Origin of the sequence: Citrobacter sp. Ca225 (assembly GCF_030337175.1) — a bacterium.
Taxonomy (GTDB): Bacteria; Pseudomonadota; Gammaproteobacteria; order Enterobacterales; family Enterobacteriaceae; genus Citrobacter_A; species Citrobacter_A amalonaticus.
On sequence record NZ_JAOWCD010000097.1, the window covers coordinates 113,781 to 171,451 of the forward strand.

Sequence of the window (57,671 nt, forward strand, 5' to 3'; positions counted from 1 at the left end):
GTACGCTAACCGCCAGGATGTCTTTGATGATGCACTGGCTCAACATTTGACGCTGTTGTCAGGTACCGTATTGCCCGCGCTGGTGATTGGCATTCCCCTCGGTATCGGATGTTATTTTTTCCCGTCCCGCCAGGGACCGGTGTTTACCGTCCTTAATGTGATCCAGACCGTTCCTTCCGTTGCCCTGTTTGGCTTGTTGATTGCGCCGCTTGCCGGACTGGTAAAAGCGTTCCCCTGGCTTGCCACGGTGGGCGTGGCGGGAACCGGTTTGACCCCGGCGTTGATCGCGCTGGTGCTGTATGCGCTTCTGCCACTGGTTCGTGGCGTGGTGGCCGGGCTGAATCAGGTTCCCCGTGATGTTCTGGAAAGCGCACGCGCGATGGGCATGAGCACCGCTCAGCGTTTCCTTCACGTGCAGTTGCCGCTGGCGTTGCCGGTCTTTTTACGTAGCCTGCGGGTGGTGATGGTACAGACCGTCGGGATGGCCGTCATTGCGGCGCTGATTGGCGCTGGCGGTTTTGGCGCGCTGGTGTTTCAGGGACTGCTCAGCAGTGCCGTGGATCTGGTGCTGCTGGGGGTGATCCCGGTTATCGCACTGGCGGTACTGATTGATGCGCTGTTTGATTTAGGGATCGCTCTGCTGAAGGTAACCCACCATGATTGAATTTAGCCACGTAAATAAAGCCTTTGGTGAGCACAACGCGGTTAGCAACCTGAACCTGCACATTCAGGAAGGCAGTTTCTCAGTACTGATTGGTACCTCGGGCTCGGGGAAATCCACGACCCTGAAAATGATTAACCGACTGGTGGAGCATGACAGCGGCAGGATCCGCTTTGCAGGCGAAGAAATCCGCAGTCTGCCGGTGCTGGAACTACGCCGACGGATGGGCTACGCGATTCAGTCGATTGGCCTGTTTCCGCACTGGACGGTGGCGCAGAACATCGCCACCGTGCCGCAACTGCTGAAGTGGCCGCGCAGAAAAATTGATGAGCGGGTGGCAGAATTAATGGCGCTGCTCGGGCTGGAAGAGGGATTGCGCGAGCGCTATCCGCACCAGCTTTCCGGTGGGCAGCAGCAGCGCGTGGGCGTGGCGCGGGCGCTGGCCGCCGATCCGCAGGTGCTGTTAATGGATGAACCGTTTGGCGCGCTGGATCCGGTCACGCGTGGGGCGTTGCAGCAAGAGATGACCCGCATCCACCGTTTGCTGGGGCGAACCATTGTGCTGGTGACGCACGACATTGATGAAGCGCTGCGACTGGCGGAGCATCTGGTGCTGATGGACGGCGGCGAGATAGTCCAGCAAGGGACACCGTTGGCGATGCTGACGGCCCCGACGAATGATTTTGTGCAACAGTTTTTCGGTCGCAGTGAACTGGGGGTGCGACTGCTGTCACTGCGCACCGTGGCGGACTATGTTCGCCGGGATGAGCGCATTGACGGAGAGGCGCTGACGGAAGCGATGACGCTGCGCGATGCGCTTTCAGCGTTTGTCGCGCACGGCCGCGATGTGTTACCGGTGGTCAACCGGCAGGGCATAGTTTGCGGGACACTGCATTTTCGCGATCTGCTATCGGAGACGCTGACGCATGAAACGACTGCGTGACCCGCTGCTCTGGCTGATCGCACTTTTCCTGCTGATGCTGGCAGGTTTACCGCACAGTCAGGCGATTTTCGCCAGCCTGTTTCCCGAACTTCCACGTCCGGTCTATCAGCAGGAGAGCTTTCTCGCGCTGGCGCTGGCCCATTTCTGGCTGGTGGCCGTGTCGAGCCTGTTTGCGGTGGTGATTGGTGTCGGCGCCGGGATTGTGGTGACCCGACCATGGGGAAGAGAGTTTCGTCCGCTGGTGGAGACCATTGCCGCCGTTGGACAAACCTTCCCGCCCGTCGCGGTATTGGCGATTGCGGTGCCGGTGATGGGGTTTGGTCAGCAACCGGCCATTATTGCGTTGATTCTGTACGGCGTGTTACCCATCCTCCAGGCGACGCTGGCGGGGATAGGATCGATCCCGGAAAGTGTGCGCAGCATTGCCAGTGGCATGGGGATGAGTCCGGGACAACAGTTACGCAAGGTTGAGCTGCCGCTGGCGGCACCGGTGATTCTGGCAGGTGTGCGAACGTCGGTGATTATCAATATTGGCACTGCGACTATCGCGTCGACGGTAGGTGCCAGCACGCTCGGTACACCGATTATCATTGGTCTGAGCGGGTTCAATACGGCGTATGTCATTCAGGGGGCGTTGCTGGTTGCGCTGGCGGCGATCATCGTAGACCGCCTGTTCGAACGGTTAGTGCAGCACCTTAGCCGGCACGCAAAATGAAGGTATAGCCTGCAAGCATCACGCCGCCAATACCGCCGATGGCCATGAGTAAAAAGAGGGTGATGACACCGATTTTTGCTACGCTCATGATGTTCTCCTTATGTTAACCCAGAGATTATACAGAGAAGCGTAGCTGTTAATGAATCATTAAATGCCAAGCGGGTAAATATCATGCCCTTCCGCACGCCAGGCATTCAGTTGCTGTTGCTGCGCCGATGTCTGATTTTCACCGCACCACACCAGTAAGGTGCGCCCTTCGAACAGGTCCGGGCGAAACTGGCTCAGCGAATGGGCCAGAACGTCAACCCGCCATCCCTGCTGACTGGCGACCCAGCCTTCCAGCCACAAACGCGTGGTATCGTGAATATTCCAGCCCACCACCAGCGCATCTTTCCCCTGTTTTTTTCTGGCTGAGGCGAGGCAAATGGCGACGTAATTGATCAGTACGCCATCAAGGATCCCCAGTAGCGCCAGTAGCGTCGGCTGTTGGCACTGCAATCGTCGACGTAGCGGAAGAAAAAGATGGGTGGTCAGCGTTTGCGCGGGGAAATCCTGGCCACGCTCTTTCAGCCAGACCCGCAGGTTGTGCAGGTTGTTGTTTTGCAGATAGTGCAACAGGATTTCCTGTTGTTCACGCCAGCCGTTTTGCAGGTCTACGTTCTCATTGCTCAACAGCATTTTGACTTTGCTGACCTGCACCCCGTTATCTATCCAGTGCTTGATTTCGCGGATCCTGTCGATATCCGAATCATTGAACAGGCGATGCCCCCCGTCGGTACGCTGGGGTTTCAATAATCCATAACGCCGTTGCCACGCGCGAAGCGTAACGGGGTTAATATCACAAAGCAAAGCCACTTCACCTATGGTGTAAAGCGCCATTATTTTATCCTTGCTCGCGAGGTCCCAGTCTAACTTTAGTCGCTCTTTTTCGAACCAGGTAGTTTTGTCTGTTTTTTGTTCAGGTGAGGGGTGGTTTTATCAGTACACCGGTACTTTTTGTGTGATATCCCTTACTAATTACTCATTTTATGCAACAGTTCAAAGACAGATCCCGCGACTCGATGTATGTTACGCGGTTTTAGTTGATGTGTGGTCTGCAGGTATGTACGAGTTTAATCTGGTGTTGCTGCTGCTTCAGCAGATGTGCGTGTTCTTGGTTATCGCATGGCTGATGAGTAAAACTCGTTTATTCATACCATTGATGCAGGTAACCGTTCGTTTGCCGCACAAACTGCTGTGCTACGTAACCTTCTCCATTTTCTGTATCCTCGGCACCTATTTCGGTCTGCATATTGACGACTCTATCGCCAACACACGGGCAATTGGCGCGGTGATGGGCGGTCTGCTTGGCGGGCCGGTCGTGGGTGGACTGGTGGGGCTGACCGGGGGTCTGCACCGCTACTCAATGGGCGGCATGACGGCGCTCAGTTGTATGATCTCCACCATCGTGGAAGGATTGCTGGGTGGCCTGGTGCACAGCGTGCTGACGCGGCGAGGACGCACGGATAAAGTCTTTAATCCGCTGACGGCCGGGGCGATCACATTTGTCGCCGAAATGGTACAGATGCTGATCATTTTGCTGATAGCCCGGCCGTTTGACGATGCTTACCGACTGGTCAGCAATATCGCCGCTCCCATGATGGTCACCAACACCGTCGGCGCGGCGCTGTTTATGCGTATTTTGCTCGACAAGCGGGCGATGTTTGAAAAATATACCTCTGCGTTTTCCGCTACTGCGCTGAAAGTGGCGGCCTCCACCGAGGGGATCTTGCGCCAGGGATTCAACGAAGTGAACAGCATGAAGGTGGCGCAGGTGCTGTACAAAGAACTCGATATCGGCGCGGTGGCAATTACTGACCGCGAGCGGCTGTTAGCCTTTACCGGGATTGGCGACGACCATCACCTGCCGGGCAGGCCGATCTCCTCCGGTTACACGCTGCGGGCCATCGAGACGGGCGAGGTGGTTTACGCTGACGGCAACGAAGTGCCGTATCGCTGCTCACTGCATCCACAGTGCAAGCTCGGTTCTACGCTGGTCATTCCCTTACGCGGAGAAAACCAACGGGTGATGGGCACCATCAAACTCTATGAAGCGAAAAACCGGTTGTTCAGTTCCATTAACCGAACGCTGGGTGAGGGGATTGCGCAGCTACTTTCTGCGCAGATCCTTGCTGGACAATATGAACGTCAGAAAGCGATGTTGACGCAGTCAGAAATTAAGCTGCTGCATGCGCAGGTCAATCCGCATTTTCTGTTTAATGCGCTCAACACCATCAAAGCGGTGGTGCGCCGCGACAGTGAACAGGCGAGCCAACTGGTACAGGATCTCTCTACCTTTTTCCGTAAGAACTTAAAGCGCCCGTCGGAGATCGTCACACTGGCCGACGAAATTGAGCACGTGAATGCCTATCTGCAAATTGAGAAAGCGCGATTCCAGTCGCGGTTGCAGGTGAGTTTAAACGTGCCGGATGCGCTGGCGCATCAACAGTTGCCAGCCTTCACCCTGCAACCCATAGTCGAAAACGCCATTAAGCATGGGACATCGCAACTGTTGGGCACGGGGGAGGTGTCCATCACCGCCCGTCAGGAAGGGCAGTATTTGATGCTGGATATTGAAGATAACGCCGGGTTGTATCAGCCCTCCGCGAACGTCAGCGGTCTGGGCATGAATCTGGTGGATAAACGCCTGCGTGAACGGTTTGGCGATGATTATGGTATTAGCGTCGTCTGCGAACCGGATTGCTTTACCCGAATAACCCTACGACTGCCCCTGGAGGAGACGCATGATTAAAGTGCTGATTGTGGATGATGAACCGTTAGCGCGGGAAAATCTGCGGATCCTGTTACAGGAACAAAGTGATATCGAGATCGTTGGCGAGTGCGCCAACGCCGTAGAAGCGATTGGCGCGGTGCATCGACTGCATCCGGACGTGCTGTTTCTGGATATTCAAATGCCGCGTATCAGCGGGCTGGAAATGGTGGGTATGCTCGACCCGGAGCATCGGCCGTATATTGTTTTTCTGACCGCTTTTGACGAATACGCAATTAAAGCCTTTGAAGAACACGCTTTTGATTATCTGCTTAAACCGATAGAAGAGGCGCGGCTGGAGAAAACCCTTAGCCGCCTGCGCCAGGAGCGGAGCAAACAGGACGTATCGGTATTGCCGGAAAACCAACAGTCGCTGAAGTTTATCCCCTGTAGCGGCCATAGCCGGATCTATCTGCTGCAAATGGATGATGTCGCTTTCGTCAGCAGTCGCATGAGCGGTGTTTATGTCACCAGCAGCGACGGCAAAGAAGGCTTTACTGAACTGACGCTCAGAACGCTGGAAAGCCGCACGCCATTGCTGCGCTGTCATCGACAATATCTGGTTAACATGGCGCAGTTACAGGAAATTCGTCTGGAAGATAACGGTCAGGCGGAACTGATACTGCGTAATGGGTTAACTGTTCCGGTCAGTCGCCGCTATCTGAAAAGTTTGAAAGAGGCGATTGGCCTGTAAAACTGATACACTGCGCGCCATTGCATTATCGACAGTTGAAGGCTCTATGCTAAGTAACGATATTCTTCGTAGCCTGCGCTACGCCCTGAAAGCCAATAATAACGACATGGTGCGCATTCTTGCGCTGGCCGACATGGAATCCACCTCTGCGGGTTTCGACACCTGGATGACCAGGGAAGATGAAGAGGGGTTTGTCCGCTGCCCGGATATTATCCTCTCCGGATTCCTGAACGGCCTGATTTACGAGAAGCGTGGCAAAGATGAGTCAGCGCCTGAACTGGCGCTTGAGCGTCGGGTGAACAACAATACGGTGCTGAAAAAGCTGCGTATCGCTTTTTCACTGAAAACGGATGATATTCAGGCGATTATGACCCAGCAGAACGTTCGCGTTTCAATGCCGGAAATCACCGCCATGATGCGTTCTCCGGATCATAAAAACTACCGCGAGTGTGGTGATCAGTTTATGCGTTATTTCCTGCGCGGATTGACGGCGCGTCTGCACGGCAATAAAGGCTGATAGAAAGCGACGACCCGGCTGGATGCCAGGTCGTCGTCGTTTGATTATTTCACTTCTTTAAAGCCAGCGGTTTCCAGCATTTTCTGGCTCTGTTTCATGCTAATGCCGTTGCTTGGGTCACCCGAGAATTGCGTACCCATCACGCCCTGCAGCTTTTTAAAGTCAACTTTTTCCATGTCAACAGAAACGGTTTCTTCCGCGTAGCCATCCTTATAGGTCAGCTTTTCTTCCACGCCAGGAATGTTTTGATATTTTTCGCTGATCGGATCGAGGATTTTCGCCGCATCTTCTTTGGTTTTTACCCCGATAGAGGTGTAGTTGATTTTGTTCTCTGAGGTCTGCTTAATGACTTTGTCACCCTTGTAGGTATAGGTCATTACGATCTCAGTGCCATTGACGTCCGCTTTGAATGTTTTGCTTTCTTCCTTGTCGCCACATCCTGCCAGAGAGAAAACGAGAACTGACGCAAAAACGACCGAAAAAAACGTATTTAATGCTTTCATGTAAAACTCCATTTTATTAAACGTCTGCTGCTCAAAAATAAACCTTGCAGGGTATGTATACCAGAAATGAGGCAGGAGAGGGGAAAATGGCTACTGAATATGTCTGATAATGATCATTGAAAAATCTGAAATCATGCGAGTTATTGCCTGGATTAATATGACGCAAAAGAAAAAGCGCCGTGAGAGCGGCGCTTTAGAGAGGCTTATTTAACCTGGTGTCCAGGCTTTGCGCCTTCATCCGGGGTCAGCAGGAAGATGTCTGTCCCGCCAGGACCTGCGGCCATCACCATCCCTTCTGAGATGCCAAAGCGCATTTTACGCGGCGCCAGGTTTGCCACCATGACCGTATGACGACCAATCAGCACCTGCGGGTCCGGATAAGCAGAGCGAATGCCGGAGAAGACGTTACGCTTCTCGCCGCCCAAATCCAGCGTCAGGCGCAGCAGTTTATCGGAGCCATCAACGAATTCAGCGTTTTCAATCAACGCTACGCGCAGATCGACTTTCGCGAAATCGTCAAAGGTAATGGTTTCCTGAATCGGGAAGTCCGCCAGTGGGCCGGTTACCGGAGCTGCCATAGCTTTCACCTCTTCTTTAGAGGCTTCCACCAGCGCTTCCACCTGCTTCATATCGATACGGTTATACAGAGCTTTGAAAGTATTGACCTTATGGCCCAGAAGCGGTTGCGCAATAGCATCCCAACGCAGTTCGCTGTTCAGGAATGCTTCAACGCGCTCGCTCAGCGTCGGCAGCACCGGCTTCAGGTACGTCATCAGCACGCGGAACAGGTTGATGCCCATCGAGCAGATCGCCTGCAGATCGGCGTCGCGACCTTCCTGTTTCGCCACCACCCACGGCGCCTGTTCGTCAACATAGCGGTTCGCGACATCCGCCAGCGCCATGATTTCACGGATCGCTTTGCCGAATTCACGGCTTTCCCACGCCTCGCCAATCACAGCCGCTGCATCGGTAAAGGTTTTATACAGCGCAGGGTCAGCCAGTTCAGCCGCCAGTACACCATCGAAACGTTTGTTGATAAAGCCAGCGTTACGGGAGGCGAGGTTAACCACCTTGTTGACGATATCGGCGTTTACGCGCTGGACGAAGTCTTCCAGATTCAGGTCGATATCATCAATGCGCGAAGAGAGCTTCGCAGTGTAGTAGTAACGCAGGCTGTCTGCATCAAAATGGTTCAACCAGGTGCTGGCCTTAATAAACGTGCCGCGGGATTTGGACATCTTCGCGCCGTTGACCGTGACATAACCATGCACGAACAGGTTCGTCGGTTTACGGAAGTTGCTGCCTTCCAGCATGGCAGGCCAGAACAGGCTATGGAAATAGACGATATCTTTGCCGATGAAGTGATACAGTTCGGCAGTAGAATCTTTCTTCCAGTATTCGTCGAAGCTGACGGTATCGCCGCGCTTATCGCACAGATTTTTGAAAGAGCCCATGTAGCCGATTGGCGCATCCAGCCAGACATAGAAATATTTGCCCGGCGCATTCGGGATTTCAAAACCAAAGTAAGGGGCATCGCGGGAGATATCCCACTGCTGCAGGCCGGATTCAAACCATTCCTGCATTTTGTTCGCCACCTGCTCCTGCAGCGCGCCGCTACGGGTCCACGCCTGTAGCATTTCGCTGAAAGAGGGCAGGTCAAAGAAGAAGTGTTCGGAGTCACGCATCACCGGCGTTGCGCCAGAGACCACAGACTTCGGCTCGATCAGCTCCGTCGGGCTATAGGTCGCGCCGCACACTTCGCAGTTGTCGCCATACTGATCCGGTGATTTACATTTCGGGCAGGTGCCTTTCACAAAACGATCCGGCAGGAACATACCTTTTTCCGGATCGTAGAGCTGAGAAATGGTGCGGTTCTTAATAAAACCGTTCTCTTTCAGACGGGTATAGATGAGCTCAGACAACTCCCGGTTCTCGTCGCTGTGCGTGGAGTGGTAGTTGTCATAGCTGATGTTGAACCCGGCGAAATCCGTCTGGTGCTCCTGACTCATTTCACCAATCATCTGCTCCGGAGTGATGCCAAGCTGCTGTGCTTTCAGCATGATCGGCGTGCCGTGGGCGTCGTCGGCGCAGATGAAGTTGACCTCGTGGCCGCGCATTCGTTGGTAACGGACCCAGACATCAGCCTGGATGTGCTCCAGCATATGGCCGAGGTGGATTGAGCCGTTGGCGTACGGCAGCGCGCACGTTACCAGAATTTTCTTCGCGACTTGAGTCATAGTAGATGTTACTTCTTCTCTGTTGAAAGGGGGTTCTGATGTTACCTGAAAGGGAATAACTACGCCAAGAATTAAGGGCATCAAACCACAAATGAATAATTGTTACCGCTGGAGTACACTACCTCACTACAATTGACCTTTTCAGAACAACAAAAAGGAGTCGGGATGAACGCACAATCCCAGGCCAAATCACCAGAAACCCTGCGCGCCATGGTCGCCGGGACGCTGGCCAATTTTCAGCACCCCACCCTGAAGCATAACCTGACGACACTTAAAGCGTTACACCACGTCGCCTGGATGGATGACACGCTGCACGTTGAACTGGTCATGCCGTTCGTCTGGCACAGTGCCTTTGAGGTGTTAAAAGAGCAATGTAGCGCTGATCTGCTGCGAATTACCGGGGCGAAGGCGATCGACTGGAAGCTTTCTCACAACATCGCCACCCTGAAGCGCGTGAAAAATCAGCCGGGCGTGAACGGCGTGAAGAACATTATCGCCGTCAGCTCCGGCAAAGGCGGCGTCGGTAAATCGTCGACTGCGGTAAACCTGGCGCTGGCATTAGCGGCAGAAGGGGCGAAAGTAGGGATTCTGGACGCCGACATTTATGGTCCGTCGATCCCAACTATGCTGGGGGCGGAAAACCAGCGCCCAACCTCGCCGGATGGTACCCATATGGCACCGATCATGTCTCACGGGCTGGCGACGAACTCCATCGGTTATCTGGTCACTGATGATAACGCGATGGTGTGGCGTGGGCCGATGGCCAGTAAAGCGCTGATGCAGATGCTACAAGAGACGCTGTGGCCGGATCTGGATTACCTCGTGCTGGACATGCCGCCGGGTACTGGTGATATCCAGCTGACGCTGGCACAAAACATCCCGGTCACGGGGGCCGTTGTGGTGACCACGCCGCAGGATATTGCGTTGATTGACGCTAAAAAAGGCATTGTCATGTTCGAAAAAGTCGAGGTGCCGGTGCTGGGCATTGTCGAAAACATGAGCATGCATATCTGCAGCAACTGCGGTCATCATGAGCCGATCTTTGGTACCGGTGGCGCGCAAAAACTGGCTGAGCAGTATCACACGCAACTGTTGGGACAAATGCCGTTGCATATTAGTCTGCGTGAAGATCTCGATCGCGGGACGCCAACCGTGGTCAGCCGTCCGGACAGTGATTTCACCGTAATGTATCGCGAACTGGCGGGACGTGTTGCCGCACAGCTTTACTGGCAGGGTGAAGTCATCCCCGGCGAAATTGCCTTTCGCGCCGTCTGATTTCGGCTAATCGGTTTTATTCTTTCTATTCACCGCATTGATTTTATATCGGTGTGGTGAATATCTAATTTGAATAACGCTATCTGAGTTATGCAGAGCCACTGAATAACGTGGGCGTTCTTCTTAAATCTGACCGTCTGTGCGGGGTTATCCTGATGACCTTAACGATAAAATAAGCGTTGGATTCCCCCTCAGCCCGAGGGGGGCGAACCTCAACGATGATAGAAAATCTCGCCGTCGTAAGCTTTAATAATTTTACCGTCAGCGTCATTGATCAGCACATAGGCACCGCCCATGTAGGTCCAGTGTGTCCCGGCATCTGGCGCAGGTAAATTACGCAGATTCCACTGTTTGATGGTGTACTCGTCAGTGCGATACATCTCTGGCACCGTATCGCCAGGCTTGAAGTGGGTAAAGTCGGCGATGAAACCACTGAGTTCATATTGATCAATCCCCTTCGCGGGGACGGCTGTAGCTGGTGCGGCCCAGACCGCGCTGGATGCGAGCAGCAGCGCGCCTACCACCAATTTATTCTTCATACTTCTACGCTCTCCACTGTTAGGACCCTCAAAATCAGTCGTGTATCTTTCCCGGCCTTCATGATAACTGACAAGCGCGGGTTTGTTAGATTCCCGAAAAATTCGTAAAAAATGTAAAATTTATTAGTCTGACATGCACTATAGAAGAAAATCGCCAAATACGGGGAGAGGGGCGATGCCTTTCGGAACACAGGCTAACAGTGGATTAGCCCCATATGCAAAAATGCAGACGTTCAGCGTACATCACGCCTGCAATAAAACCCGCACTGATAATAAGGGTGTGCAGGAAAAAATGAAAAATAATTAACTTCACTATCCGGAGGCTCATTTTTAAATACGTATTAAAGACGATGTTGTTGAGAATTGTCTAGCTATAACAATTAATTAATGTCAACATATAAACAGATTGAAATAAAACTATGGATTATTCCTGAATTGTCAATATTGATAAAGATCATGGAAAACACGCTGAATAGTTATTAAGAATCATCGTTTTGATGACATTAGTCTTTTGTATTTGTTACGTTAATTAATTGCAAATTTGAAGACGGCGAATAACTATTTTCTTCGGATTTATCCTGGTGTCATGCATCCTCTAAGTTATTTGATCTTAATTTCCGTAAATTATATTGACAGATGAAAGCGGCCTAAATATTCTGCGCACTAAATAGTGATATAAAAACACGCTGCTTTTGCAGGGTGATATTATTTTGTTAATTAATGATGGTGATGGCAGTGATGAAACAGTTAAATATAAAAAAGGCGGTATTTTCGCTTTTGGTTGTCTGTATTCTGTCCGGCTGTGTGTCGGAAGAGCAGCGCCTGGCGCGCTGTGAAGCCAAAGGCGTCAGTCGTGATGTCTGCTATCAGGTAGAACAGTCTAATCAACAGATGATTATCAATAACGCGGAGCAAAACGCGTATGTGAATGCACGTGAAGCGGTAAAGCAACACGCTCAGGCGGCAAAGAAAAAAAACATATATCACTTTGAAGGCATGGAAATTAAAAAGGTGAGCACCGGGCTTGATATTGATGGAGCTCATGCTGCAGTTATCGAGAAAGAGGAAAAAGCGACAGTCTATCAACAAGGGTTGCACTATTTTGTCGTGTACACCAACGGACGGTTAGCCGTGCTGAACGAACAGAGACAGTTTTTGGGGTGGGCGAAATGAGAAATTATCTGTTAGCGCTTATTCCGCTAACGTCCTTTTCCGCAGATGCTTCTGATATTGCGCAGGCACAACAAGCCGTTGCTCATGCCCAACCAATGGTTGACGCGGTATAAGAGGATATTGCCGCCGTGCGGGTGGCGGCTTTCACTATTGATGTTCAGGCTGAACAGGTAAATGCAGAGTAGCGAAAGGGTTACAAATCGGGGCAGTGAGGGTATCATCACGCGAGTGACCTGACCGTCACGCAGAAAAATTTCGTTAATGACTCGGGGTGCCCCTTTTCACGAAGGGCTGAGAAATACCCGTACCACCTGATCTGGATAATGCCAGCGTAGGGAAGTCAGACACTGTTCGTGTCCCTTCTTCGCGCGGGCAGGAGCGTAACCATGCAGCCTGACCTGCACAGCCGCGAACATGCGGTTCGTACCTTACAAGATTTTCGTACCCTTTCTCCGTTAACACATTGTATGACCAATGACGTCGTGCAGAGTTTTACCGCCAATACGCTACTGGCGCTGGGGGCTTCTCCGGCGATGGTGATTGAGCCCGAAGAAGCTCGCCAGTTTGCAGCCCTTGCCAGCGCGTTGCTCATCAACGTCGGCACGTTGACACAACCGCGTGCACATGCAATGCGGGCGGCGGTTGAGCAGGCAAACAGCGCCAAAACTCCATGGACACTGGACCCGGTTGCCGTAGGCGCGCTTGAATACCGTCGCCGTTTCTGCCTAGAACTCCTTGCCTTAACACCGGCTGCCATTCGCGGTAACGCCTCTGAGATCCTGGCGTTAGCCGGTGAAAGCGCTGGGGGGCGTGGAGTGGATGCTACCGACCCGGTTGCAACGGCTCTGCCGGCGGCGCAGATTCTGGCACGCCACACCGGCGCTGTTGTGGTAGTCACCGGCGAAGTGGATTACATCACCGACGGCGAGCGCACTCTGAGCGTCACCGGCGGCGATCCGCTGATGACGAAAGTCGTGGGCACTGGCTGTGCGCTTTCTGCCGTGGTCGCCGCCAGCTGCGCGCTACCCGGAAACCGGATCGAAAACATCGCGTCCGCCTGTGGATGGATGAAACTGGCAGGACAGCACGCCAGCAAAATCTGTCACGGACCCGGCAGTTTTCTTCCGGCCTTTCTCGATGCGCTCTACACCCTGGATGCGGAGGTCGCAGCATGAAGCGGATTAACGCACTGACCATTGCCGGTACCGATCCCAGCGGCGGCGCCGGTATTCAGGCCGATCTGAAAACCTTCTCGGCGCTCGGCGCTTACGGCTGTGCGGTAATTACCGCGCTGGTGGCGCAGAATACACGCGGCGTGCAGTCGGTGTATCGCATTGAACCGGATTTTGTCGCCGCCCAGCTCGATTCGGTGTTCAGCGATGTGCGCATTGATACCACCAAAATCGGTATGCTGGCGGAAACCGATATCGTTGAGGCGGTGGCGGAGCGACTGGAACGCCATCAGGTGCAGAATGTCGTACTCGACACAGTCATGCTGGCGAAAAGTGGCGATCCGTTATTGTCGATTTCCGCCGTTGAGACATTGCGCAGGCGACTGTTGCCACAGGTTTCACTCATTACGCCCAATCTGCCCGAAGCGGCAGCGCTGCTGGATTGCCCGCACGCACGAACAGAACAAGAGATGCTGGAACAGGGGCGGGCGTTGCTGGCGATGGGCTGTGGCGCAGTGTTGATGAAAGGCGGTCATCTGGACGATGAACAAAGTCCTGACTGGCTCTTTACAGCGACCGGTGAACAGCGCTTTACCGCACCGCGGGTGATGACCAAAAACACGCACGGCACCGGATGTACGCTCTCTGCGGCGCTGGCCGCGCTGCGTCCACGGCATGCTGACTGGGCCGGGACAGTGCAGGAGGCGAAAGTCTGGCTGTCGGCGGCGCTCGCGCAGGCTGACACACTGGAGGTTGGACACGGCATCGGGCCGGTTCATCATTTCCACGCGTATTGGTAGCGTATATACTGGCAGCAGACTGGCTGTCAGGAAAAAGACTCATGGAACAAGCGCATACTCAACTTATCGCGCAACTGAACGAACGTATTTCAGCGGTGGATAATACCCCGCTGTATATCAAGTTTGCCGAAACGGTGAAAAATGCCGTGCGCAGTGGTGTGATTGCGCATGGCAACATTTTGCCTGGCGAACGCGATCTCAGTCAGTTAACGGGCGTTTCGCGCATCACGGTGCGCAAAGCGATGCAGGCGCTGGAAGAAGAAGGCGTGGTGACGCGTGCTCGCGGCTACGGCACGCAGATCAACAACATCTTTGAATATTCGCTGAAAGAGGCGCGTGGGTTTTCTCAACAGGTGGTGCTGCGCGGGAAAAAGCCGGACACCTTATGGGTCAACAAACGGGTGGTTAAGTGTCCGGAAGAGGTGGCGCAACAGCTGGCGATTGCTGCCGGCAGCGATGTGTTTCTGCTTAAGCGCATCCGCTACGTTGATGAGGACGCGGTTTCTATCGAGGAGTCGTGGGTGCCCGCGCATCTTATTCATGATGCCGATGAAATTGGCATATCGCTGTACGACTATTTCCGCAGCCAGCATATCCATCCCCAGCGCACGCGCTCACGGGTGAGTGCAAAGATGCCGGATGCTGAGTTCCAGTCGCATATCCAGATGGACAGCAAAGTGCCGGTGCTGGTGATCAAACAGGTAGCGCTTGACCAACAGCAGCGGCCCATCGAGTACAGCATCAGCTACTGCCGAAGCGATTTATACGTCTTTGTGTGCGAGGAGTAACGCCTCGCGAAACGGCGCACAGTCACCGCCGCGATGTCCAACCACCCACGATGCCACGGCGTTGCCGAGCAGCACGGCATCCGCCAGCGACCAGCCCGACGCCAGCCCGGCCAGCATGCCGCCCGCGTGGCTGTCACCGGCGCCAATCGTGTCAACGACCGTTGTCGGGAAGGCGGGTACGCATCCGGAAGATTGCGCGCTGAAGTACCAGGCGCCTTCTTTGTCATGGCGCACGATTAACGGCGCAGAAAATTGCTTCACCCATTGCGCACCTAAGTCTTCCACATCCTGGCTGAGACCAAACCGCTCCGCCGCGATTTCGGCTTCCTGACGATTGAGCGACACCAGAGGGCGACAAGCCAGAATGCGTGACATCAGTGCATCAGGAATATCGCCAATGCGCGGGCCAAAATCGATAAACGGCATAACGCGATCCAGCCCTTCCAGCCACTGCACCAACAGCTCGCCGCAGGGTGAGGAGAGTTGATAGCCCGAAAGATAAATCAGGCTGTCAGGTGGGATGGTGAGCTGGGCCAGCCAGTCGGTATTCCACTGGTTCTCCACGCCGCTGAATGACATAAACGTGCGCTCGCCATCCGGTTCGACCAGCGCAAGGCACCAGCCGTTATCACCTTGTGTGGTCTTGATGAGGCTGTGTAACCCTTCTTTCGCCATCCGGTTACGAATGATCTCCGCCCATACTCCCTGGCCCAGCGGCAGGGCGTTACCGGCATCAATACCCAGCCGTTTCAGCGCCACGGCGATGTTCAGCGCGCAGCCGCCGACGTTAACGCCTTGCTGTTTCAGTTCAATGTCACACCCGCGCCAGGGCAGGGCATAGGCATCAGCGATGACATCGATGACCGCCGCGCCGATAACCGTGACCGGATGGCGGGTCGTTAACCCCGGCAACAGTTCGGCTAAACGTGAAGTGTTCATGACGCCTCCCGACGTTGGCGCAGACGAGCAAGCGCCGTCGCATAGCGGTTGAAATCGAGCTGATTGACCGTATCCAGCTCTTGTTTCCATACCGGGTTGATGGCACCTATACCCTGCAACGCGCCGCAAATGGCTGTTGCCATTGCTCCAATGGTATCGGTATCGCCGCCGAGGTTGGCACACAAAATGGCGCAGCGATTGGGATCCGTTTGCGCCAGTTCGACCATCGCGATGGCGCAGGCCACCGATTCGATCGTGCTGGTTCCGGCGCCAATCACCTGATACAACTGTTCGCTGGCCGCTTCGGCTCCGTCAGCATTACGCACAATTTTCAGCGCCATCTCCAGACGCGCACAAAGCGATGCGCTGAACGTAGTAATGCGCTTTTGCTGGGCGTGCAGGGCGATGGCGGGAAGCGAGTCAACAATTGCGGCCCAGGAATCACCCTCAATCGCCCGTGAAATCGCCCATGCCACCACCACCGCACCGGCGATAGCCAGATCGGATTTGTGCGTCGGGCTGGAGGCCAGCGCGATATCCTCAATAAACGCATCCAGATCGCGGGCGGGCAGCAGGCATCCCAATGGCGATACGCGCATGGCCGCGCCGTTGGTGACGCCGTTATTCTCCAGTTCTGCTACCGGTTTCCCGTCGCGAATCGCGTTCAGGGCGATTTTCGACGTCGGCCCGAGAACGTTTTTATTGAAGGCGTCAAAGCGCAACGCCCAGTCGAGAATGTTCCGTCCAATCAGGTCCGGGTCGATCTCGCCGTCGCGTTCCAGCAGAGCATCCGCCAGACAGAGCGCCATTGAGGTATCGTCGGTAAATTCTGCGCGGCCAAAATAACAGGCCGCATTATTTTCTTTTGGGCCCGGCAGAAAGCGGTCAATCCAGCCAAAGTGTGCTTTGACGCGGGTTCTTGGCCACAGTTCTGACGGCATACCCATCGCATCCCCTAACGCCTGCCCGTAAAGAGCACCGAGAATACGTTCTGCTTTCATTTTACTTCCCCTTGTGTCAACGCAGTCTCGCGAACCTCAATAGCGGTAATTTCTTTGTCCGATTCGCGAAAGAAAATCATGAATAGTAGGGCTATCACGGCGATCATCACCGCCCCGAATGTCCACATGCCCGCCCAGTTGAAGGTCAGGCCATTGACCGGCTCCGGATAAGCAAACATTTTTTCCATCATCACGCCGCCGAGACGGTAGCCCAGCAGGCTGCCGAAGCCCTGACAGCAGAGCGTAATCAACCCCTGTGCGGCGGTACGCATATGCACTGGCGCTTTTTTATCGACGTAGATGTATGCCGTCACGTAATAAAAGTCATAGCTCACGCCGTGCAGCAAAATACCGAGGAACAGCAGGGCATAGGTGAAATATTCGTCTGCGCTGCCGTAGATGAAAAAGCCGTAGCGGATCGCCGCGGTGATAAGACCAAGTAGCAATACCTTCTTAATACCAAAGCGTTTCGTAAAGAAAGGCAGCGCCAGCATAAAGAAGATTTCGGAGAACTGACCGAGGGTCATCCAGCCGGTGGCGTTTTTCATCCCCACTTCGGTCAGATACCCATTGGCGAAGATGTAATAGAACGCCAGTGGCATCGCGAAAAGGAACGAGCAGAAGAAAAAGACGAGGAAGTTTTTATCACGCAGCAGGATCAGCGCATCCAGGCCCAGCATGACTTTGACGTCCATCTTGCCGGTGCTTTTCGGCGGGGTATCCGGCAGAAAGAAGGCAAACACACCCAGCAGCGCAGAGCTGGCCGCCGTCACCAGCAGCGGGATGTTGGTTGGCGAGATGTCATTATAGCCCAGCATCTGTGGCAGGAATCCACAGGCGAGACCAGAGGCAATCCAGCCGATGGTGCCCATTACGCGGATGCGCGGGAAGTCACGCTCCACGTCCGGTACGTTAGCAAACGCGATGCTGTTGGTCAGCGCAATGGTTGGCATATAGGTGAGCGAATAGGCCAGCAGCAGCGGGAAGAATCCACCGAACGTCGTCTGCTGAGCGGCAAAATACATCAGTACCGCACCGGCGAACATCAGAACTGCCAGCACTTTTTGCGCCGAGAAGAAACGGTCGGTCAGCGAGCCCACGAGGATCGGCGACAGAATTGCGGCGATCGCCGTACAGGCATAAGACCAGCCAATCTCACCGGCGGTAAAACCACTTTTACTCAACCAGAGCCAGAGCGGAACAAACCAGGCTCCCCAGATAAACCATTCAACGAACATCATGAACGACAGTTTCACTGTAGTTTTCATCTTTAAATCCTTCATGACAGGTAAGGTACGTCATGACAGTACCATTTAATAATACCTTTTAAATACCTTTAAGGTGAAACCTTGACCGTCTTAACACTTTATCGTCAGTGAATCGTGCCAGCAGATAGCGCTGAAAAATCCCCGAAAGATGGAAAAAATGGTCGGTCGGTACCAGACTTATGGCTGCCCGCAAAACGCGGGTCAGGACAATCCACATTCCGACGCATTCGGAACTTACGGGAGCATAACTATGACTGATATTGCGCAGTTGCTTGGCAAAGACGCCGACAGCCTCTTACAGCATCGTTGCATGACCATACCCTCAGACCAACTCTATCTGCCCGGACATGATTACGTCGACCGCGTGATGGTGGACAACAACCGTCCGCCTGCGGTACTGCGTAACATGCAGACGTTGTATAACACCGGGCGTCTGGGGGGAACGGGTTACCTGTCCATTTTACCGGTCGATCAGGGAGTGGAACACTCGGCAGGGGCGTCGTTTGCCGCCAACCCGCTCTATTTCGACCCGAAAAACATCGTTGAACTGGCGATCGAAGCCGGATGTAACTGTGTGGCCTCAACCTATGGCGTACTGGCTTCCGTCTCGCGTCGTTACGCGCATCGCATTCCGTTTCTGGTGAAACTCAACCATAACGAAACCCTCAGCTATCCGAATACCTACGACCAGACGCTGTATGCCAGCGTAGAGCAAGCGTTCAATCTGGGGGCGGTGGCCGTAGGCGCAACCATCTACTTTGGTTCAGAAGAGTCACGTCGGCAGATTGAAGAGATTTCCGCCGCCTTTGAACGGGCGCATGAGCTGGGTATGGTCACCGTACTGTGGGCCTATCTGCGAAATGCCGCGTTCAAAAAAGAGGGCGTCGATTACCACGTCTCCGCCGACTTAACCGGGCAGGCGAACCATCTGGCGGCAACCATTGGTGCGGATATCGTCAAACAGAAAATGGCGGAAAATAACGGCGGATACAAAGCCGTGAATTATGGCTACACCGACGATCGCGTCTACAGCAAACTGACCACAGAGAACCCGATCGATCTGGTGCGCTATCAACTGGCAAACTGCTACATGGGGCGTGCCGGGTTGATTAACTCCGGCGGCGCGGCAGGCGGCGAAACTGACCTGAGCGACGCGGTACGTACGGCGGTAATCAACAAACGTGCAGGCGGGATGGGGTTGATTCTGGGTCGTAAAGCTTTCAAAAAATCGATGGCTGACGGCGTGAAATTGATCAACGCCGTGCAGGATGTCTATCTCGATAACAAAGTGACGATTGCTTAACGCAGTAGCGGGCAATCCGGCGGCAGTCGACACCGCAACGCGGCGGGCAGGATTTCGATATGAAATTCCTGTCCGCTCAGCGGTTCGCCATCAAGATTAAAGGTAATGTCATGCGGTGCCCGGATATCAAACCAGGCTGAAGCGCCGTCGATGATATTGGGGTTTTCCTCTTGTGGTTTCAGGGTGGAAAATAGCGCGGGCAGGATCTCTTCCCCGGTGAAAATCCGCAGTTGCAGCAAACCGTCGTTGATCAACGCATTCGGACACAACTGCTGACCGCCGCCAGCCTGACGCCCATTACCAATCCCAATCACCAGCGCATCACCCTGCCAGTGGAAGTTCTCACCACGGATTTCGCAACGGTCCGGTTTTAGCGTATCCATGCGCATCAGGCCGTGAATGATGTATGACACGCCGCCCAGCGCCGCTTTCAGTTTTTCCGGCGTCTCGGTGGTGATGCGCGTACCAAAACCACCGGTTGCCATATTGATAAAACAGGTTTTATCGTTGACTTGCGCCATATCAATCTCAATGGCGTTACCGACAATCGCCAGCTTCAGCGCCTTATCTAACTCCTCGGGGATCCCGACGCTGGTGGCAAAGTCATTGGCGGTGCCCAGTGGCAGAATGCCCAGTGCGGGAATATCGGCCCCCTCACACTGGATCAGCGCTGTCGATACTTCGTTAATCGTGCCGTCACCGCCGCCGGCGATCACCGTTTCAACGCCCAGACGACGAGCCTCTTCGACATAGCGCTGCGCATCGCCTTTTTCCCAGGTAACGCGAACGTGAATCTCTACTCCTTCGTCACGGAGCAGCCCAATGGCGTCCCGCAGTACGGGGTTATCAGCACTTTTACCATTCAGAATCAATACGCTGGAGGGAAAATGATCCATTCCTTTTTTGCCTGTTTGTTTTTGGAATCTATGAAGAAAGTGTATAGCAGAAACGAAAAGGGGAGGTCAGAACAGGCTTAAAATACGCACACAATATACGATTCAGGCCGCAAAAAAATAAGCCTGCGTAAGGGAGATTACGCAGGCTAAGGAGGTGGTTCCTGGTACAGCTAGCATTTATGGGTTATGTTTTTCAGCGAAACGGATAATACCCTTAATGAACGAAGCGGTATGTGATCGGTTTCTAAGATTCCTCCTGGCGTGAAAAAATAACCCTGATTAACTATTTAGCGTGCGGATTTCGCGTCGATTCGCCGGAAAAATTGCGCATTAACAGTGCATAATCCAGCATCAGATCCTGTGGAACAGGGATCCATACGGTATAACCGTCCCCCGGCGCCACTGGCATTGGCTCGCCTTTGGCGTTTTCCATCTGCGCTAACGTGAAGTTCACGTTGCCCTGTGGGGTCATCAGTTCCAGGCTGTCGCCGACGGAGAATTTATTTTTCACTGCCACGGCCGCGAGGTCGCCATTGCGCTCACCGGTAAACTCACCCACGAACTGCTGACGCTCGGATACCGAGTAACCGTATTCGTAGTTCTGATAATCGTCATGGGTGTGGCGACGCAGAAAACCTTCGGTGTAACCACGGTGCGCCAGACCTTCCAGCGTTTCCAACAACTGCGGATCAAACGGCTTACCGGCAGCGGCGTCGTCAATCGCTTTACGATAAACCTGTGCGGTACGCGCGCAGTAGTAGAAGGATTTGGTGCGGCCTTCAATTTTCAGCGAGTGCACGCCCATCTGCGTCAGGCGTTCAACGTGGGCAATGGCACGCAGATCTTTCGAGTTCATGATGTAAGTGCCGTGCTCGTCTTCGAACGCGGTCATGTATTCGCCCGGGCGCTGGGCCTCTTCAATCATAAACACTTTATCGGTTGGCGCGCCGATACCCAGCGTCGGCTCCACGTTTTGTACCGGAATCGGCTCGTATTTGTGGACGATATTACCGACCACATCTTCTTTGCCTTCCTGTACGTTATATTCCCAGCGGCAGGCGTTGGTACAGGTGCCCTGGTTCGGGTCGCGCTTATTGATGTAACCGGAAAGCAGGCAGCGACCAGAATAGGCCATGCACAGTGCGCCGTGAACGAAGATCTCAATCTCCATCTCCGGTACCTGGTTGCGGATCTCTTCAATCTCTTCCAGCGACAGTTCGCGCGACAGAATCACACGGGTCAGCCCCATCGATTGCCAGAATTTTACCGTCGCCCAGTTCACGGCGTTGGCCTGGACCGAGAGGTGAATCGGCATTTCCGGGAAATTCTCACGAACCAGCATGATAAGACCCGGATCGGACATGATCAGGGCATCCGGACCCATTTCCACCACCGGCTTCAAATCGCGGATAAAGGTTTTCAGCTTCGCATTGTGCGGGGCGATGTTGACCACCACGTAGAATTTTTTCCCTAGCTCATGGGCTTCATTAATGCCGCGCTGCAGATTCTCGTGGTTGAATTCGTTATTGCGCACGCGCAGCGAGTAGCGCGGCTGGCCCGCATAGACGGCATCTGCGCCATAGGCGAAAGCGTAACGCATATTTTTCAGCGTTCCCGCCGGGGAAAGGAGTTCCGGTTTAAACATAATGTTCTCGTTCTGATGACAGGTCAGATCCGCTTCACCTGATGAAGCGGCTAGAGGAGAGTCCTCACGTTAAGGGCGGGCATTGTAGCGCTGCGGGTAAACGAGGTAAAGGAAAACGCCGGGTCCGATAACGCGGCGTTATCGGGCCACTATTTGCGCTACCGTGTCAGACAATCCGGCAGGCATCCGCTTCCCAGCGATAGCCGACGCCATACACCGCACGGATAAACGACTGCTCTTCGTCAAGCACTTCCAGCTTGCGACGCAGGTTTTTGATATGGCTGTCGATGGTGCGGTCGGTCACCACGCGATAATCATCATAGAGATGATTCAGCAACTGCTCACGGGAAAACACTTTCCCCGGTTCGTGAGACAGCGTTTTCAGCAGGCGGAACTCCGCAGGCGTCAGGTCGAGCATTTTATTGCGCCAGGAGGCCTGGAAACGGCTTTCATCGACGATCAGCGGGCTTTCGGCGTCCAGTTGCTGTAATTCACGCTGCGGCTTACAGCGGCGCAGAATGGTCTTCACGCGGGCGACCACTTCGCGCGGACTGTAGGGTTTGCAGATGTAATCATCCGCACCAATTTCCAGTCCCAGCAGGCGGTCGATCTCCTCAATTTTGGCGGTGACCATCACGATTGGCACCTCGGAGAAGCGACGGATTTCGCGACACAGGGTCAGGCCATCGGTACCCGGTAGCATCAGATCCAGCAGGATTAAATCCGGCGGCGTCTGGCGCACATAAGACAGTACCTGATCGCCATGGCTAATCAGCGTCGGGGCATAGCTCGCGGCGCGCAGATAGTCGATAAGTAACTGTCCCAGCTTGGGTTCATCTTCCACAATCAGAATGCGTGGCGTGTTTTCATCAATGGGTAACTCAGTCATACGTCTCTCTGTAAATCGCGTTCCAGCGGTAATTCTACTGTAATGCTTACCCCGCCAAAAGGCGAATGGGCAGCGTGGATGCGGCCATTATGGGCCTCGACGATGTTGACGCAGATCGCCAGACCCAGTCCGGACCCTCCGCTGGCGCGGTTGCGCGATCCTTCGGCGCGGTAGAATCGCTCGAACAGTTTCTTAAGCTGATCGTCACTGACGCCCGGCGCGGAGTCGGCGAAGGTGATCAGCACGCGTTTGTCGCGCAGCTCTGCGCTGATACGTAAGCTGCCGCCGCTGTCGGTGTAACGAAGGCTGTTTTCTAACAGGTTGTTGAATAACTGCATCAGGCGATCGCGATCGCCGAACACGGTAACGCTATCGGGCAGGGAAAACTGTAGCGTCAGATCCCGGCTGGCAAAACGTTCGCGGAATGCGCCGCCCGCCACTTCCAGCAGTGGGATCACGTCGACGGTAGTTTTTTGGTAGGCCAGCGCGCCTTCGTCAGACATCGAAAGCTGGTGCAGATCGTCGACCAGTTTGGTCAGTGTCCCCACTTCCGCCTGTAACGAGGCCACCGATTCCGGCGTGAATTTTCGTACACCGTCCTGAATCGCTTCCAGTTCACCGCGCAGGACTGCCAGCGGTGTGCGCAGCTCATGCGAGATATCGGCCATAAAATCGCGACGCATCTGCTGATTCTTTTCCAGGGTACTGGCGAGCTGATTAAAGTCCTGCGCCAGTTTGCCCAGCTCATCGGCGCTGGTGGCGGTAACACGGGTGGTGAAATCCCCCGCAGCCAGTTTGTGCGTGCCTTCGACCAGCCGTTTGACTGGGGCCAGCAGTCCGCGCGCGAGTGGAAAGGTCGCCAGCGCCGCCAGCAGGGTTGAGAGCGCCACAATCAGCCAACTGGTGCGCCGCTGCTGTTTATCGAAATTAATGTCGGTGTTACGCGTCAGACGTTCAACAGGGGAGGCAATGACGGCGCCGACCTCCTGACCGTTAACCAGAATGGGCCGCCGCGTACCGTCTGCGGGAACCGGGCCGCGCGGGCCAACCATGACATGCGCATCCTGGTCCACCACCCAGAACTGCGTGCGCCAGCCGTGTGGCGGCATACCAGGGCCTTGTTTATCATCGTCTTTGTCATGTTCAAAGGAGCGGAGGATCTGAAACACAAAGCGGTCATTATTGCGCAAAAAGCGCCAACTGCCGTGCTGTTGGTACTGTTCACCTAACGCATCGCTGAGCATGGTCAGACGCTGCTCGTTGCCGTTTTTGATGTAGTCAATGAACCCTCGCTCGAAGCTGATGCGTACCGCCCAATGCATACTGATCAACAACACAATGCAGGTGGCGAAAATCGCCAGAAACAGTTTGCCGGTAATGCCGGGTCGCCAGAGCTTCATCAGGTTCTCCTTTTGCGTCGCGCAATGACGACATTTTTATGGGTATCGTTTGGGACGCGGGCAAAGATCACGGCGGGCAACGCAATGATTAAAGCCATGCACAGCCAGGTGTACATAAAGACGGTATGCGACGTTCCGCTATCCACCGTAAACTGTTGTTGTCCGAACATCCCTAGCAGCAGACCGGCAACGGTGACGCCGATACTCATTGAGAGTTGCATAATCATCGACAGCAGGCTGTTCCCGCTGCTGGCCAACTCATCCGGCAGATCTTTCAGGGTCAGGGTGTTCATGGAGGAGAAACGCGTCGAGTTGACCATGCCCTGAACAAACAGCACCAGCGGCAGCACGTAATACCAGCCCAGCAGCGCAGTGGACATAAACAGCAGGGTTACCACCGACAACCCAAGCGTCGTGGCGACCAGCACCCGACGGTAACCAAAGCGGTTAACCACCTGTACAACAATGCGTTTCATGCCCATGCTACCCAGCACCATCGGGATCATCATCAGCCCGGCGTGAAACGGGGAAAAGCCGAGACCAATCTGCAAAAAGACCGGCGTCATGAAAGGCAACATGCCGCTGCCGATGCGTCCGGCAAAGCTGCCGAACAGCCCCAGCGAGAAGGTTGGCGTGCGGAACAGGTGGAGACTGAACAGCGCTCGCGGGTTAGCTTTGGCGTGTTTCAGGTAGAGCAAAATGGCCGCCACGCCGCCCACTACCAGCGCGCCGAGCGCGAACGACGACATCCCCATCCCTTTGCTGCCGTCCAGCGCGATGGTCAGAACCGCCATCCCCGTCGCCAGTAGCAGAAAACCTGAGAGATCAAAGCGTCGGGTTTGCATGGTGTAGTTGGGCATCAGCAGCAGCGTGGCGATCGCGCCGACAATACCGACCGGCAGATTAATCAGGAAAATCCAGTGCCAGGAGGCATATTCCACGAGGATCCCGCCCAGCGCCGGGCCCAGCAACGGGCCTATCTGACCCGGCAGCGTGACAAACGTCATCGCCGCCATGTACTGTTCGCGCGGGACAATCTTCATCACCGTCAGTCGACCGACCGGTACCATCATGGCACCGCCAACGCCCTGTAACACCCGCGCCATGACCAGTTCATTGAGCGTGCCGGAACCGGCACAAAACAGCGAGCCCAGGGTAAACAGCACAATGGCGGTAAAGAAAATATTCCGCACACCGATTTTGTCTGCCAGCCACCCGCTGGCAGGCAGCATGACCGCCACGGTCAGCACATACGAAACCACGACCATGTGCATATGCAGCGGGCTTTCCCCGAGGCTTTTTGCCATCGAGGGAAGCGCGGTATTGACGATGGTGGTATCCAGCGACTGCATAAAGAAGCCGAATGCCACAATCCACAGTTGCCAGCGGGTGCTGTTGGGAAGTTCTGTCATGTCTCTGTTATCGGTTTACGGTGTTTACGCGAAAAACGCAGCCGCAGACGGTCGAAGAAGAGGTACACCACCGGAGTGGTATAGAGTGTTAACAACTGGCTCATCACCAGACCGCCGACAATGGTAATCCCCAGCGGCTGACGCAGTTCAGAACCGTCACCGCCGGAAAGCACCAGCGGCAGCGCGCCAAACAGCGCGGCCAACGTGGTCATCATAATCGGGCGAAAACGCAGCAGACAAGCCTGGAAAATCGCCTGTTCTGGCGTGAGGTTGCCATGCCTTTGCGCCTCCAGCGCAAAATCGACCATCATGATGGCGTTTTTCTTCACGATGCCAATTAAGAGCATGATCCCTATCAGGGCGATGAGGCTGAACGGGGCATCGAAAATCTCCAGCGCTAAGAGCGCGCCCACCCCCGCGGAGGGAAGCGTGGAGAGGATGGTTAGCGGGTGGACATAACTTTCATACAGCATGCCAAGCACAATATAGACCGTGGCGATCGCGGCAATAATCAGGATCACCTGGGAATTCATGGTTTCCTGGAAGACCTGCGCGGTCCCGGCAAAACTGCCGCGCACGGTAGACGGCACGCCCAGTTGGGTCATCGCCCGATTAATGGCGTCACTGGCTTCTGACAACGAGGAACCCGTAGGCAGGTTGAAAGAGACGGTGGACGCTGCCGACAGCCCCTGATGATTCACCGACAATGGCGCGTTCGCCGGTTGCCATTTGGCAAACCAGGAGAGCGGAATCGCCTTACCGTCACTGTTAATGACGTACATTTTCTCCAGCGCGCTGATGTCCTGGGTGTAACGCGGGTCGACTTCCATCACCACTTTATATTGGTTCATCGGCTGATAGATGGTGGAGATCTGCCGCTGACCAAAAGCGTTGTTTAACAGGCTGTTTGCCGCCTGCACGTCAATACCCAGGCGCGCCATGGTTTCACGATCGTAGGTAAGATTCATCTCCGCGCCGTTATCCTGTTGATCAGAGTTGACGTCCGCCAGTTGGGGCAGGGCGGCTAAGGCTTTACGAATCTTCGGTTCCCATTCGCGCAGCGCCGCCAGATCGTCTGACAGCAAGGTGTACTGATAGCTGGCATTGGACTGGCGTCCGCCGACACGAATATCCTGCACTGCCATCAGGAACAGATTGGCACCGGGCTCTTTTGCCAGTTTCACCCGCAGACGGTCGATCACCTGCTGCGCGGTCTCCCGGCGTTCATCACGGGACTTAAGGGTGATAAACATCATCCCGCTGTTGACTCGCGAGCCGCCGGTAAATCCGGTGACATTATCCACTGCCGGATCATCGCGAATAATCTTCATAAAGTCCTGAAGCTTACCGCGCATCGCCTGAAACGAGATGCTCTGGTCAGCCTGAATCCCGCCCATCAGTACGCCGGTGTCCTGTTCCGGGAAGAAGGTTTTCGGAATCGAAATGTAGAGCCAGATATTCAGCGCAATAGTGCCGAGCAGCACCACGCCGACCAGTCGCGTATGGTTGAGCACCCATTTCAGCGACTTACCGTAGCCCTGTTGCAGCGCGACCAGCATGCGGCCAAATCCGCGCAGCCGCTTCTGTTCTCGAGGCTGGCTGGATTTTAGCATCCAGCCGCACATCATCGGGGTGAGCGTGAGCGACACCAGCAGCGAGATACCAATCGCCACCGACAGCGTGACGGCAAATTCACGCAGTAATCGTCCCGGCAGCCCGCCCATCAGCAGCAGCGGCAGGAACACGGCGACCAGTGACAGACTCATGGACAGCACGGTAAAGCCCACTTCACGCGTGCCCTGAAGCGCGGCCTGCAAAGGTTTCATTCCGGCTTCCAGGTGGCGCGAGATATTTTCCAGCACCACGATGGCGTCATCGACCACAAAGCCGGTGGCGATGGTCAGCGCCATCAGCGACAGGTTATTGAGACTGAATCCGCACAGATACATCGCGGCAAAGGTGCCAATTAACGAAACCGGAACCGCCACGGCGGGGATCAGCGTGGCGCGTCCGGATCGCAGGAACAGAAAGACCACCAGAATGACCAGCGCCACGGAAATGACCAGCGTCTGCTCAACTTCCTCCAGCGAGGCACGGATGGTCGGCGAGCGATCCTGCGCGATTTGCATATTAATCGACGCCGGGATGGTGGACTGCAACTCCGGGAGTCTGGCCCGAATGCTGTCGACCGTCTGGATAATGTTGGCTTCCGGCAGTTTGCGGATCATCAGCAAAATCGCCGGCTTGGCGTTGGTCATCCCGGCGTTGCGGACATCCTGTACCGAGTCCGTCACCGTGGCGACATCACCCAACCGTACGGCGCCGCCATTGTTGTAGTGAATCACCAGTGGCTGATATTCCGCCGCCGTTTTGAGTTCGTCATTGGTCTGGATCTGCCAGCGGTGCGTGGAATCTTCCAGCGCCCCTTGCGGTTTGCGCACGTTGGCGTTGCTGATAGCGGTGCGTACCTCATCCAGCGAGACGCCCTGGTTAAACAGCGCCTGCGGATTCAACCCGACGCGCACGGCGGGCAGCGAGCTGCCGCCTACGTCGACGTCGCCGACACCGTCGATTTGCGCGATGGTCTGTGCCAGTTGGGTTGAGGCGAAGTCGTAGAGCTCACCTTGTGAGTATGTCTCCGAGGTTAGCGTCAGAATCATGATCGGCGCGTCGGACGGATTGGCTTTGCGGTAAGTTGGGCGGCTCGGCATACCACTTGGCAGCAGACTTTGCGCCGCATTTATCGCGGCCTGCACATCTCGCGCCGCGCCGTTGATATCGCGATCGAAGTTAAATTGTAAAATGATGCGCGTGCTGCCGAGGGAACTGCTTGAAGTCATCTCACTGACGCCGGCAATGCGCCCCAGTGAGCGCTCCAGCGGCGTTGCGACGGATGACGCCATGGTCTCCGGCGAGGCTCCGGGCAGCGAGGCACTGACCATAATCACCGGAAAATCAACCTGCGGCAGCGGGGCGACAGGCAACAGTCGAAATCCCAGCACGCCGCAGAGCGTGATGGCGAGAGAAATTAAAATCGTCGCCACCGGGCGGTAAATGAAGAGAGCGAAAAACTTCATTTACGCCTCCTCTTCCCGGTGAGAGAAGCGGTTTTTCATATACAGTGACAGGCGGTCAAACAGCAGATAGATAACCGGGGTGGTGAACAGCGTCAGCACCTGGCTGACCAGTAAGCCGCCCACCATACCGATCCCCAGCGGACGGCGCAGTTCTGCCCCCACGCCGGTGCTCAGCATCAGCGGTAGTGCGCCCAGCAGTGCCGCAAGCGTGGTCATCAGGATCGGACGAAAACGCAGCAGACAGGCCTGGAAAATCGCCTCGCGCGGCGCCATCCCTTGTTCGCGCTCAGCGGCAAGGGCAAAGTCGATCATCATGATGGCATTCTTCTTCACAATGCCGATCAGCAAAATAATGCCGATAATGGCGATCACGCCGAGTTCACTACCGGCAATCATTAGCGCCAGCAGCGCGCCGACTCCAGCCGTGGGCAGCGTAGAGAGAATGGTGATTGGGTGAATAAAGCTTTCGTACAGCACGCCGAGCACGATATACATCGCCACCACCGCCGCGACAATCAGCCAGATGGTGCTGCTCAGCGCCGCCTGGAAGGCGAGGGTGCTACCCTGGAACTGAGTGGTGATATCCACTGGCAGATTCAGCGTTTTTTCGCTGTCCAGAATCGACTGGACCGCATCGCCCAGCGAATAACCGTCCGGAACGTTGAACGAGATAGTGGTGACCGGGAATTGATCCAGATGGTTAATCGAGAGCGGCGCAAAGCGTTGTTCAACCTTAGCGATCGCGCTGAGCGGCACCATGCCGCCGTCGCTGCTGGTCAGACGGATTGAATCCAGCGCCGCCAGTCCAGGCGTCGTTTCCGTATTGTGTTCCAGCACCACGCGATACTGATTCGCCTGAGTGTAGATCGTGGAAATCAGGCGCTGACCGAAAGCGTTATACAGTGCGTTATCGACATCCGCCATGCTGATCCCTAGCCGACTGGCGCTGTCGCGATCGACATTCACATACGCCACCAGCCCCTGATCCTGCCAGTCGCTGCTGACGTCAGAAAGCTGCGGCAACGCCTGTAGTTTTTCCATCAGTTGCGGCACCCAGGTGCTGAGGGCATCCAGCGAGGTGGCCTGCAGCGTGAACTGATACTGCGTGCGGCTGACCTGTGTATCGATCGTCAGATCCTGCGTCGGTTGCAGATACAAGTCGACGCCCGGCACTCTCGCCACGGCGTCCTGCAAACGGGCGATCACTTTCTGGACGCGGTCATCACGTTCGTCGAGCGGCTTCAGGTTGATTTGCAGACGCGCGCTGTTCAGCGACGGGTTGGTGCCATCGACGCCCACGAAGGCGGTCAGGCTCTCAACCGCCGGATCTTTCAGTATCACGTCCGATACCTGCCGCTGGCGCTGGGCCATACTGGTAAAGGAACTGGACTGCGGTGCCTGCAACGTGCCCTGAATGATGCCGTTATCCTGGATCGGGAAGAAGCCCTTCGGAATAAACACCCACAGCATGATGCTTAACAGCAGGGTGCCGAGCGCCACGCTCAACGTCAGCCACGGATGGTTCAGCACCTTCGCCAGCCAGTGTCCGTAACCGGCAATCACCCGATCAAACATTTTCTCCGACGCGCGGGAGAAGCGGTTTTGCTTACGCAGTGACTCCTGGCTCAGCATTCTGGCGCACATCATCGGCGTCAGGGTTAACGACACCACGGCAGAGATTAATATCGCCACCGCCAGCGTCACAGCAAATTCGCGGAACAGACGTCCGACGATATCGCCCATGAACAGCAGCGGGATCAGGACCGCAATCAGCGAGAAGGTCAAGGAGATGATGGTAAAACCGATTTCTCCGGCTCCTTTCAGCGCGGCTGTCAGCGGCTTTTCCCCTTTTTCGATATAGCGCGAAATGTTTTCGATCACCACAATCGCATCATCCACCACAAAGCCGGTGGCAATGGTCAGCGCCATAAGCGTCAGGTTGTTGATGGAGAAATCGAGAAACACCATTACCGCAAACGTGCCGATCAGCGACAGCGGGACGGCGACGCCCGGAATAATGGTGGCGGGAATATTGCGCAGGAACAGATAGATAATCATCACAACCAGCGCAATAGCCAGCATGAGCTCAAACTGAGTGTCGCTGACCGAGGCGCGGATGTTAGTCGTGCGGTCAGACAGTACCGTCACGTTTACCGATTTTGGCAGGCTCTCTTTAAGCTGTGGCAACATCTGATGAATGCTGTCCGCCGTTGAGATGATGTTCGCGCCAGGCTGGCGCTGGACGTTCATCACAATAGCCTGTTCTTTATTTGCCCATGCGCCGAGCCAGCTGTTTTCCGCCCCTTGTTCTACGGTCGCGACATCGCCCAGACGAACCGGCGCGCCGTTCTGGTAAGCAATAATGAGCTGACGGTATTCGTCGGCAGACTGCATCTGATCGTTCGCCGAGAGCGTCACCGCGCGGGTGGGGCCATCAAGGCTACCTTTGGCGGAGTTGACGTTTGCGCCGGTAATCGCCGTGCGGACGGTTTCACTGGTCAGGCCCAGCGCGGCAATGGCCTGAGCATTGAGCTTCACGCGGACCGCCGGACGTTGACCGCCGGAGAGCGTCACTAACCCGACGCCGGAGACCTGGGAGATTTTCTGCGCCACGCGGGTTTCGACCATGTCTTCGACCTGGGTCATCGGCATGGCGGTAGAGGTCACCGCCAGCGTCATGATCGGCGGATCGGCAGGGTTGACCTTGCTGTAGACCGGCGGGTTCGGCAGGTCGCTCGGCAGCAGGTTGGTGGCGGCGTTAATGGCCGCCTGAACTTCCTGTTCGGCCACATCCAGCGGCAGGGTCAACTGGAACTGGAGCGTCACCACCGACGCGCCGCCGGAGCTTTGCGACGACATCTGTTTCAGCCCGGACATCTGGCCGAACTGGCGTTCCAGCGGCGCGGTGACCGCAGAGGTCATCACATCCGGGCTGGCGCCAGGATACAACGTCACCACCTGAATGGTGGGATAGTCCACCTCCGGCAGCGCGGAGACGGGCAGAAAACGATAGCCGATGATCCCGGCGAGGAGAATCGCCACCATCAGCAGCGTGGTGGCGACAGGACGCATAATAAACAGACGCGACGGGCCGCCTGTGCTGCTCGGAGGTAACACCTGCATCAGGAGCGCGCTCCTTTCTGACCGTATTCACGGCTGGTGGCTTTTGTATCGGTGGTGGCGGCTTGCGCTTCCACCACTTCCACTTTCGCCCCTTCCGTCAGGCGGTCAATCCCGTCGGTGACGACGCGGTCACCGGCCGAAATCCCGGCGCTGATCACCACCTTCTGACTGTCCTGAATGCCCGTTTTGACCAGATGCTTACTGACTTTGTTTTCATCGTTCAGCACCCAGACGAAGTGTCCTTCGTTGCCCATTTGTAGAGCGGCTGTCGGGATCACCACGGCGTTTTGTTCCGTGTCGACTAGCATGCGGGCATTCACAAACTGATTCGGGAACAGCGCGTCATCCTGGTTATCAAAGCGAGCTTTTACTTTGATCGTCCCGGTCGTGACGTCGATCTGGTTGTCCAGACTCAGCAATACGCCCGCGCTGAGCTTTTTCGAATTGGTGCGATCCCAGGCTTCAACAACCAGCGGTTGTCCGCTTTTTTGCGCCTGCACGACGGTGGCGATATCGCTTTCCGGTAGGGTGAAAATCAGGTCGATGGGATGCGTCTGGGTGATCACCACAATACCGTTGGTATCACCACTGGAAATCTGATTGCCGACATCTACCTGTTTCAGACCAACCCGACCATCAACCGGTGCGGTGATGCGGCTCCAGTCAAGTTGTAGCTGCGCGCTGGCGACGCTGGCCTCATCGGCCTTAATCGTACCTTCGGATTCGCTCACCAGCGCCTGCTGGGCGTCCAGCTCCTGGCGGGAGACTAAGTTGCTTTTGACCAGTTGCTGGTAACGAGCCAGATCGCGACGCGCGTTAGCGAGGGTGGCTTTGTCTTTCGCAAGGACGCCCTGCGCCTGTGCCAGTGCCACTTTAAACTGGCTGGGATCGATCTCCGCCAGCAGGTCACCGGCTTTAACCTGTTGACCCTCCTGGAAATGAAGCGCCAGTAGTTGTCCATCCACGCGGCTACGTACGGTGACGGTGTTGGCGGCGGTCATCGTTCCCAGACCGGTGAGATAACGCGGAACGGCCTGCTCCGTGGCGGTCGCGGCCTGCACCGGCGCGAGTGGACCTGAGCGCATACCACGACGACCTGCGCCAGCCGTGGGTTTCGCTTGTCCGGTTGCGCCGGGCGCGCTGCTCTGCGGTTCGCTCCGGTTCTGCCAGAATCCGTATGCGGCGATGGCGGCGATGACCACCACGATGGTGATTACCCAGCGGGATTTGTGACTGCCTTTCATCGTTATGAGTTTCTCATCCTGAAACGTTTCGCGGAATGATACTAGTTTAGCCAGCCATCAAGGGAGAAAAATGGAGGAATTATGAAACCCTGTACGGATTCATCCGAATGGCGGCGCGCTTTGCGAGGCGTTACGCAACAATCATCGCTGAAAAAGGCGCATGAAAAATTGTGCGCTACAGTGGCGGCACGGCAAAAAGGAGGTAAGCCACGGATTTCAGCAGGACGCTGAAACGGGAAAGCCCCTCCCGAGGAAGGGGCCAAAATAAGGAAAGGGTTATGATGAAGGTAGTCATCATACTGGTGATACTCTTAGTCATTAGCTTACCGGCTTACTAAGACACCAGGGGGAGGGGAAACCCTCCCTTACCCTCACTCCTGAAACTAAGCCACATGAACCTTAATGTCAATCCATCCGCGTTCAGCTTGCGAGGCGTTTAGCGGAATACCACTTCAGCCCAGCGGGCCAGACCGGCGGTGACGGAGCCGAAGTCATCGCCACCGGCAATGGGAATACCCGGCAGTTTGGCGGCCAGCGCTTTTTTGATCAGCGGCGAGCGTGCGCTGCCACCGGTCAGATAGATGACGTCTGGCTTTTCCTGGGCGTTATCCAGCGCCAGTTGCACCTGTTCCAGTATCCGGGAAAGCGGCTGATCCAGCGCGCGCTCCAGCCCCTGTTGGCTGATGACGGCGGCCAGATCGTCGCGGATAAACGGGAGCACTGCATTAACTTCGGCTTGTGCAGACAGCGTAATTTTGCTCTCTTCGGCGCTGCGGACCAGCCGATAACCGAGACGCTGACGCCAGACTTTCAGCAGCAGCGCCACCTGCTCCGGTTCGCGGGCATCGCGTACCAGGTCGTTCAGCAGACGCCCCGTGGCGCTGCTGTAGAAATCGCTTTGTGCCGGAACGTCGTTGATCGCCACCGCGTTCCACCACGGCAGCACCGGTAGGGCGATCCCTTTCTCGGTTTCGCCCCCCATCCCCAGCAGCGGCATCAGGTGTTTAAACGCCAGCGCGATATCCAGATCGTTCCCGCCAACGCGACAGCCGCTGTGACCCAGCAGGCTGGATTCGCGGTCAGCGCGGTGATGCCATTGTGGCCCCATCAGCAGTAACGAACAGTCGGTGGTCCCCCCGCCGATATCCACCACCAGGACACGTTTCTCTTCCTGTAATGTCGCTTCGTAATCCAGTCCCGCCGCCACCGGCTCATACTGGAAAATGACATCCTGAAAGCCAGCTCGTTTTGCCGCTCGTTCCAGAATACCCTGCGCCTGGCTGTTCGCCTCATCGCCGCCTAATCCCTGGAAGTTAATGGGACGTCCGATCACGGCCTGGGTGATGGCTTCGGGGAGCTGGTTTTGTGCCTGTTGACGAATGTGTAGCATCATTGCGCAGACTAAATCTTCGAACAGCGCGACCTGTTGCGGTTTTAATCCGCTGGCGCCGAGGAAGGATTTCGGCGACTTAACGAAGTACACCTCTTCCGGGTCATCAATATAGTGTCCAAGCGATGACAGGCCAAACTGTACGCTGCTGGCGTGAACGTCAATGTCCTCGTCGCGATTGAAGCGAATGGCCCGACGCAACAGCGCCTGCGTTTCATCGTCTGGTGTCGGAACATCATGATGGCGGTAGAGCCATTCGCTCACCGATTCACGCGTCGGCGCGCAAAGCATGGAAGGCAGCAGCGTACTGCCATTTTCCATTTTCAGCAGTTGCGGCTTGCCGTCGCGCATGACGGCGACAGAACAGTTAGCGGTACCGTAATCAAATCCAATAAACACCTTGAAAATCCCCATGCCAGTGAAGAAGGGGCGTGACTTTAGCGAAATGTCGTCGTCGCGACAACTGGAATATGAAAGCAAAGCACAACGCCTGAATAGCGATTATGCTGAAGGTTTGCAGAAAAAGGAGAGGATGATGTTTACCCTGAACTGGCAACCGCCTTATGACTGGTCATGGATTCTGGGTTTCCTTGCCGCCCGTGCGGTCGACGGGGTGGAAACCGTCGAGGCGTTACGCTACACGCGAAGCCTGGCGATAGGACAACATAAGGGAATCATCGCCGCCGTTCCCGACACCGCGACGAACACGCTTCAGGTAACGCTGAGTGAAGGGCTATTGCCGGTCGCGGATATCTGCCTTGAAAAAATGGAGCGACTGTTTGATTTGCGCTGTAAACCACAGCAGATCAGCCATGCGTTAGGTGAACTGGGCGCGGCGCGTCCGGGACTGCGCCTGCCCGGTTCGGTGGACGCCTTTGAGCAGGGCGTCCGGGCGATTCTGGGCCAACTGGTGAGCGTGGCGATGGCGGCAAAGCTGACGTCGAAGGTTGCACGATGGTATGGCGACGTGTTAGCGGACAGCCCGGAGTACGTCTGTTTCCCTACGCCTGAACAGCTAGCCGCAGCCGATCCGCTGGAACTGAAAGCGTTGGGCATGCCGCTGATGCGCGCCAACGCGCTTATCTATCTGGCGCAGGCCGCCCGGGATGGAATACTGGTAACCCAGCCGCCGGAAGATATTGAACAGGGAATCAAAATGCTACAGGGATTTCCGGGGATTGGTCGCTGGACGGCAAACTATTTTGCCCTGCGCGGCTGGCAGGCGAAGGACGTGTTTTTGCCTGACGACTATCTGATCAAACAACGTTTCCCGGGGATGACTCCCGCGCAGATCCGTCGCTATGCGGAGCGCTGGAAACCCTGGCGCTCCTACGCGTTATTGCACATCTGGTATACCGAGGGATGGCAGCCGTCAGTTGATCGCGAAATAACTGGTGTTGAGTAGCAGATCCAGCGGTTGCGCTTCGGCGATGATATCGCCATAAATCTGGTCGATACCAATACCTGACAGCGTATCCATGACGATCGGCGTTTGCACCGGCCCGGCAATGGTTTTCATCCCCAGGCGCTGGGCGTGGCCCTGGATGATCGACACCAGCATTTCATCCATCATGTTGCCGTGAATGCTGGCGCTCAACTCACTGTCGAGCAGCAGGTAATCCGCCAAACTTTTGGTCATCAGATTGAAGATCTGCAGATCGCGGCCAATCTGGCTCACAATGATGTGACACCCTGCCTGGCGTAATGTCTGAATTGCTTTGGTGCTCTCCTGTGGGTTCAGTAACAGCGCTTCCGCAGGCACAATCAGATGTAGCAGGCGTCCCGGCAGAGTGCTCTGCTCCAGTTGAGCCAGAAGTTCGTCAATCAGCGTTGTGCTGATTAATCCCGCCACCGAAAGCGGCAGGGCGACGCTGAGTCCTTTGCTGGCAACCGCCGGCGCTGCATGATGGAAAAATTCATGGAGCACGCGGCGATCCAGCGCATGGCTGAGCGCCGGATCGGCTAAGCTTGCCCGAAAGGCCTGCTCTTCCATGACTTCTCCTTCACTGGTCCACAGTCGCAGCGAGATCAGCCAGAAATTACGTGCTTCGGGAATGCGTGGTGACGCAACGCCGCGGGCGACCATCAGCAAGTGGTTATCTTTAATCATCCGCCATTGCTCATCCAGCGACATCATCGCGCGCTCGTGATGCGCCTGCTCTTGTTGTGGTTCATACACGGTCACCTGGCCGCGCCCGCCATTTTTAGAGGCATAGCAGGCGATATCTGCCTGCGACATCACCTCAACCGCCTGGCAATTGTTCTCGTCGATGAGCGTGATCCCGGCGCTGGCACCAATGCGATGCAGGCGGCCTTCCCACATAAAGTGGTAATCATTGACGGCGTTAACGATCCGCGTGGCGATAAAGCGCGCGCTTTCAATATTACACTCCGGCAACAGCAGGCCGAACTCATCACCGCCCAGACGCGCCAGCACGTCGCTGGAACGCAACATGCTGAGCATCAGTTGCGCCAGTTCGCGCAGCAGCGCATCGCCCGCCGCGTGACCGGCGCTGTCATTTACCGCTTTAAAACGATCAAGATCGATAAAGACCAGCGCGTGGCGCTGATGCGCACTGCGGACGGTTTGCAGCAGCAGTTTCAGCTTGTTTTCAAAACTAGCCCGATTGGTCAGGTGGGTGAGGGCGTCGTGGGTGGCGCTGTAGCTTAGCTGGCGCAACATCTTACGTGACTCGGTGACATCCTGAATCACCAGCACTGAACCGATATTTCCACCGTCCAGGGTGCTAAGCGGGGTTATGCTGTAGTGAATGTCGTAACTGCCGCCGTTGCGACAATGGAGAACCACATCCTGTTCGATGGCGGAGCGGGACATATCAGCACTGTAGATGTTCTCCATCAGCGGGCCGTTATCGCCAAAGGTGATGCGCAGTACCGTCAACAGCGGTACGCCAATGGCATTCTCCTGCTGCCAACCGCTCATCTTCTCGGCGACCGGGTTCATAAAGGTAACTTTCAGATCAACGTCAATACACACCACCGCTTCCCCGATGGAGTCGAGGGTAATGTGCAAACGCTCTTTTTCCTGAAACAGCGCTTCATTCAACTGCTTCACTTCGGTCATGTCCATATTGATACCGAGCAGTCGTTCGACTTCGCCATCTTTATTTAACACCCGATTCGCCAGCGAGCGGATATGGCGGACGCCGTCTTTCACCGCAATGCGGAATTCCATCTTAAAAGGCAGGCGCGCGGCTAAGGAGTCACGCACCACCTTTTCTGCATACTCGCGGTCTTCCGGGATAACGCAGTCGTACCAGAGCGACCAGGTGGGCTTAACATGAGCGGGAACCTCATACAGTTCGAACATACGCTTATCCCAACTGATGACGTCGGGTTGCAGTTCCCATTCCCAGATCCCAATGCCGCCAGCTTCGTTTGCCAGCGTGATGCGTTCCATCAGCCGTTTGTTAACCCATTCGGTATGTTTGAGATCGTTGATGTCTTCAATTTGGGCAATAAAGTAAAGCGGCGTGCCGTCAGAATGGCGGACCAGCGAGACGGTCAGCAGCGCCCAGACGATCTCGCCCGTACGGGTGTAATAGCGTTTCTCCATCGAATAGCTATTAATGTCGCCGCTCACCAGCATGGTGAGTTGCTCCAGATCTTTATGCAGGTCTTCCGGCCAGGTGAGCTGCTGAAAGGTCAGCGCGCGTAACTCATCCTGGTTATAGCCGAGAAACTGGCATAACGCTTTGTTGGCCTGCAGCCATTGCCCTTCTGTACCGACCAGCGCCATACCGATCGCTGAATACTCCATCGCGTTGCGAAAACGTTCTTCGCTTTCCGTAATGTGCTTACGTTCGGCGCGAAAGGCGTACATCACCATGGTCATGATGTTCGCGGGTAAGAGAATCATTAAGAACGGCAGCCACGGCAGGTTGTTCATGACATGCACTTTGGGGGTGACCAACAGTGACGGGTCGGCCGCCATCATCAGCGATACCATCATGACGGTAGCGAGGAAGATGAGAAAGGCTTCCATCCGTGGCAACCGCACGGCGCTCCACATCAGCAGTACGATCACTAACGTAAAGGGCCATGGAACATACTTCATGGCGAACCAGCTCAGAACCAGGGTGACGACTAGCGTCAGCAATGTTTCCAGGAGCAGACGCGGGTTGCGGTGGCGCAACAGGTAGTGTGGTTTGAACAATAATCCCAACGGTACCAGCGCCAGCGCGCCGATGGATTCCGACAGCACCCAAATCAGAAACGCTTTCAACGGCGTTTCATTCGGCGACATAATCCACACCAGAATACCGCCCAACAGCGGCGGGATAACCGCACTGCCGAAGGCAAGACGTAGCCAGTCATTGAGATTCTGTAACGGGTTGTACCAGGGTAACAGCTTACGTAACAGCATAGCGCCGACGACGGCTTCAATGATGTTGATCGCGGTGTAGGTAAAATTCAGCGCGCTGGGCGGGAACAAGACCAGCGATGCGCCAATGCTCCCTAACGAACAGGCGAGCGCAATTCCGGGCCACATCCGTCCGGCGTGACGGTAAAAGGCCACCATCATGATCGACGTCGGGAACCAGAGCGGGGCGAGTTGGGTGCCAAACTGGGATAATTCCAGTGAGAAAAGGGTAAAAATAAAAGCCGTCAGCCCTAAACTGACGAAGCGCAGCAGAGGATGCGGCAAGGTAACTAAAACATGTTGGGATGGTTTACTCATTACCCTGTATCCGAGTGGCCGGAACGTCGCGGAACGCCCGGACGCATCGTGATATTCTCTGTTTATGCTAGTACAAACAATTTACAATTTATATCCCGGTTGCTCATTATTTGACATTATATGGCGATTAATTACTGCGAAACCGGGTTAATTCCGCGGGGTGCTCTAAATCTGAACAAATAAATTTGCGACAGGGAAACGTTGGGCGCGAAATACACTCCCTGCTATCTCGACTGGTATCGCACGCCCGAAATCCCTATAATTGCCGCGTTTGACGCCCATGCGGCGTCGTCCTTCCTAACCAGGTTATTCAGGTCGCTAAATTTATGACTGATCAGTCCCATCAGTGCGTCATTATCGGTATTGCTGGCGCATCGGCTTCCGGCAAGAGTCTTATTGCCAGTACCCTTTATCGCGAGTTGCGTGAACAAGTCGGTGACGAACATATCGGCGTTATTCCCGAAGACAGCTATTACAAAGATCAAAGCCATCTGTCGATGGAAGAACGCGTTAAAACTAACTACGACCATCCGAATGCGATGGATCACAGCCTCCTGTTTCAGCACCTGCAGGCCCTCAAACGGGGTTCGGCGATCGAACTACCGGTATACAGCTACGTCGAACACACCCGCATGAAAGAGACGGTTCGTGTTGAGCCAAAGAAAGTCATCATTCTTGAAGGGATTTTGCTGCTGACCGACGCGCGTTTACGCGAAGAGATGAACTTCTCTATTTTTGTCGATACCCCGCTGGATATCTGCCTGATGCGCCGTATCAAGCGTGATGTTAACGAACGTGGTCGTTCAATGGATTCCGTCATGGCGCAGTATCAGAAGACCGTGCGTCCGATGTTCCTGCAATTTATTGAACCGTCTAAACAATACGCCGATATTATCGTGCCGCGCGGTGGGAAAAATCGCATCGCCATTGATATTCTGAAAGCGAAAATCAGTCAGTTCTTTGAATAAGCCCGGCGAATTGTGTACCGTTCAGTGATAACCTGGTTTGCCCTTAATGCACAATGCGTTAAGCGCCCGATGCACGAAAGGAGAAAGTGCCATGCGTCTGTGTGACCGAGATATTGAAGCCTGGCTTGATGAAGGCCGTTTGTCGATCAACCCGCGTCCGCCCGTTGAGCGCATTAATGGCGCAACTGTGGATGTGCGCCTGGGCAATAAATTTCGTACATTTAGTGGACATACCGCTGCCTTTATCGATTTAAGTGGACCGAAGGCAGAAGTGAGCGCTGCGCTGGATCGCGTTATGAGCGATGAGATCGTCCTGGCGGAAGGGGATGCATTTTACCTGCATCCTGGCGAACTGGCGCTGGCAGTGACCTATGAGTCGGTGACCCTGCCGGCGGATCTGGTGGGGTGGCTGGACGGTCGCTCTTCACTGGCGCGCCTGGGTCTGATGGTTCATGTGACCGCGCACCGTATCGATCCGGGCTGGTCTGGCTGTATCGTGCTGGAATTCTATAATTCCGGTAAATTGCCGCTGGCTCTGCGCCCAGGGATGCTGATCGGCGCGTTGAGTTTCGAGCCGCTATCGGGGCCTGCGCTTCGACCTTACAACCGTCGTGAAGATGCGAAGTATCGCGATCAGCAGGGCGCTGTCGCCAGCCGGATTGATAAAGACTGAGTCTACTCCATTGAGGATAGCATGAGACGATTTCTGACGACGCTGATGATTTTGCTGGTCGTGTTGGTGGCCGGCTTCTCCGCGTTAGTATTGTTAGTCAATCCGAATGATTTCCGCGCTTATATGGTGCAACAGGTGGCTGCGCGAAGCGGTTATCAACTGCAACTGGACGGCCCACTGCGCTGGCACGTCTGGCCGCAACTCAGCATCCTCTCCGGGCGTATGGTGTTAACGGCAGAAGGGGCCGCTGAACCCCTGGTTCGTGCGGATAATATGCGTCTGGATGTCGCACTGTGGCCGCTGCTGAGCCATCAGCTCAGTGTCAAACAGGTGATGCTCAAAGGCGCAGTGATTCAGCTAACGCCGCAAACGGAAGCGGTACGCCGTGAAAACGCCCCGGTGGCCCCGAAAGACAACACCTTGCCAGATGTTGCCGAAGATCGCGGTTGGTCGTTTGATGTCGCCAGTCTGCGTGTAGCGGACAGCGTACTGGTCTTTCAGCATGAAGATGATGAACAGGTAACCGTTCGCGATATTCGTCTGCAGATGGAGCAGGATGCACAGCATCGCGGCACCTTCGAATTTTCAGGCCGGGTGAATCGCGACCAGCGCGACCTTACCCTTGCTTTCAACGGTACCGTTGACGCTTCCGACTATCCGCATAACTTCACCGCGGGTATTCAACAGTTAAGCTGGCAGTTGCAGGGCGCCGATCTGCCGAAACAGGGCATCCAGGGGCAGGGACAACTGCAGGCGCAGTGGCAGGAAGAGAAGAAAACGCTCACCTTCAGCCAACTCAATGTGACGGCGAACGACAGCGCCCTGACCGGAAACGTGCAGGTGACGCTGAAGGAACAACCGGCATGGCTCGTCAACCTGCAATTTGCCCGCCTGAATCTGGATAACCTGTTAGCGCCGCCCGAAAATGCCAGCAGCGCCAACGGCGCGGTGGCGCAGGGGGGAAGTCAGCCGCCGCTGGCGCGTCCGGTGATTTCAAGTCGTGTGGATGAACCCGCCTATCAGGGGCTGAAAGGCTTTAGTGCCGATATCGCGCTGAAAGCGGATAACGTGACATGGCGTGGGATGAATTTTACCGACGTCAGTAGCCGTATGACGAATCAGTCCGATGTGCTGACGATCGCCGAACTGCAAGGCAAACTCGATGGCGGGATGATATCGCTGCCGGGGACGCTGGATACGCGTGCGCAAACGCCACAAGTGGTATTCCAGCCGCGTCTGGACGACGTCGAAATCGGTACGATCCTCAAGGCATTCAACTATCCGATTGCCCTGACCGGCAAGATGTCGCTGGCGGGAGATTTTTCCGGTGCGGATATCGATGCCCAGTCATTCCGTCACAGCTGGCAGGGGAAAGCCCATGTTGACATGCGCGACACGCGGATGGAGGGCATGAACTTCCAGCAGTTGATTCAGCAGGCCGTGGAACGCAGCGGCGGCGATGTACAGTCGATGCAAAGCGTTGATAACGCGACGCGTCTGGCCCGCTTTGTCACGGACCTGACGCTGGATCACGGTAAACTGACGCTGGATAACATGGCAGGCGAGTCCGCAATGCTGTCCCTGACGGGGCAGGGGACGCTCGACCTGGTCGGGCAAACCTGTGATACGCAGTTTAACGTGCGGGTGCTGGATGGCTGGAAGGGCGAAAGCAAGCTGATCGATTTCCTGAAGGCGACTCCGGTTCCGCTGCGGGTTTACGGTAACTGGCAGGCGCTGAATTACAATCTGCAGGTGGATCAATTACTGCGTAAGCATATGCAGGATGAAGCGAAGCGTCGTCTGAACGACTGGGCGGAGCGAAATAAAGATTCCCGCAACGGCAAAGATGTGAAGAAGCTGCTGGATAAACTCTGATTCGGTAGGGCGTGTGTGCCGGATGGCGACGCTTCGCGTCTTAATCCGGCCTGGAAACGGATAATGGCCATATGCCGGGCGGCACATTCGTCACCCGGCATTGTTTCATATTAAACCTCGTAATCCATCTCATCCTCATTGCGTAAAGGCATAATTTGAACCTTCTGTACCCGATGGCTTTCCACCTGCAACGTTTTTAGCAGGAAATCGCCCACCTGGACTTCTTCTCCCGGCTTTGGCACGCGCTGCAATTCTTCCATCAGCAGACCCGCAATGGTGTGATATTCCCGTTTTTCATCAAGCGGCAGCGGGACATATTGCACCAGATCTTCCAGCGGCATGTGGCCGTTGACGGTCCATGAGCCGTCCGGGTTTTTCTGGATGTCATGGCGGGCATCTATCTCTTCCGCCTCGTTCGGCAGATTACCGGCAATGGTTTCCGTGACGTCACTGAGCGTCACGATCCCTTCCACTGAGCCGAATTCATCGACGACAAAAGCAAAGTGCGTTCGCGCATTGCGGAACTGTTCCAGCGCCGGAAGCAGAGGTAGCGTTTCCGGGAACACCAGCGGCTGACGAATCAATACCCGCAGGTTCAGCGGTTCACCGCGCAGCGACTGCTGCAGCAGGTCAATCACGTGCACCACGCCCAGCAGATCTTCCTCATCGTGACCACCGGTCACCACCAGGCGCGTATGCTGGTTTTTTTCCAGCAGCGAGCGAATCTCTTCTTCCGGCGCGGTGAGGTCGATATGCTCGATGTCATGGCGCGAGGTCATAATACTGCTGACCGTGCGCTGATTGAGGTTGAGTACGCGCTCAATCATTCGACGCTCTTGCGGGTTGAAAATCTGGCTGTCGTCATGGTCAACCAGCAGCGAGGCGGTTTCCGCATCCAGTTCGGCTTCTTCTTTCTGGCCGCTCAACAGACGCATTACCGCCTCGGTCGTCCGTTGGCGCAGGGTGTGATTGGCCGACAGGAAACGACGACGGTTAAAGATAGCCAACTGGTTCAACGCTTCGATCATCACCGAGAAGCCAATGGCGGCGTACAGATACCCTTTCGGGATCCGGAAGCCGAAGCCTTCCGCCACCAGACTGAAGCCGATCATCAGCAGGAAGCTGAGACAGAGGATGACAATGGTCGGGTGGCTGTTCACAAAGCGGGTGAGCGACTTACTCGCCAGTAGCATCAGGCTGATGGCAATAATCACCGCCGCCATCATCACCGCCAGGTGATCCACCATACCGACGGCGGTGATCACGGAGTCGAGCGAGAAGATGGCATCCAGCACCACAATTTGCGCCACCACACCCCAGAATTTCGCCCCTTTACGCTGAGTGGGGTTGTTGCTGTCTTTCCCTTCGAGCCGTTCGTTCAGCTCCATTGTGGCTTTAAACAGCAGGAAGAAGCCCCCAAACAACATGATCAAATCGCGGGCGCTAAAGCTTAGACCGTGCACGCTAAACAGCGGTTTGGTCAGCGTGACCAGCCACGAGATTGATGCCAGCAGCAGCAGACGCATCAGCATTGCCAGGATAAGCCCGGTCACGCGCGCACGGTCGCGCTGCGCAGGCGGCAGTTTCTCTGCGAGGATGGCAATAAAGACTAAGTTATCAATGCCGAGGACTAATTCGATCACGACCAGCGTGACCAGTCCGGCCCAGATTGACGGATCGGCGATCCATTCCATAGTAAATGTAATACCTTTCGTTATATGACAATTGTCACAATTCGATCATGGATAAAGCGGACGGAAAATGCAATGGCGAGAGGGGATTTCTCATGTATTCACCTTGCTGATTGCGCTGAAAATAACCATAAAGTTTCTGTCGGGAATAATTAAATATGGCAAAAAGCTATTTAGGAAATATCGCAGGGTGAATAGAGGAAATAGATTCTGTCAACATCAAGTAATTCCTAAAATCTGGCCAATATATCGCTTAATATTAATCTTAAAAACAGAGAATAGCAGGCGTGTTACCTTGCCTGCAATTACGTTAGCTGTAACAATTCTTCCAGCGTTAATGATGGACGAGTAAATATATTACGTGGGGTTCCGGTTCATTAATGGCTGACATTCAGAATGCCTTAACATTTTCTCTGTTACGACAAACAGTGAAATAACAAGGCTTATAAAAACATAACCTAATCAGTGTATTGGTAGCTAAAAAGCCAGGGGCGGTAGCGTGCCTGAACGCCTGATGACGAGTCTGCATTATTCTGTCAATAGCTTACGGATGAATTCAATTTTTTTAGGACTGATGCCAGTTAAATTTCTTTTCAATTAACTGCAATGTAAATGTGTACGGCGAAGTCGCTATTTAAATTGCACAGGATAATTACTCTGCCAAAGTGATAAATAATCAATGATGAAATCCAAAATGAAATTGATGCCATTATTGGTGTCGGTAACCTTGATAAGCGGTTGCACAGTACTTCCGGGCAGCAATATGTCTACGATGGGCAAAGACGTGATTAAACAGCAAGACGCTGACTTTGATCTCGACCGGATGGTGAACGTGTATCCACTCACGCCACGACTGGTAGAACAATTACGCCCGCGCCCGAATGTCGCCCAGCCGAATATGTCGCTGGACCAGGAGCTCGCCAGCTATGAGTACCGTGTCGGGGCAGGGGATGTGCTGAGCGTGACCGTCTGGGATCACCCGGAACTCACTACGCCTGCGGGCCAATACCGTAGCTCCAGCGATACCGGTAACTGGGTTCAGCCCGATGGCACCATGTTTTACCCGTACATCGGCAAGGTCAGCGTGGTCGGAAAAACCCTGGCAGAAATCCGTAGTGATATTACCGGGCGCTTAGCGAAGTACATTGCTGACCCGCAGGTGGACGTTAATATCGCCGCTTTCCGTTCGCAAAAAGCCTACATCTCCGGGCAGGTGAATAAATCCGGGCAGCAGGCGATCACCAACGTGCCGTTGACCGTGCTGGACGCCATTAACGCCGCCGGCGGCCTGACGGAAGTGGCTGACTGGCGCAATGTGGTGCTGACGCACAAAGGCAAAGAACAACGCATTTCACTGCAGGCGCTGATGCAAAACGGCGATCTCAGCCAGAACCGTCTGCTTTATCCCGGCGATATTCTCTATGTGCCGCGCAATGACGACCTGAAAGTGTTCGTGATGGGTGAAGTGAAAAAACAGAGCACCCTCAAAATGGACTTCAGCGGCATGACGCTGACCGAAGCGCTGGGTAACGCCGAAGGCATCGATCTGACCACCTCCAACGCCAGCGGCATCTTCGTGATCCGTCCGCTGAAAGGCAAAGGCCCTGGCGGCAAGATTGCCAACATCTATCAGCTTGATATGTCTGATGCGACCTCTCTGGTCATGGCGACGGAATTCCGTCTGCAGCCGTATGACGTGGTGTATGTCACCACCGCACCGGTCGCGCGCTGGAACCGTCTGATCAATCAGTTGCTGCCGACCATCAGCGGTGTCCGTTACATGACGGATACGGCCAGCGACCTTCATAACTGGTAATCGTCATGTTTAACAAAATATTAGTGGTTTGCGTGGGAAACATTTGCCGTTCCCCGACGGCAGAGCGTTTGCTTAAACAATATCACCCGCAGATAACGGTGGAATCCGCCGGTCTGGGCGCGCTGGTGGGAAAAGGCGCTGACGCTTCAGCGGTGAGCGTGGCGGCAAGTCATGATCTTTCTCTGGAAGGACACTGCGCGCGTCAGGTCACCGGGCGGCTGTGCCGGGACTATGACCTGATCCTGGCGATGGAAAAAAGACATATCGCCTCTCTGCACGAACTGGCGCCCGAGATGCGTGGCAAGGTCATGCTTTTCGGGCACTGGGACGATGAACGCGAAATTCCCGACCCGTATCGTAAAAGCCGTGAGGCGTTTGAAGCGGTGTACGCCTTACTTGAACGGTCTGCTCGCCAGTGGGCGCAGGCATTGAACGCAGAGCAGGTAAAATAATGACAGAAAAAGTAAAACAGTCTGCCGCACCGGTAACGGGCAATGATGAGATCGATATCGGTCGTCTGGTGGGAACCGTTATTGAAGCGCGCTGGTGGGTGCTGGGCATTACGGCGGTCTTTGCGCTATGCGCGGTGATTTACACACTCTTCGCCACGCCTATCTACAGTGCGGATGCGCTGGTACAGATTGAACAAAACACCGGCAACTCGCTGGTGCAGGATATCGGCTCTGCGTTATCCAACAAGCCGCCGGCTTCGGAAGCGGAAATTCAGCTCATCCAGTCGCGTCTGGTATTAGGCAAAACGGTGGACGATCTGGATCTGGATATTTCGGTCACCAAAAACACCTTCCCGCTGTTTGGCGCGGGCTGGGAACGGCTGATGGGGCGACAGAATGAATCGGCAAAAGTCACCACCTTTACCCTGCCGAAAGGGATGAACGAACAGACCTTCACCCTGACGGTGCTGAGTGACAAAGACTACCAACTGACCAGCGACGGCGGCTTCAGCGCGCGCGGACAGGTCGGGCAGACGCTGAGCAAAGACGGCGTCACGATAGTAGTCAGTGAAATTCATGCTCGACCGGACACGGAATTTACTGTCACCAAATTCTCCACGTTGGGGATGATCAATAACCTGCAAAACAACCTGACGGTAGTCGAAAACGGCAAAGATACCGGCGTGCTCAGCCTGAGCTTTACTGGCGAAGACCGCGATCAGATCCGCGACATTCTCAACAGCATTACCCGAAATTATCTGGAACAGAACGTTGAGCGCAAATCTGCCGAGGCGGCGAAAAGCCTGGCCTTCCTGGCGAAACAGCTGCCGGAAGTGCGCCAGCATCTGGACGTGGCAGAGAATAAACTCAATGCGTTTCGTCAGGATAAAGACTCCGTCGATTTGCCGCTGGAAGCGAAAGCCGTGCTGGACTCAATGGTTAACATTGATGCGCAGCTTAACGAACTGACCTTTAAAGAAGCGGAAATCTCGAAACTCTTCACCAAAGCGCACCCGGCGTACCGCACGCTGCTGGAAAAACGTCAGGCGCTGGAAGATGAAAAAGCCAAACTGAACGGGCGCGTGACGGCGATGCCGAAAACGCAGCAGGAGATTGTGCGCCTGACGCGTGACGTTGAGTCGGGTCAGCAGGTCTATATGCAATTGCTGAACAAACAGCAGGAGCTGAAGATCACCGAGGCCAGCACCGTGGGTGACGTGCGGATCGTTGACCCGGCCATTGCCCAGCCTGGCGTGCTGAAGCCGAAGAAAGCGCTGATCATTCTCGGCAGCATCATTCTGGGCCTGATGCTCTCTATCGTTGGCGTGCTGCTGCGTTCACTGCTCAACCGCGGTATCGAAAGCCCGCAGGTGCTGGAAGAGAATGGCATCAGCGTATACGCCAGCATTCCGCTGTCGGAATGGCAGAAAGCGCGGGATAGCGTCAAGACCATTAAGGGTGTTAAGCGTTACAAGCAGAGTCAACTGCTGGCAGTGGGTAACCCGACCGATCTGGCGATTGAAGCCGTGCGCAGCCTGCGCACCAGCCTCCACTTCGCCATGATGCAGGCACAAAACAATGTCCTGATGCTCACCGGGGTTAGCCCGTCTATCGGGAAGACCTTTGTCTGCGCCAACCTTGCGGCGGTGATCAGCCAGACCAACAAGCGTGTACTGCTGATCGACTGCGATATGCGTAAAGGCTATACCCACGAACTGCTCGGCACCAATAACGTCAACGGTCTGTCCGAGATTCTGGTCGGCAAAGGGGATATCGCCTCCTGCGCGAAACCGACGTCCATTCCTAATTTTGACCTTGTACCGCGCGGTCAGGTACCGCCAAACCCGTCTGAGCTGCTGATGAGCGAACGCTTTGCTGAACTGCTGCGTTGGGCGAGTAGCCACTATGACCTAGTGCTGATCGATACGCCGCCAATCCTGGCCGTCACCGACGCCGCGATTGTCGGACGTCACGCAGGCACGACGTTGATGGTCGCTCGCTATGCCGTCAATACCCTGAAAGAGGTGGAAACCAGCCTGAGCCGTTTTGAGCAAAACGGCATTCAGGTGAAAGGGGTGATCCTCAACTCCATCTTCCGGCGCGCCACCGGGTATCAGGATTACGGGTACTACGAGTACGAATACAAGTCCGACACAAAATAAAAAATCGTGAGTGGCCTACACGTTGGGCCCTCCGGCATCACTTCCTGGGAAAAGAGCATGAATACAGAAAATCCGCTGATCTCCATTTATATGCCAACCTGGAACCGGCAGCAGCTCGCCATTCGGGCAATTAAATCGGTGCTGCGTCAGGACTATCCCCACTGGGAGATGATCATTGTTGATGATTGCTCTTCCTCTTATGAACAGCTACAGCAGTTTGTTGAGGGATTAAACGACCCGCGCGTACGTTACACCCATAATGAGATCAACTCTGGCGCCTGCGCGGTGCGTAATCAGGCCATCGTCCAGGCGCAAGGGCATTACATCACCGGTATTGATGATGATGATGAGTGGACGCCAAACCGTTTGAGCGTGTTCCTTGCCCATAAACATCAACTGGTGACTCACGCTTTTTTGTACGCCAACGATTATGTCTGCGAAGGCGAAGTTTACTCGCAGCCGGCGAGCCTGCCGCTGTATCCGAAATCCCCTTACTCGCGCCACCTGTTCTATAAACGCAACATCATTGGCAATCAGGTCTTTACCTGGGCGTGGCGGTTTAAAGAGTGCCTGTTTGATACCGAACTGAAAGCCGCGCAGGATTACGACATCTTTCTGCGGATGGTGGTGGAGTATGGCGAACCGTGGAAGGTGGAGGAGGCGACGCAGATCCTGCACGTTAATCATGGCGAAATGCAGATCACCTCGTCGCCGAAGAAATTCTCTGGCTACTTCCATTTTTACCGCAAGCATAAAGATAAATTTGACCGCGCCAGTAAGAAATATCAGCTGTTTACGCTCTACCAGATCCGCAATAAGCGCATGACCTGGCGCACGTTGCTGACGCTGTTTTCACTGCGCAACGGCAAGCGTCTGGCTGACGGGCTGCGAGGACGTTAAGCATGCTGGAAGATATCCGTGCTAACAGCTGGAGCCTGCGCCCGTGCTGCATGGTGCTGGCCTACCGGGTTGCTCATTTCTGCTCCGTCTGGCGCAAAAAAAACGTGCTGAACAATCTGTGGGCCGCGCCGGTGCTGGTGCTGTATCGGCTGATAACCGAATGCCTGTTCGGCTATGAAATCCAGGCGGCGGCCACCATCGGACGGCGCTTCACCATTCATCATGGTTACGCCGTGGTGATTAACAAAAACGTGGTGGCCGGTGACGATTTCACGGTTCGTCATGGCGTCACTATCGGCAATCGTGGTGCTGACAGCCTGGCCTGTCCGGTGATAGGCAACGGTGTGGAACTGGGTGCCAATGTGATTGTGCTGGGTGACATCCGCATCGGAAATAACGTGACGATTGGCGCAGGCAGCGTGGTGCTCGACAGCATCCCGGACAATGCGCTGGTGGTGGGCGAGAAGGCCCGGGTGAAGGTAATTAAATGAATATTGTGCAATTTAATGTGCGACTGGCGGAAGGTGGTGCGGCTGGAGTGGCATTAGATCTGCATCAGCGCGCACTGCAAAAAGGGCTGACTTCGCAATTTATTTACGGCTACGGCAAGGGCGGGAAAAAGAGCGTCAGCCATAGCCACTATCCTCATGTCATCAAACAGACGCCGCGTCTGACATCAGTGGCTAATATCGCCCTGTTTCGCCTGTTCAATCGCGATCTGTTTGGCAATCTGAACAATCTCTATCGTACCGTGACCCGCACGTCAGGCCCGCTGGTGCTGCATTTTCACGTTCTGCACAGCTACTGGTTGAATCTGGCTGACGTGGTAGCGTTCTGCGAAAAGGTGAAAAACCACAAGCCGGACGTCACGCTGGTCTGGACACTGCACGATCACTGGAGTGTGACCGGGCGCTGCGCCTTTACCGACGGCTGCGAGGGGTGGAAAACCGGCTGCCAGAAATGCCCGACGCTGAGTAATTATCCGCCGGTGAACGTTGACCGCGCGCATAACCTGGTCGACGGAAAACGCCAACTGTTCCGCCAGATGCTGACGCTGGGTTGCCAGTTTATCTCTCCAAGCCAACACGTTGCCGATGCGTTTAACAGCCTGTACGGCGCGGGGCGCTGCCGCATTATCAATAATGGGATCGATGTGGCGACCGAAGCGATTCTGGCAGAATTGTCTCCGGTCAATGAGACCCCGGGGAAACCGAAAATTGCGATTGTGGCTCATGACCTTCGCTATGACGGAAAAACCAATCAGTGTCTGGTGCGCGACATGATAGCGCTGGGCGATAAGGTTGAACTGCATACCTTTGGCAAATTCTCGCCGTTTGACGGGGCAAACGTGGTGAATCACGGCTTCGAAACTGACAAACGCAAACTGATGAGCGCGCTCAACCAGATGGACGCGCTGGTGTTCAGCTCCCGCGTGGATAACTATCCACTGATTTTATGTGAAGCGTTGTCAATCGGCGTGCCGGTGATCGCCACCCACAGCGACGCGGCGCAGGAAGTCCTGCGCAAGGCGGGCGGAAAAACGTTTGCCGCTGAAGAGGTGCTGTCACTGGTGCAGATGAACAAAACTGACATCGCGCAGACGGTTTTTGGTACCTCGCTCAGCGCCTTCCGCGAGCGCAGTCGTGCGGCGTACAGTGGTCAACAGATGCTGGAGGAATATGTCTCGTTCTATCAGAATCTGTAGCTATCTGCTGCTGCCGCTGATCTACCTGCTGGTCAACGTCAAAATTGCCCAACTGGGCGAAAGTTTCCCCATCACTATTGTCACTTTTTTACCCGTTTTATTGCTGCTGTACGTTGAACGAATCAGCATTAAGAAGCTGATGATTGCATTAGGGATTGGTGCAGGGCTGACGGCGTTTAACTATCTGTTCGGTCAGTCTCTGGACGCCAGCAAATACGTCACCTCGACGATGCTGTTTGTCTATATCGTGATCATTATCGGTATGGTCTGGAGCATTCGCTTCAAAACCATCTCGCCGCATAACTACCGTAAGATCCTGCGCTTTTTCTATCTGGTAGTGGCGTTGGTGGTGGTGCTGGCGGCGGCGGAAATGGCGCAAATTATCCTGACCGGCGGCAGTAGCCTGATGGAAAGCATTTCGAAGTACCTTATTTACAGCAATAGCTATGTGTTGAATTTTATTAAATTTGGCGGCAAGCGAACCACCGCGCTCTATTTCGAACCGGCATTTTTTGCTCTGGCCTTAATCTCAATTTGGCTCAGCATCAAACAGTTTGGTATCAAAACGCCTAAAACCGATGCTATGATTCTGGCAGGGATAATATTATCAGGATCGTTTTCAGGGGTAATGACATTTATCCTGTTTTACCTGCTGGAATGGGCGTTCCAGTATCTGAATAAGGATGCGATAAAGAAAAAACTGCCGCTGGCGATAATCTCATTAGCCGTGTTTTTAGTAGGGGTGATATTTGCATTTCCTTATATCTCCACACGTCTTGGAGATTTAGGAACGGAAGGGTCGTCTTCTTATTATCGTATTGTCGGTCCGTTAGTGATGGTCGGTTATTCTTTAACCCATATTGATGGCGTCGTCAGATTTGGCTCACTTTACGAATATGTCGCATCATTCGGAATCTTTAACGGTGCAGATGTCGGGAAAACAATAGACAATGGTTTGTATCTGCTGATTATTTATTTTTCCTGGTTCGCGGTGTTAATGACGCTGTGGTACATGTGGAAAATCTTAAAAATGACGTTAAATGCATTTGGCGATAATCGGAATTTTCGGGTGCAACTTTATCTTTTTACACCGGTGTCACTGTTTTTTACCGGTTCGATATTTAGCCCGGAATATGCATTTTTAATCGTTTGTCCGTTTATTTTGCGCAAGGCGCTGAATATGACAAAAGTATGATGAGGTTAATTCTATGCTGCTCAGTATTATCACCGTCGCGTTTCGCAATCTGGACGGCATCGTCAAAACCCATGCGTCACTGGCGCATCTGGCGAAGGCGACCGACATCCGCTTTGAGTGGATCGTGGTGGACGGCGGTTCAAATGACGGTACGCAAGAATTTCTGGAAAACCTCTGCGGTAACTACCACTTACGTTTTGTCAGCGAACCGGATAACGGCATCTATGATGCGATGAACAAGGGCATTGAAATGGCGCGTGGCAAGTTCGCGCTGTTCCTTAACTCCGGCGATATCTTTCATCCGGATGTCGCCCACGTTGTACGTCAGTTACAGACACAAAAAGATGACGTGATGATTACCGGTGATGCGCTGCTCGATTTTGGCGATGGTCATAAAACGAAGCGTAGCGCGAAACCCGGTTGGTATATCTATCACAGTCTGCCGGCCAGCCATCAGGCGATCTTTTTCCCGCTGGCGGGACTAAAAGTCTGGCACTACGACCTGCAATATAAAGTGTCATCGGATTATGCGCTGGCCGCCAGATTGTATAAAGAAGGTTATGACTTTAAAAAACTGGACGGTCTGGTCTCTGAATTTTCAATGGGCGGTGTGTCAACGACGAATAATCTGGAATTATGCGAAGACGCCAAAAAAGTGCAGCGTCAGATATTACGCGTGCCGGGTTTTTGGGCTGAATTATCGAAGCTATTACGCTTACGTACGACAGGTAAAACGAAAGCCTTATATAACAAAGCCTGAAATATAAGGATTAATGATGCAGGATTTACGTGGTTTCTCCGTACCGAAAGGATTTCGCGGCGGAAATGTAATTAAAGTGCAATTGTGGTGGGCCGTACAGGCAACATTATTTTCCTGGTCACCGCAGGTGTTATATCGCTGGCGCGCTTTTTTGCTCCGTCTGTTTGGCGCGAAAATAGGAAAAAACGTAGTCATTCGACCGTCGGTGAAAATTACCTATCCGTGGAAATTAACCATTGGTGATTATGCCTGGGTAGGGGATGACGTCAATTTATATACGCTCGGCGATATTACGATTGGTGCCCATGCGGTGGTTTCGCAGAAAAGCTATTTGTGTACCGGCAGTCACGATCATACCAGCGCGCATTTTGATATTAACGCCACCCCGATTGTGATTGGCAATAAATGCTGGCTGGCAACGGATGTGTTTGTGGCGCCAGGCATAACGATAGGCGATGGCACTGTCGTTGGTGCGCGCAGCAGTGTTTTTAAATCGCTACCGGCAAATATGATTTGCCGTGGCAATCCCGCAGTTGTGATACGCGAACGCGTTGAAAAGTAATCAGTTTCCCCGTCATGTTTCGGGTTGTAGCGGTGTTGGCATTCCTTGATTATCCGGTCACTTACTTCTGTAAGCTCCTGGATAAGCGGCGTCACCGCCTTGCTATAACCCGAACGATTTAGGGGATAATTAAGAGGTAATAAAATGTCTAAAGTCGCTCTCATTACCGGCGTTACCGGGCAGGATGGTTCTTACCTGGCAGAACTTCTGCTGGAAAAAGGTTATGAGGTTCACGGTATTAAGCGTCGTGCGTCTTCATTTAACACCGAGCGCGTGGATCACATCTATCAGGATCCCCATGCGAGCAACCCGAAATTCCATCTGCACTACGGTGATCTGACGGACTCCTCCAACCTGACGCGTATTCTGCAGGAAGTGCAGCCGGATGAAGTCTACAACCTGGGTGCGATGAGCCACGTTGCGGTTTCCTTCGAATCGCCGGAATACACCGCCGATGTGGATGCGATGGGAACGCTGCGTCTGCTGGAAGCCATCCGCTTCCTCGGTCTGGAAAAGAAAACCCGTTTCTATCAGGCATCGACCTCTGAGCTGTACGGTCTGGTGCAGGAAATCCCGCAAAAAGAGACCACGCCATTCTACCCGCGCTCGCCGTATGCGGTCGCCAAACTTTACGCCTACTGGATCACCGTCAACTACCGTGAATCCTATGGTATCTACGCCTGTAACGGCATCTTGTTTAACCATGAATCGCCGCGTCGTGGCGAAACCTTCGTCACCCGTAAAATCACCCGCGCGATTGCTAACATCGCTCAGGGGCTGGAGTCCTGCCTGTATCTCGGCAACATGGATTCCCTGCGTGACTGGGGCCATGCGAAAGACTACGTCAAAATGCAGTGGATGATGCTGCAACAGGAACAGCCGGAAGACTTCGTGATCGCGACCGGCGTGCAGTACTCCGTGCGTCAGTTCGTCGAAATGGCGGCGGCCCAGTTGGGGATCAAACTGCGCTTTGAAGGCGAAGGCGTGGAAGAGAAAGGGATTGTGGTTTCTGTCACCGGTCATGACGCGCCAGGCGTGAAACCGGGTGATGTGATTGTGGCCGTTGATCCGCGCTACTTCCGTCCGGCAGAAGTGGAAACTCTGCTGGGTGACCCGAGCAAAGCGCATGAGAAACTGGGCTGGAAACCGGAAATTACGTTGCAGGAAATGGTCTCCGAGATGGTCGCTAAAGATCTGGAAGCGGCGAAGAAACACTCCCTGCTGAAATCTCATGGCTACGAGGTTGCCATCGCGCTGGAGTCTTGAGAATGAGCAAACAACGTATTTTTATTGCTGGTCATCGCGGAATGGTGGGTTCCGCGATTGCCCGCCAGCTTGCGCAGCGTGGTGATGTGGAGCTGGTGCTGCGCACCCGCGATGAGCTGAACCTGCTGGACAGCAAGGCAGTGCTGGATTTCTTTGCCACTGAGCGTATCGATCAGGTTTATCTGGCGGCGGCGAAGGTAGGCGGTATTGTTGCCAATAACACGTATCCGGCCGATTTCATCTTTGAAAATATGATGATGGAAAGCAACATCATTCACGCCGCGCATCTGCATAACGTGAATAAGCTGCTGTTCCTCGGTTCGTCCTGTATCTATCCCAAACTGGCAAAACAGCCGATGGCGGAGAGTGAACTGTTGCAGGGCACGCTGGAACCAACCAACGAGCCGTATGCCATTGCCAAGATTGCCGGTATCAAACTGTGCGAGTCATACAACCGCCAGTACGGGCGCGACTATCGTTCCGTGATGCCGACCAACCTGTATGGTCCACATGACAACTTCCATCCGAGCAATTCGCACGTGATCCCGGCGTTGCTGCGTCGTTTCCACGAAGCGACCATGCAGAATGCGGCGGACGTGGTGGTGTGGGGCAGCGGGACGCCGATGCGTGAGTTTCTGCACGTCGATGATATGGCCGCCGCCAGCATCCACGTGATGGAACTGGACAGCGAAGTCTGGCAGGAGAACACCCAGCCGATGCTGTCGCACATTAACGTCGGTACGGGCGTGGATTGCACCATTCGCGAACTGGCGCAGACCATCGCTCAGGTTGTGGGCTACAAGGGCCGCGTGGTGTTTGACGCGACGAAGCCGGACGGTACGCCGCGAAAACTGCTGGATGTGACCCGTTTGCATCAGCTGGGCTGGTATCACGAGATCTCACTGGAAGCGGGCCTTGCCAGCACATATCAGTGGTTCCTTGAGAATCAGCATCGGTTCCGGGGGTAAACATGTTTTTACGTCAGGAAGATTTTGCCACCGTCGTGCGTTCCACGCCGCTTGTCTCCCTCGATTTGATCGTGGAAAACGCGCAGGGGGAATTTCTGCTGGGTAAACGACTGAACCGACCGGCGCAGGGCTTCTGGTTCGTGCCCGGTGGCCGGGTGCAAAAAGATGAGCCGCTGAGTGCGGCCTTCGAACGCCTGACCGAAGCCGAACTGGGGCTACGTTTGCCGCTGTCTGCCGGGGAGTTTTATGGCGTCTGGCAGCATTTCTATGACGACAACTTTTCCGGTGAAGACTTCTCAACGCATTACATCGTGCTCGGTTTCCGTCTGCGGGTGCAGGCGCATGATGTGCCTCTGCCTGACGCGCAGCACGGCGCTTACTGCTGGCTGACGCCCGCGGCGTTGCTGGCTAGCGACAACGTCCATGACAACAGTCGGGCGTATTTTTTGCCGGAATGTCAGGCTAAGGCGCTGGGATTATGAGGATCCTTGTGTATGGCATCAACTACTCACCGGAATTAACCGGCATCGGTAAATACACCGGTGAAATGGTGGAGTGGATGGCGCGCGAAGGCCATGACGTGCGGGTTATCACCGCGCCGCCGTATTACCCGCAGTGGAAAGTGGGCGAGCGCTATTCAGCCTGGCGCTATCGCCGGGAAGAGGGGGATGCCACTGTCTGGCGCTGCCCACTGTATGTGCCAAAGCAGCCGTCAACACTGAAACGATTACTGCATCTGGGCAGCTTCGCCCTCAGCAGCTTTTTCCCGCTGATGGCGCAGCGTCGCTGGAAGCCGGATCGCATTATTGGCGTGGTGCCCACGCTGTTTTGTACGCCGGGAATGCGGCTGCTGGCGAAACTCTCAGGCGCCCGCACGCTGCTGCACATTCAGGATTATGAAGTCGATGCGATGCTGGGGCTCGGTCTGGCAGGCAACGGTAAAACCGGCAAAGTGGCACAGCTGGCGACCGCTTTCGAGCGTAGCGGTCTGCATAACGTCGACAATGTCTCCACCATCTCCCGCTCAATGATGAATAAAGCCCAGGCGAAAGGGGTGGCGGCAGAGAAAGTGATCTTCTTCCCTAACTGGTCAGAAGTCGCCCGTTTTCAGAATGTTAACGATGACGAGGTTATCAGACTCCGCCAACAGCTTGGTTTGCCGGATGACAAAAAAATCATTCTTTACTCCGGCAATATCGGCGAGAAGCAAGGGCTGGAAAACGTGATTGCGGCGGCGGAACAACTGCGTGAGCAGCCGCTGGTTTTCGCTATCGTCGGGCAGGGCGGCGGCAAAGCGCGTCTGGAGAAAATGGCCCGCGAGCGCGGTCTGCGCAACGTTCTGTTTTTCCCGTTGCAGCCTTACGAGGCGCTACCTGCGCTATTGAAGATGGGCGATTGCCACCTGGTGGTGCAAAAACGCGGGGCGGCGGATGCCGTTCTGCCCTCCAAGCTGACCAATATTCTGGCGGTGGGCGGCAATGCGGTGATTACCGCAGAACCGGAGACGGAACTCGGCCAGCTTTGCGACCGCTATGCAGGCATTGCGGTGTGCGTTGAGCCGGA

General features: G+C 54.8%; 49 protein-coding genes and 1 riboswitch (2 of these 50 cut by a window edge). Of the genes, 30 read left to right on the forward strand and 19 right to left on the reverse strand.

Annotation, left to right across the window (positions count from 1 at the left end; genetic code table 11):
• The 3 genes in view from OGW13_RS18420 to OGW13_RS18430 are tightly spaced (each overlapping or abutting the next) and all read left to right on the forward strand, a layout consistent with a single transcriptional unit that may run on beyond the window.
• On the forward strand, positions 1 to 664 hold the 3' portion of the coding sequence (locus tag OGW13_RS18420; protein ID WP_043000148.1) for an ABC transporter permease. It extends 503 nt beyond the left edge of the window; only the last 664 of its 1,167 coding nucleotides appear in the window; its start codon lies beyond the left edge, outside the window; it ends in the stop codon at positions 662 to 664.
• Complete coding sequence (locus tag OGW13_RS18425) at positions 657 to 1,604, forward strand: ABC transporter ATP-binding protein (RefSeq protein WP_090049710.1); 948 nt, start codon at positions 657 to 659, stop codon at positions 1,602 to 1,604. Before OGW13_RS18420 ends, OGW13_RS18425 begins: the two co-directional genes overlap by 8 nt.
• Complete coding sequence (locus OGW13_RS18430) at positions 1,588 to 2,319, forward strand: ABC transporter permease (RefSeq protein ID WP_043000150.1); 732 nt, start codon at positions 1,588 to 1,590, stop codon at positions 2,317 to 2,319. The genes OGW13_RS18425 and OGW13_RS18430 overlap by 17 nt, the downstream gene beginning before the upstream one ends.
• On the opposite strand, the gene OGW13_RS18435 is transcribed toward OGW13_RS18430, so the two are convergent.
• Entirely contained in the window at positions 2,300 to 2,407 is a 108-nt protein-coding gene (locus OGW13_RS18435; protein WP_042318015.1) for a protein YohO, read from the reverse strand. The genes OGW13_RS18430 and OGW13_RS18435 overlap by 20 nt on opposite strands.
• A 59-nt stretch (positions 2,408 to 2,466) precedes the next feature.
• The gene (mlrA, locus tag OGW13_RS18440; RefSeq protein ID WP_043000151.1) at positions 2,467 to 3,198 is read right to left on the reverse strand and encodes an HTH-type transcriptional regulator MlrA; all 732 of its coding nucleotides are present in this window, start codon (positions 3,196 to 3,198) and stop codon (positions 2,467 to 2,469) included.
• Between the two features lie 223 nt (positions 3,199 to 3,421).
• Between mlrA and OGW13_RS18445 the strand changes: the two genes are divergently transcribed.
• The 3 genes from OGW13_RS18445 to OGW13_RS18455 are packed head-to-tail and all read left to right on the forward strand — an operon-like array spanning position 3,422 to position 6,339.
• Positions 3,422 to 5,110 (forward strand): sensor histidine kinase, encoded by a 1,689-nt coding sequence (locus tag OGW13_RS18445; RefSeq protein WP_043000152.1) that lies wholly within the window; start codon positions 3,422 to 3,424, stop codon positions 5,108 to 5,110.
• On the forward strand, positions 5,103 to 5,822 hold the full coding sequence (btsR, locus tag OGW13_RS18450; protein WP_043000153.1) for a two-component system response regulator BtsR: 720 nt from the start codon (positions 5,103 to 5,105) through the stop codon (positions 5,820 to 5,822). The genes OGW13_RS18445 and btsR overlap by 8 nt, the downstream gene beginning before the upstream one ends.
• A 46-nt stretch (positions 5,823 to 5,868) precedes the next feature.
• Positions 5,869 to 6,339, forward strand: coding sequence for a YehS family protein (locus OGW13_RS18455; RefSeq protein ID WP_043001885.1), 471 nt, complete (start codon positions 5,869 to 5,871; stop codon positions 6,337 to 6,339).
• Between the two features lie 44 nt (positions 6,340 to 6,383).
• Here OGW13_RS18455 and OGW13_RS18460 read toward each other — a convergent pair whose 3' ends face one another.
• Together OGW13_RS18460 and metG are read right to left on the reverse strand one after the other, a co-directional pair.
• Positions 6,384 to 6,842 carry a YehR family lipoprotein gene (locus OGW13_RS18460; RefSeq protein ID WP_287116342.1) on the reverse strand — a complete coding sequence of 153 codons (459 nt, stop codon included), beginning with the start codon at positions 6,840 to 6,842 and terminating at the stop codon, positions 6,384 to 6,386.
• 203 nt (positions 6,843 to 7,045) lie between these two features.
• Positions 7,046 to 9,079, reverse strand: coding sequence for a methionine--tRNA ligase (gene metG / locus OGW13_RS18465; RefSeq protein WP_044266118.1), 2,034 nt, complete (start codon positions 9,077 to 9,079; stop codon positions 7,046 to 7,048).
• Between the two features lie 165 nt (positions 9,080 to 9,244).
• Here metG and apbC point away from each other — a divergent pair, with 165 nt between their 5' ends.
• Complete coding sequence (gene apbC / locus OGW13_RS18470) at positions 9,245 to 10,354, forward strand: iron-sulfur cluster carrier protein ApbC (protein ID WP_043000156.1); 1,110 nt, start codon at positions 9,245 to 9,247, stop codon at positions 10,352 to 10,354.
• Between the two features lie 212 nt (positions 10,355 to 10,566).
• Here apbC and rcnB read toward each other — a convergent pair whose 3' ends face one another.
• Positions 10,567 to 10,893 carry a Ni(II)/Co(II) efflux transporter accessory subunit RcnB gene (gene rcnB, locus OGW13_RS18475; RefSeq protein ID WP_043000157.1) on the reverse strand — a complete coding sequence of 109 codons (327 nt, stop codon included), beginning with the start codon at positions 10,891 to 10,893 and terminating at the stop codon, positions 10,567 to 10,569.
• Between the two features lie 729 nt (positions 10,894 to 11,622).
• Between rcnB and OGW13_RS18480 the strand changes: the two genes are divergently transcribed.
• The 4 genes from OGW13_RS18480 to OGW13_RS18495 all read left to right on the forward strand — a co-directional run bounded on the left by OGW13_RS18480 (position 11,623) and on the right by OGW13_RS18495 (position 14,826).
• Entirely contained in the window at positions 11,623 to 12,066 is a 444-nt protein-coding gene (locus OGW13_RS18480; RefSeq protein WP_287116343.1) for a hypothetical protein, read from the forward strand.
• A gap of 257 nt (positions 12,067 to 12,323) precedes the next feature.
• Positions 12,324 to 12,421: riboswitch (TPP riboswitch) on the forward strand.
• A gap of 31 nt (positions 12,422 to 12,452) precedes the next feature.
• The gene (gene thiM / locus OGW13_RS18485) at positions 12,453 to 13,241 is read left to right on the forward strand and encodes a hydroxyethylthiazole kinase (RefSeq protein ID WP_043000158.1); all 789 of its coding nucleotides are present in this window, start codon (positions 12,453 to 12,455) and stop codon (positions 13,239 to 13,241) included.
• Entirely contained in the window at positions 13,238 to 14,038 is an 801-nt protein-coding gene (gene thiD / locus OGW13_RS18490) for a bifunctional hydroxymethylpyrimidine kinase/phosphomethylpyrimidine kinase (protein ID WP_099433297.1), read from the forward strand. The genes thiM and thiD overlap by 4 nt, the downstream gene beginning before the upstream one ends.
• A 41-nt stretch (positions 14,039 to 14,079) precedes the next feature.
• The gene (locus OGW13_RS18495; protein ID WP_043000160.1) at positions 14,080 to 14,826 is read left to right on the forward strand and encodes a GntR family transcriptional regulator; all 747 of its coding nucleotides are present in this window, start codon (positions 14,080 to 14,082) and stop codon (positions 14,824 to 14,826) included.
• On the opposite strand, the gene OGW13_RS18500 is transcribed toward OGW13_RS18495, so the two are convergent.
• Genes OGW13_RS18500 through OGW13_RS18510 form a run of 3 tightly spaced genes read right to left on the reverse strand, consistent with a single transcriptional unit; the run spans position 14,800 to position 18,034 of the window.
• Entirely contained in the window at positions 14,800 to 15,765 is a 966-nt protein-coding gene (locus tag OGW13_RS18500) for a PfkB family carbohydrate kinase (RefSeq protein ID WP_099433296.1), read from the reverse strand. The two genes, OGW13_RS18495 and OGW13_RS18500, sit on opposite strands and share 27 nt — an antisense overlap.
• Positions 15,762 to 16,766: an ADP-ribosylglycohydrolase family protein gene (locus OGW13_RS18505; RefSeq protein WP_043000162.1), complete on the reverse strand. Its 1,005-nt coding sequence runs from the start codon at positions 16,764 to 16,766 to the stop codon at positions 15,762 to 15,764. Before OGW13_RS18505 ends, OGW13_RS18500 begins: the two co-directional genes overlap by 4 nt.
• Positions 16,763 to 18,034 (reverse strand): nucleoside permease, encoded by a 1,272-nt coding sequence (locus tag OGW13_RS18510; RefSeq protein WP_044258683.1) that lies wholly within the window; start codon positions 18,032 to 18,034, stop codon positions 16,763 to 16,765. Before OGW13_RS18510 ends, OGW13_RS18505 begins: the two co-directional genes overlap by 4 nt.
• A gap of 250 nt (positions 18,035 to 18,284) precedes the next feature.
• Between OGW13_RS18510 and fbaB the strand changes: the two genes are divergently transcribed.
• Complete coding sequence (gene fbaB, locus OGW13_RS18515; protein WP_043000164.1) at positions 18,285 to 19,337, forward strand: class I fructose-bisphosphate aldolase; 1,053 nt, start codon at positions 18,285 to 18,287, stop codon at positions 19,335 to 19,337.
• Here the strand turns inward: fbaB and yegS are convergent.
• From yegS to OGW13_RS18555, 8 genes are all read right to left on the reverse strand, one after another.
• A complete protein-coding gene (gene yegS / locus OGW13_RS18520; RefSeq protein WP_043000165.1) occupies positions 19,334 to 20,233 on the reverse strand; it encodes a lipid kinase YegS in 900 nt (299 codons plus the stop codon). The genes fbaB and yegS overlap by 4 nt on opposite strands.
• 283 nt (positions 20,234 to 20,516) lie before the next feature.
• Positions 20,517 to 21,878: a prephenate-dependent tRNA uridine(34) hydroxylase TrhP gene (trhP, locus tag OGW13_RS18525; RefSeq protein ID WP_043000166.1), complete on the reverse strand. Its 1,362-nt coding sequence runs from the start codon at positions 21,876 to 21,878 to the stop codon at positions 20,517 to 20,519.
• Between the two features lie 166 nt (positions 21,879 to 22,044).
• Complete coding sequence (baeR, locus tag OGW13_RS18530; RefSeq protein WP_287116344.1) at positions 22,045 to 22,767, reverse strand: envelope stress response regulator BaeR; 723 nt, start codon at positions 22,765 to 22,767, stop codon at positions 22,045 to 22,047.
• A complete protein-coding gene (gene baeS, locus OGW13_RS18535) occupies positions 22,764 to 24,167 on the reverse strand; it encodes an envelope stress sensor histidine kinase BaeS (protein WP_287116345.1) in 1,404 nt (467 codons plus the stop codon). Before baeS ends, baeR begins: the two co-directional genes overlap by 4 nt.
• Positions 24,167 to 25,579: an MFS transporter gene (locus OGW13_RS18540; protein WP_099433294.1), complete on the reverse strand. Its 1,413-nt coding sequence runs from the start codon at positions 25,577 to 25,579 to the stop codon at positions 24,167 to 24,169. Before OGW13_RS18540 ends, baeS begins: the two co-directional genes overlap by 1 nt.
• The gene (gene mdtC, locus OGW13_RS18545; RefSeq protein ID WP_043000170.1) at positions 25,576 to 28,656 is read right to left on the reverse strand and encodes a multidrug efflux RND transporter permease subunit MdtC; all 3,081 of its coding nucleotides are present in this window, start codon (positions 28,654 to 28,656) and stop codon (positions 25,576 to 25,578) included. The genes OGW13_RS18540 and mdtC overlap by 4 nt, the downstream gene beginning before the upstream one ends.
• A complete protein-coding gene (gene mdtB, locus OGW13_RS18550; protein ID WP_043000171.1) occupies positions 28,657 to 31,779 on the reverse strand; it encodes a multidrug efflux RND transporter permease subunit MdtB in 3,123 nt (1,040 codons plus the stop codon).
• Positions 31,779 to 33,023, reverse strand: a complete 1,245-nt coding sequence (locus OGW13_RS18555; protein WP_125339959.1) for an MdtA/MuxA family multidrug efflux RND transporter periplasmic adaptor subunit — start codon at positions 33,021 to 33,023, stop codon at positions 31,779 to 31,781. The genes mdtB and OGW13_RS18555 overlap by 1 nt, the downstream gene beginning before the upstream one ends.
• A gap of 278 nt (positions 33,024 to 33,301) precedes the next feature.
• Between OGW13_RS18555 and OGW13_RS18560 the strand changes: the two genes are divergently transcribed.
• Positions 33,302 to 33,361 carry a type I toxin-antitoxin system Ibs family toxin gene (locus OGW13_RS18560; RefSeq protein WP_105887528.1) on the forward strand — a complete coding sequence of 20 codons (60 nt, stop codon included), beginning with the start codon at positions 33,302 to 33,304 and terminating at the stop codon, positions 33,359 to 33,361.
• 98 nt (positions 33,362 to 33,459) lie between these two features.
• Here OGW13_RS18560 and yegD read toward each other — a convergent pair whose 3' ends face one another.
• A complete protein-coding gene (yegD, locus tag OGW13_RS18565; protein WP_287116346.1) occupies positions 33,460 to 34,812 on the reverse strand; it encodes a molecular chaperone in 1,353 nt (450 codons plus the stop codon).
• A gap of 136 nt (positions 34,813 to 34,948) precedes the next feature.
• Here yegD and alkA point away from each other — a divergent pair, with 136 nt between their 5' ends.
• Positions 34,949 to 35,818, forward strand: coding sequence for a DNA-3-methyladenine glycosylase 2 (gene alkA, locus OGW13_RS18570; RefSeq protein ID WP_043001888.1), 870 nt, complete (start codon positions 34,949 to 34,951; stop codon positions 35,816 to 35,818).
• Here the strand turns inward: alkA and OGW13_RS18575 are convergent.
• On the reverse strand, positions 35,786 to 39,115 hold the full coding sequence (locus OGW13_RS18575) for a diguanylate cyclase (RefSeq protein WP_054176021.1): 3,330 nt from the start codon (positions 39,113 to 39,115) through the stop codon (positions 35,786 to 35,788). The two genes, alkA and OGW13_RS18575, sit on opposite strands and share 33 nt — an antisense overlap.
• Positions 39,116 to 39,441: 326 nt before the next feature.
• Between OGW13_RS18575 and udk the strand changes: the two genes are divergently transcribed.
• The 3 genes from udk to asmA all read left to right on the forward strand — a co-directional run bounded on the left by udk (position 39,442) and on the right by asmA (position 42,631).
• Positions 39,442 to 40,083 (forward strand): uridine kinase, encoded by a 642-nt coding sequence (gene udk / locus OGW13_RS18580; RefSeq protein ID WP_042318055.1) that lies wholly within the window; start codon positions 39,442 to 39,444, stop codon positions 40,081 to 40,083.
• A gap of 91 nt (positions 40,084 to 40,174) precedes the next feature.
• Positions 40,175 to 40,756, forward strand: a complete 582-nt coding sequence (dcd, locus tag OGW13_RS18585) for a dCTP deaminase (protein WP_043000174.1) — start codon at positions 40,175 to 40,177, stop codon at positions 40,754 to 40,756.
• Positions 40,757 to 40,777: 21 nt separating this feature from the next.
• Complete coding sequence (asmA, locus tag OGW13_RS18590; RefSeq protein WP_054176022.1) at positions 40,778 to 42,631, forward strand: outer membrane assembly protein AsmA; 1,854 nt, start codon at positions 40,778 to 40,780, stop codon at positions 42,629 to 42,631.
• A 110-nt stretch (positions 42,632 to 42,741) separates the two neighbouring features.
• On the opposite strand, the gene OGW13_RS18595 is transcribed toward asmA, so the two are convergent.
• A complete protein-coding gene (locus tag OGW13_RS18595) occupies positions 42,742 to 44,325 on the reverse strand; it encodes a TerC family protein (RefSeq protein ID WP_043000176.1) in 1,584 nt (527 codons plus the stop codon).
• A 676-nt stretch (positions 44,326 to 45,001) separates the two neighbouring features.
• Here OGW13_RS18595 and OGW13_RS18600 point away from each other — a divergent pair.
• The 13 genes from OGW13_RS18600 to wcaI form a co-directional block, all read left to right on the forward strand.
• Positions 45,002 to 46,138: a polysaccharide export protein gene (locus tag OGW13_RS18600; protein ID WP_043000178.1), complete on the forward strand. Its 1,137-nt coding sequence runs from the start codon at positions 45,002 to 45,004 to the stop codon at positions 46,136 to 46,138.
• A gap of 5 nt (positions 46,139 to 46,143) precedes the next feature.
• Positions 46,144 to 46,590, forward strand: a complete 447-nt coding sequence (gene wzb / locus OGW13_RS18605) for a low molecular weight protein-tyrosine-phosphatase Wzb (protein ID WP_043000179.1) — start codon at positions 46,144 to 46,146, stop codon at positions 46,588 to 46,590.
• Complete coding sequence (wzc, locus tag OGW13_RS18610; protein ID WP_043000180.1) at positions 46,590 to 48,752, forward strand: tyrosine-protein kinase Wzc; 2,163 nt, start codon at positions 46,590 to 46,592, stop codon at positions 48,750 to 48,752. Before wzb ends, wzc begins: the two co-directional genes overlap by 1 nt.
• Positions 48,753 to 48,809: 57 nt before the next feature.
• Positions 48,810 to 49,652: a colanic acid biosynthesis glycosyltransferase WcaA gene (wcaA, locus tag OGW13_RS18615; protein ID WP_044258698.1), complete on the forward strand. Its 843-nt coding sequence runs from the start codon at positions 48,810 to 48,812 to the stop codon at positions 49,650 to 49,652.
• A 2-nt stretch (positions 49,653 to 49,654) separates the two neighbouring features.
• Positions 49,655 to 50,143 (forward strand): colanic acid biosynthesis acetyltransferase WcaB, encoded by a 489-nt coding sequence (wcaB, locus tag OGW13_RS18620; protein WP_043000182.1) that lies wholly within the window; start codon positions 49,655 to 49,657, stop codon positions 50,141 to 50,143.
• Positions 50,140 to 51,357 (forward strand): colanic acid biosynthesis glycosyltransferase WcaC, encoded by a 1,218-nt coding sequence (gene wcaC, locus OGW13_RS18625; RefSeq protein ID WP_287116347.1) that lies wholly within the window; start codon positions 50,140 to 50,142, stop codon positions 51,355 to 51,357. The genes wcaB and wcaC overlap by 4 nt, the downstream gene beginning before the upstream one ends.
• Positions 51,332 to 52,552: a colanic acid polymerase WcaD gene (gene wcaD / locus OGW13_RS18630; protein ID WP_043000184.1), complete on the forward strand. Its 1,221-nt coding sequence runs from the start codon at positions 51,332 to 51,334 to the stop codon at positions 52,550 to 52,552. The genes wcaC and wcaD overlap by 26 nt, the downstream gene beginning before the upstream one ends.
• Before the next feature lie 13 nt (positions 52,553 to 52,565).
• Positions 52,566 to 53,312, forward strand: a complete 747-nt coding sequence (gene wcaE, locus OGW13_RS18635) for a colanic acid biosynthesis glycosyltransferase WcaE (protein ID WP_043000185.1) — start codon at positions 52,566 to 52,568, stop codon at positions 53,310 to 53,312.
• Positions 53,313 to 53,328: 16 nt separating this feature from the next.
• Positions 53,329 to 53,874 carry a colanic acid biosynthesis acetyltransferase WcaF gene (gene wcaF / locus OGW13_RS18640; protein ID WP_287116350.1) on the forward strand — a complete coding sequence of 182 codons (546 nt, stop codon included), beginning with the start codon at positions 53,329 to 53,331 and terminating at the stop codon, positions 53,872 to 53,874.
• A gap of 144 nt (positions 53,875 to 54,018) precedes the next feature.
• On the forward strand, positions 54,019 to 55,140 hold the full coding sequence (gene gmd, locus OGW13_RS18645; RefSeq protein ID WP_043000187.1) for a GDP-mannose 4,6-dehydratase: 1,122 nt from the start codon (positions 54,019 to 54,021) through the stop codon (positions 55,138 to 55,140).
• A gap of 2 nt (positions 55,141 to 55,142) precedes the next feature.
• A complete protein-coding gene (gene fcl / locus OGW13_RS18650; protein WP_043000188.1) occupies positions 55,143 to 56,108 on the forward strand; it encodes a GDP-L-fucose synthase in 966 nt (321 codons plus the stop codon).
• Positions 56,109 to 56,110: 2 nt separating this feature from the next.
• Positions 56,111 to 56,590 carry a GDP-mannose mannosyl hydrolase gene (locus tag OGW13_RS18655; RefSeq protein ID WP_044258703.1) on the forward strand — a complete coding sequence of 160 codons (480 nt, stop codon included), beginning with the start codon at positions 56,111 to 56,113 and terminating at the stop codon, positions 56,588 to 56,590.
• Positions 56,587 to 57,671 carry the 5' portion of a colanic acid biosynthesis fucosyltransferase WcaI gene (wcaI, locus tag OGW13_RS18660; protein ID WP_054176026.1) on the forward strand. 139 nt of this gene lie beyond the right edge of the window, so the window shows 1,085 of its 1,224 coding nt (coding positions 1–1,085); it begins with the start codon at positions 56,587 to 56,589; its stop codon lies beyond the right edge, outside the window. Before OGW13_RS18655 ends, wcaI begins: the two co-directional genes overlap by 4 nt.

Excerpts from the sequence above, each read along its gene's own strand:
- wzb (WP_043000179.1), top strand. The coding sequence starts at position 46,144 with ATGTTTAACAAAATATTAGTGGTTTGCGTGGGAAACATTTGCCGTTCC.
- OGW13_RS18575 (WP_054176021.1), bottom strand. The coding sequence starts at position 39,115 with ATGAGTAAACCATCCCAACATGTTTTAGTTACCTTGCCGCATCCTCTG.
- OGW13_RS18555 (WP_125339959.1), bottom strand. The coding sequence starts at position 33,023 with ATGAAAGGCAGTCACAAATCCCGCTGGGTAATCACCATCGTGGTGGTC.
- wcaD (WP_043000184.1), top strand. The coding sequence starts at position 51,332 with ATGTCTCGTTCTATCAGAATCTGTAGCTATCTGCTGCTGCCGCTGATC.
- OGW13_RS18495 (WP_043000160.1), top strand. The coding sequence starts at position 14,080 with ATGGAACAAGCGCATACTCAACTTATCGCGCAACTGAACGAACGTATT.
- mdtC (WP_043000170.1), bottom strand. The coding sequence starts at position 28,656 with ATGAAGTTTTTCGCTCTCTTCATTTACCGCCCGGTGGCGACGATTTTA.
- thiD (WP_099433297.1), top strand. The coding sequence starts at position 13,238 with ATGAAGCGGATTAACGCACTGACCATTGCCGGTACCGATCCCAGCGGC.
- rcnB (WP_043000157.1), bottom strand. The coding sequence starts at position 10,893 with ATGAAGAATAAATTGGTGGTAGGCGCGCTGCTGCTCGCATCCAGCGCG.
- OGW13_RS18505 (WP_043000162.1), bottom strand. The coding sequence starts at position 16,766 with ATGAAAGCAGAACGTATTCTCGGTGCTCTTTACGGGCAGGCGTTAGGG.
- fbaB (WP_043000164.1), top strand. The coding sequence starts at position 18,285 with ATGACTGATATTGCGCAGTTGCTTGGCAAAGACGCCGACAGCCTCTTA.
- OGW13_RS18460 (WP_287116342.1), bottom strand. The coding sequence starts at position 6,842 with ATGAAAGCATTAAATACGTTTTTTTCGGTCGTTTTTGCGTCAGTTCTC.
- metG (WP_044266118.1), bottom strand. The coding sequence starts at position 9,079 with ATGACTCAAGTCGCGAAGAAAATTCTGGTAACGTGCGCGCTGCCGTAC.
- asmA (WP_054176022.1), top strand. The coding sequence starts at position 40,778 with ATGAGACGATTTCTGACGACGCTGATGATTTTGCTGGTCGTGTTGGTG.
- OGW13_RS18455 (WP_043001885.1), top strand. The coding sequence starts at position 5,869 with ATGCTAAGTAACGATATTCTTCGTAGCCTGCGCTACGCCCTGAAAGCC.
- OGW13_RS18595 (WP_043000176.1), bottom strand. The coding sequence starts at position 44,325 with ATGGAATGGATCGCCGATCCGTCAATCTGGGCCGGACTGGTCACGCTG.
- wcaF (WP_287116350.1), top strand. The coding sequence starts at position 53,329 with ATGCAGGATTTACGTGGTTTCTCCGTACCGAAAGGATTTCGCGGCGGA.
- fcl (WP_043000188.1), top strand. The coding sequence starts at position 55,143 with ATGAGCAAACAACGTATTTTTATTGCTGGTCATCGCGGAATGGTGGGT.
- udk (WP_042318055.1), top strand. The coding sequence starts at position 39,442 with ATGACTGATCAGTCCCATCAGTGCGTCATTATCGGTATTGCTGGCGCA.
- wcaB (WP_043000182.1), top strand. The coding sequence starts at position 49,655 with ATGCTGGAAGATATCCGTGCTAACAGCTGGAGCCTGCGCCCGTGCTGC.
- trhP (WP_043000166.1), bottom strand. The coding sequence starts at position 21,878 with ATGTTTAAACCGGAACTCCTTTCCCCGGCGGGAACGCTGAAAAATATG.
- yegS (WP_043000165.1), bottom strand. The coding sequence starts at position 20,233 with ATGGATCATTTTCCCTCCAGCGTATTGATTCTGAATGGTAAAAGTGCT.
- thiM (WP_043000158.1), top strand. The coding sequence starts at position 12,453 with ATGCAGCCTGACCTGCACAGCCGCGAACATGCGGTTCGTACCTTACAA.
- OGW13_RS18540 (WP_099433294.1), bottom strand. The coding sequence starts at position 25,579 with ATGACAGAACTTCCCAACAGCACCCGCTGGCAACTGTGGATTGTGGCA.
- OGW13_RS18425 (WP_090049710.1), top strand. The coding sequence starts at position 657 with ATGATTGAATTTAGCCACGTAAATAAAGCCTTTGGTGAGCACAACGCG.
- OGW13_RS18600 (WP_043000178.1), top strand. The coding sequence starts at position 45,002 with ATGATGAAATCCAAAATGAAATTGATGCCATTATTGGTGTCGGTAACC.
- OGW13_RS18430 (WP_043000150.1), top strand. The coding sequence starts at position 1,588 with ATGAAACGACTGCGTGACCCGCTGCTCTGGCTGATCGCACTTTTCCTG.
- wcaA (WP_044258698.1), top strand. The coding sequence starts at position 48,810 with ATGAATACAGAAAATCCGCTGATCTCCATTTATATGCCAACCTGGAAC.
- mdtB (WP_043000171.1), bottom strand. The coding sequence starts at position 31,779 with ATGCAGGTGTTACCTCCGAGCAGCACAGGCGGCCCGTCGCGTCTGTTT.
- gmd (WP_043000187.1), top strand. The coding sequence starts at position 54,019 with ATGTCTAAAGTCGCTCTCATTACCGGCGTTACCGGGCAGGATGGTTCT.
- wcaE (WP_043000185.1), top strand. The coding sequence starts at position 52,566 with ATGCTGCTCAGTATTATCACCGTCGCGTTTCGCAATCTGGACGGCATC.
- OGW13_RS18510 (WP_044258683.1), bottom strand. The coding sequence starts at position 18,034 with ATGAAAACTACAGTGAAACTGTCGTTCATGATGTTCGTTGAATGGTTT.
- dcd (WP_043000174.1), top strand. The coding sequence starts at position 40,175 with ATGCGTCTGTGTGACCGAGATATTGAAGCCTGGCTTGATGAAGGCCGT.
- baeR (WP_287116344.1), bottom strand. The coding sequence starts at position 22,767 with ATGACTGAGTTACCCATTGATGAAAACACGCCACGCATTCTGATTGTG.
- btsR (WP_043000153.1), top strand. The coding sequence starts at position 5,103 with ATGATTAAAGTGCTGATTGTGGATGATGAACCGTTAGCGCGGGAAAAT.
- OGW13_RS18435 (WP_042318015.1), bottom strand. The coding sequence starts at position 2,407 with ATGAGCGTAGCAAAAATCGGTGTCATCACCCTCTTTTTACTCATGGCC.
- baeS (WP_287116345.1), bottom strand. The coding sequence starts at position 24,167 with ATGAAGCTCTGGCGACCCGGCATTACCGGCAAACTGTTTCTGGCGATT.
- alkA (WP_043001888.1), top strand. The coding sequence starts at position 34,949 with ATGTTTACCCTGAACTGGCAACCGCCTTATGACTGGTCATGGATTCTG.
- OGW13_RS18480 (WP_287116343.1), top strand. The coding sequence starts at position 11,623 with ATGGCAGTGATGAAACAGTTAAATATAAAAAAGGCGGTATTTTCGCTT.
- wzc (WP_043000180.1), top strand. The coding sequence starts at position 46,590 with ATGACAGAAAAAGTAAAACAGTCTGCCGCACCGGTAACGGGCAATGAT.
- OGW13_RS18500 (WP_099433296.1), bottom strand. The coding sequence starts at position 15,765 with ATGAACACTTCACGTTTAGCCGAACTGTTGCCGGGGTTAACGACCCGC.
- mlrA (WP_043000151.1), bottom strand. The coding sequence starts at position 3,198 with ATGGCGCTTTACACCATAGGTGAAGTGGCTTTGCTTTGTGATATTAAC.
- wcaC (WP_287116347.1), top strand. The coding sequence starts at position 50,140 with ATGAATATTGTGCAATTTAATGTGCGACTGGCGGAAGGTGGTGCGGCT.
- apbC (WP_043000156.1), top strand. The coding sequence starts at position 9,245 with ATGAACGCACAATCCCAGGCCAAATCACCAGAAACCCTGCGCGCCATG.
- OGW13_RS18445 (WP_043000152.1), top strand. The coding sequence starts at position 3,422 with ATGTACGAGTTTAATCTGGTGTTGCTGCTGCTTCAGCAGATGTGCGTG.
- OGW13_RS18655 (WP_044258703.1), top strand. The coding sequence starts at position 56,111 with ATGTTTTTACGTCAGGAAGATTTTGCCACCGTCGTGCGTTCCACGCCG.